General features: G+C 68.0%; 52 protein-coding genes (1 of these 52 cut by a window edge). 39 read left to right on the forward strand and 13 right to left on the reverse strand.

Annotated features, from left to right (window positions below; all coding sequences use genetic code 11):
* The 6 genes from RCH12_RS01630 to RCH12_RS01650 all read left to right on the forward strand — a co-directional run.
* On the forward strand, positions 1 to 1,138 hold a 1,138-nt coding region (locus RCH12_RS01630; RefSeq protein WP_327015845.1), incomplete at its 5' end, for an IS1380 family transposase.
* Positions 1,139 to 1,450: 312 nt separating this feature from the next.
* Positions 1,451 to 2,509, forward strand: coding sequence for a zinc-ribbon domain-containing protein (locus tag RCH12_RS18535; RefSeq protein WP_442784550.1), 1,059 nt, complete (start codon positions 1,451 to 1,453; stop codon positions 2,507 to 2,509).
* 9 nt (positions 2,510 to 2,518) lie between these two features.
* On the forward strand, positions 2,519 to 3,625 hold the full coding sequence (locus RCH12_RS01635; RefSeq protein ID WP_327015846.1) for a hypothetical protein: 1,107 nt from the start codon (positions 2,519 to 2,521) through the stop codon (positions 3,623 to 3,625).
* 218 nt (positions 3,626 to 3,843) lie between these two features.
* Positions 3,844 to 5,220 carry an FAD-binding oxidoreductase gene (locus RCH12_RS01640; RefSeq protein ID WP_327015847.1) on the forward strand — a complete coding sequence of 459 codons (1,377 nt, stop codon included), beginning with the start codon at positions 3,844 to 3,846 and terminating at the stop codon, positions 5,218 to 5,220.
* The gene (locus tag RCH12_RS01645) at positions 5,217 to 6,563 is read left to right on the forward strand and encodes a class I SAM-dependent methyltransferase (RefSeq protein ID WP_327015848.1); all 1,347 of its coding nucleotides are present in this window, start codon (positions 5,217 to 5,219) and stop codon (positions 6,561 to 6,563) included. The genes RCH12_RS01640 and RCH12_RS01645 overlap by 4 nt, the downstream gene beginning before the upstream one ends.
* Before the next feature lie 50 nt (positions 6,564 to 6,613).
* Positions 6,614 to 6,895: a hypothetical protein gene (locus RCH12_RS01650; protein WP_327015849.1), complete on the forward strand. Its 282-nt coding sequence runs from the start codon at positions 6,614 to 6,616 to the stop codon at positions 6,893 to 6,895.
* A gap of 14 nt (positions 6,896 to 6,909) precedes the next feature.
* Here the strand turns inward: RCH12_RS01650 and budA are convergent, their stop codons facing one another.
* On the reverse strand, positions 6,910 to 7,638 hold the full coding sequence (gene budA, locus RCH12_RS01655) for an acetolactate decarboxylase (protein ID WP_327015850.1): 729 nt from the start codon (positions 7,636 to 7,638) through the stop codon (positions 6,910 to 6,912).
* 28 nt (positions 7,639 to 7,666) lie between these two features.
* Complete coding sequence (locus RCH12_RS01660; protein WP_327015851.1) at positions 7,667 to 8,587, reverse strand: hypothetical protein; 921 nt, start codon at positions 8,585 to 8,587, stop codon at positions 7,667 to 7,669.
* A 196-nt stretch (positions 8,588 to 8,783) separates the two neighbouring features.
* Between RCH12_RS01660 and RCH12_RS01665 the strand changes: the two genes are divergently transcribed.
* Entirely contained in the window at positions 8,784 to 9,317 is a 534-nt protein-coding gene (locus RCH12_RS01665; protein WP_327015852.1) for a universal stress protein, read from the forward strand.
* A gap of 29 nt (positions 9,318 to 9,346) precedes the next feature.
* Here the strand turns inward: RCH12_RS01665 and RCH12_RS01670 are convergent, their stop codons facing one another.
* A complete protein-coding gene (locus RCH12_RS01670; RefSeq protein WP_103432795.1) occupies positions 9,347 to 9,640 on the reverse strand; it encodes a PLDc N-terminal domain-containing protein in 294 nt (97 codons plus the stop codon).
* Between the two features lie 215 nt (positions 9,641 to 9,855).
* Here RCH12_RS01670 and RCH12_RS01675 point away from each other — a divergent pair, with 215 nt between their 5' ends.
* Positions 9,856 to 10,497 carry a ScbR family autoregulator-binding transcription factor gene (locus tag RCH12_RS01675; protein ID WP_103432794.1) on the forward strand — a complete coding sequence of 214 codons (642 nt, stop codon included), beginning with the start codon at positions 9,856 to 9,858 and terminating at the stop codon, positions 10,495 to 10,497.
* A 95-nt stretch (positions 10,498 to 10,592) separates the two neighbouring features.
* Here RCH12_RS01675 and RCH12_RS01680 read toward each other — a convergent pair whose 3' ends face one another.
* Positions 10,593 to 11,024 (reverse strand): organic hydroperoxide resistance protein, encoded by a 432-nt coding sequence (locus tag RCH12_RS01680; protein ID WP_174776277.1) that lies wholly within the window; start codon positions 11,022 to 11,024, stop codon positions 10,593 to 10,595.
* Positions 11,025 to 11,150: 126 nt separating this feature from the next.
* Here RCH12_RS01680 and RCH12_RS01685 point away from each other — a divergent pair, with 126 nt between their 5' ends.
* The 3 genes from RCH12_RS01685 to RCH12_RS01695 all read left to right on the forward strand — a co-directional run bounded on the left by RCH12_RS01685 (position 11,151) and on the right by RCH12_RS01695 (position 12,627).
* Entirely contained in the window at positions 11,151 to 11,705 is a 555-nt protein-coding gene (locus RCH12_RS01685; RefSeq protein WP_103432793.1) for a MarR family winged helix-turn-helix transcriptional regulator, read from the forward strand.
* 58 nt (positions 11,706 to 11,763) lie between these two features.
* A complete protein-coding gene (locus RCH12_RS01690; protein WP_103432792.1) occupies positions 11,764 to 12,132 on the forward strand; it encodes a GNAT family N-acetyltransferase in 369 nt (122 codons plus the stop codon).
* Positions 12,133 to 12,213: 81 nt separating this feature from the next.
* A complete protein-coding gene (locus RCH12_RS01695; RefSeq protein WP_327015853.1) occupies positions 12,214 to 12,627 on the forward strand; it encodes an Hsp20/alpha crystallin family protein in 414 nt (137 codons plus the stop codon).
* A 24-nt stretch (positions 12,628 to 12,651) separates the two neighbouring features.
* On the opposite strand, the gene arsB is transcribed toward RCH12_RS01695, so the two are convergent.
* Positions 12,652 to 13,782: an ACR3 family arsenite efflux transporter gene (gene arsB / locus RCH12_RS01700; RefSeq protein WP_103479852.1), complete on the reverse strand. Its 1,131-nt coding sequence runs from the start codon at positions 13,780 to 13,782 to the stop codon at positions 12,652 to 12,654.
* 96 nt (positions 13,783 to 13,878) lie between these two features.
* On the opposite strand from arsB, the gene RCH12_RS01705 reads away from it, so the two are divergent.
* From RCH12_RS01705 to RCH12_RS01715, 3 genes are all read left to right on the forward strand, one after another.
* Positions 13,879 to 14,229 carry an ArsR/SmtB family transcription factor gene (locus RCH12_RS01705; RefSeq protein WP_103432790.1) on the forward strand — a complete coding sequence of 117 codons (351 nt, stop codon included), beginning with the start codon at positions 13,879 to 13,881 and terminating at the stop codon, positions 14,227 to 14,229.
* Between the two features lie 49 nt (positions 14,230 to 14,278).
* Positions 14,279 to 14,464 (forward strand): hypothetical protein, encoded by a 186-nt coding sequence (locus RCH12_RS01710; RefSeq protein ID WP_327015854.1) that lies wholly within the window; start codon positions 14,279 to 14,281, stop codon positions 14,462 to 14,464.
* A gap of 315 nt (positions 14,465 to 14,779) precedes the next feature.
* Positions 14,780 to 15,559 carry a M23 family metallopeptidase gene (locus RCH12_RS01715; protein WP_327015855.1) on the forward strand — a complete coding sequence of 260 codons (780 nt, stop codon included), beginning with the start codon at positions 14,780 to 14,782 and terminating at the stop codon, positions 15,557 to 15,559.
* Positions 15,560 to 15,603: 44 nt separating this feature from the next.
* Here RCH12_RS01715 and RCH12_RS01720 read toward each other — a convergent pair whose 3' ends face one another.
* The 3 genes from RCH12_RS01720 to RCH12_RS01730 form a co-directional block, all read right to left on the reverse strand.
* Positions 15,604 to 15,969 carry a CHY zinc finger protein gene (locus RCH12_RS01720; protein WP_327015856.1) on the reverse strand — a complete coding sequence of 122 codons (366 nt, stop codon included), beginning with the start codon at positions 15,967 to 15,969 and terminating at the stop codon, positions 15,604 to 15,606.
* A gap of 170 nt (positions 15,970 to 16,139) precedes the next feature.
* Positions 16,140 to 17,030 (reverse strand): DsbA family protein, encoded by an 891-nt coding sequence (locus tag RCH12_RS01725; RefSeq protein ID WP_327015857.1) that lies wholly within the window; start codon positions 17,028 to 17,030, stop codon positions 16,140 to 16,142.
* A gap of 161 nt (positions 17,031 to 17,191) precedes the next feature.
* Positions 17,192 to 18,514 carry a GNAT family N-acetyltransferase gene (locus RCH12_RS01730; RefSeq protein ID WP_327015858.1) on the reverse strand — a complete coding sequence of 441 codons (1,323 nt, stop codon included), beginning with the start codon at positions 18,512 to 18,514 and terminating at the stop codon, positions 17,192 to 17,194.
* A gap of 433 nt (positions 18,515 to 18,947) precedes the next feature.
* Here RCH12_RS01730 and RCH12_RS01735 point away from each other — a divergent pair, with 433 nt between their 5' ends.
* Positions 18,948 to 19,961, forward strand: coding sequence for a LacI family DNA-binding transcriptional regulator (locus RCH12_RS01735; RefSeq protein ID WP_103432784.1), 1,014 nt, complete (start codon positions 18,948 to 18,950; stop codon positions 19,959 to 19,961).
* Here the strand turns inward: RCH12_RS01735 and RCH12_RS01740 are convergent.
* Positions 19,925 to 21,304: a glycoside hydrolase family 27 protein gene (locus tag RCH12_RS01740; RefSeq protein WP_327015859.1), complete on the reverse strand. Its 1,380-nt coding sequence runs from the start codon at positions 21,302 to 21,304 to the stop codon at positions 19,925 to 19,927. The two genes, RCH12_RS01735 and RCH12_RS01740, sit on opposite strands and share 37 nt — an antisense overlap.
* Before the next feature lie 216 nt (positions 21,305 to 21,520).
* Between RCH12_RS01740 and RCH12_RS01745 the strand changes: the two genes are divergently transcribed.
* From RCH12_RS01745 to RCH12_RS01780, 8 genes are all read left to right on the forward strand, one after another.
* On the forward strand, positions 21,521 to 22,852 hold the full coding sequence (locus tag RCH12_RS01745; protein WP_103432783.1) for an ABC transporter substrate-binding protein: 1,332 nt from the start codon (positions 21,521 to 21,523) through the stop codon (positions 22,850 to 22,852).
* 104 nt (positions 22,853 to 22,956) lie between these two features.
* Positions 22,957 to 23,871 carry a carbohydrate ABC transporter permease gene (locus RCH12_RS01750; RefSeq protein ID WP_165789153.1) on the forward strand — a complete coding sequence of 305 codons (915 nt, stop codon included), beginning with the start codon at positions 22,957 to 22,959 and terminating at the stop codon, positions 23,869 to 23,871.
* Positions 23,872 to 23,881: 10 nt separating this feature from the next.
* Positions 23,882 to 24,847 carry a carbohydrate ABC transporter permease gene (locus tag RCH12_RS01755; RefSeq protein WP_327015860.1) on the forward strand — a complete coding sequence of 322 codons (966 nt, stop codon included), beginning with the start codon at positions 23,882 to 23,884 and terminating at the stop codon, positions 24,845 to 24,847.
* 2 nt (positions 24,848 to 24,849) lie between these two features.
* The gene (locus RCH12_RS01760) at positions 24,850 to 26,298 is read left to right on the forward strand and encodes an arabinan endo-1,5-alpha-L-arabinosidase (RefSeq protein ID WP_327015861.1); all 1,449 of its coding nucleotides are present in this window, start codon (positions 24,850 to 24,852) and stop codon (positions 26,296 to 26,298) included.
* A 1-nt stretch (position 26,299) separates the two neighbouring features.
* A complete protein-coding gene (locus RCH12_RS01765) occupies positions 26,300 to 27,004 on the forward strand; it encodes a YesL family protein (protein ID WP_327015862.1) in 705 nt (234 codons plus the stop codon).
* A gap of 81 nt (positions 27,005 to 27,085) precedes the next feature.
* Positions 27,086 to 28,591 (forward strand): arabinosylfuranosidase ArfA, encoded by a 1,506-nt coding sequence (arfA, locus tag RCH12_RS01770; RefSeq protein ID WP_103432779.1) that lies wholly within the window; start codon positions 27,086 to 27,088, stop codon positions 28,589 to 28,591.
* Complete coding sequence (locus RCH12_RS01775) at positions 28,567 to 29,595, forward strand: arabinan endo-1,5-alpha-L-arabinosidase (protein ID WP_327015863.1); 1,029 nt, start codon at positions 28,567 to 28,569, stop codon at positions 29,593 to 29,595. The genes arfA and RCH12_RS01775 overlap by 25 nt, the downstream gene beginning before the upstream one ends.
* Positions 29,596 to 29,631: 36 nt before the next feature.
* Positions 29,632 to 31,536, forward strand: a complete 1,905-nt coding sequence (locus RCH12_RS01780; protein ID WP_327015864.1) for a glycoside hydrolase family 127 protein — start codon at positions 29,632 to 29,634, stop codon at positions 31,534 to 31,536.
* A gap of 44 nt (positions 31,537 to 31,580) precedes the next feature.
* On the opposite strand, the gene xylB is transcribed toward RCH12_RS01780, so the two are convergent.
* Together xylB and RCH12_RS01790 are read right to left on the reverse strand one after the other, a co-directional pair.
* Positions 31,581 to 32,996, reverse strand: a complete 1,416-nt coding sequence (gene xylB / locus RCH12_RS01785) for a xylulokinase (RefSeq protein ID WP_103432776.1) — start codon at positions 32,994 to 32,996, stop codon at positions 31,581 to 31,583.
* Between the two features lie 184 nt (positions 32,997 to 33,180).
* Positions 33,181 to 34,311, reverse strand: a complete 1,131-nt coding sequence (locus tag RCH12_RS01790) for a glycerate kinase (RefSeq protein ID WP_327015865.1) — start codon at positions 34,309 to 34,311, stop codon at positions 33,181 to 33,183.
* A gap of 158 nt (positions 34,312 to 34,469) precedes the next feature.
* On the opposite strand from RCH12_RS01790, the gene RCH12_RS01795 reads away from it, so the two are divergent.
* A complete protein-coding gene (locus RCH12_RS01795; RefSeq protein ID WP_327015866.1) occupies positions 34,470 to 35,384 on the forward strand; it encodes an aldo/keto reductase in 915 nt (304 codons plus the stop codon).
* 132 nt (positions 35,385 to 35,516) lie between these two features.
* On the opposite strand, the gene xylA is transcribed toward RCH12_RS01795, so the two are convergent.
* Complete coding sequence (gene xylA, locus RCH12_RS01800) at positions 35,517 to 36,707, reverse strand: xylose isomerase (RefSeq protein WP_088455103.1); 1,191 nt, start codon at positions 36,705 to 36,707, stop codon at positions 35,517 to 35,519.
* Positions 36,708 to 37,185: 478 nt separating this feature from the next.
* Between xylA and chvE the strand changes: the two genes are divergently transcribed.
* The 10 genes from chvE to RCH12_RS01850 all read left to right on the forward strand — a co-directional run bounded on the left by chvE (position 37,186) and on the right by RCH12_RS01850 (position 50,897).
* Positions 37,186 to 38,310 (forward strand): multiple monosaccharide ABC transporter substrate-binding protein, encoded by a 1,125-nt coding sequence (chvE, locus tag RCH12_RS01805; protein ID WP_103432773.1) that lies wholly within the window; start codon positions 37,186 to 37,188, stop codon positions 38,308 to 38,310.
* 125 nt (positions 38,311 to 38,435) lie between these two features.
* A complete protein-coding gene (gene mmsA / locus RCH12_RS01810; protein WP_103432815.1) occupies positions 38,436 to 39,944 on the forward strand; it encodes a multiple monosaccharide ABC transporter ATP-binding protein in 1,509 nt (502 codons plus the stop codon).
* 5 nt (positions 39,945 to 39,949) lie between these two features.
* Positions 39,950 to 41,167 (forward strand): multiple monosaccharide ABC transporter permease, encoded by a 1,218-nt coding sequence (gene mmsB / locus RCH12_RS01815; RefSeq protein ID WP_088455105.1) that lies wholly within the window; start codon positions 39,950 to 39,952, stop codon positions 41,165 to 41,167.
* A 60-nt stretch (positions 41,168 to 41,227) separates the two neighbouring features.
* Positions 41,228 to 42,445: an ROK family protein gene (locus RCH12_RS01820; RefSeq protein WP_327015867.1), complete on the forward strand. Its 1,218-nt coding sequence runs from the start codon at positions 41,228 to 41,230 to the stop codon at positions 42,443 to 42,445.
* 282 nt (positions 42,446 to 42,727) lie between these two features.
* The gene (locus tag RCH12_RS01825) at positions 42,728 to 43,741 is read left to right on the forward strand and encodes a LacI family DNA-binding transcriptional regulator (RefSeq protein WP_088455106.1); all 1,014 of its coding nucleotides are present in this window, start codon (positions 42,728 to 42,730) and stop codon (positions 43,739 to 43,741) included.
* Positions 43,742 to 43,844: 103 nt separating this feature from the next.
* On the forward strand, positions 43,845 to 45,140 hold the full coding sequence (locus RCH12_RS01830; protein ID WP_240632353.1) for an ABC transporter substrate-binding protein: 1,296 nt from the start codon (positions 43,845 to 43,847) through the stop codon (positions 45,138 to 45,140).
* Between the two features lie 81 nt (positions 45,141 to 45,221).
* Positions 45,222 to 46,196, forward strand: coding sequence for a carbohydrate ABC transporter permease (locus tag RCH12_RS01835; protein ID WP_103432771.1), 975 nt, complete (start codon positions 45,222 to 45,224; stop codon positions 46,194 to 46,196).
* Positions 46,196 to 47,107: a carbohydrate ABC transporter permease gene (locus RCH12_RS01840; protein WP_207795577.1), complete on the forward strand. Its 912-nt coding sequence runs from the start codon at positions 46,196 to 46,198 to the stop codon at positions 47,105 to 47,107. The genes RCH12_RS01835 and RCH12_RS01840 overlap by 1 nt, the downstream gene beginning before the upstream one ends.
* A gap of 2 nt (positions 47,108 to 47,109) precedes the next feature.
* A complete protein-coding gene (gene yicI / locus RCH12_RS01845; RefSeq protein WP_327015868.1) occupies positions 47,110 to 49,446 on the forward strand; it encodes an alpha-xylosidase in 2,337 nt (778 codons plus the stop codon).
* Entirely contained in the window at positions 49,443 to 50,897 is a 1,455-nt protein-coding gene (locus RCH12_RS01850) for a GH1 family beta-glucosidase (protein WP_327015869.1), read from the forward strand. The genes yicI and RCH12_RS01850 overlap by 4 nt, the downstream gene beginning before the upstream one ends.
* A 14-nt stretch (positions 50,898 to 50,911) precedes the next feature.
* On the opposite strand, the gene RCH12_RS01855 is transcribed toward RCH12_RS01850, so the two are convergent.
* Positions 50,912 to 51,757 (reverse strand): NAD-dependent epimerase/dehydratase family protein, encoded by an 846-nt coding sequence (locus tag RCH12_RS01855; RefSeq protein ID WP_327016007.1) that lies wholly within the window; start codon positions 51,755 to 51,757, stop codon positions 50,912 to 50,914.
* Positions 51,758 to 51,902: 145 nt separating this feature from the next.
* On the opposite strand from RCH12_RS01855, the gene RCH12_RS01860 reads away from it, so the two are divergent.
* From RCH12_RS01860 to RCH12_RS01880, 5 genes are all read left to right on the forward strand, one after another.
* Positions 51,903 to 53,102: an ROK family transcriptional regulator gene (locus RCH12_RS01860; protein ID WP_241983722.1), complete on the forward strand. Its 1,200-nt coding sequence runs from the start codon at positions 51,903 to 51,905 to the stop codon at positions 53,100 to 53,102.
* 222 nt (positions 53,103 to 53,324) lie between these two features.
* Positions 53,325 to 54,602 (forward strand): multidrug effflux MFS transporter, encoded by a 1,278-nt coding sequence (locus tag RCH12_RS01865; RefSeq protein WP_241980258.1) that lies wholly within the window; start codon positions 53,325 to 53,327, stop codon positions 54,600 to 54,602.
* Positions 54,603 to 54,791: 189 nt separating this feature from the next.
* Positions 54,792 to 55,541, forward strand: coding sequence for a phosphatase PAP2 family protein (locus tag RCH12_RS01870; protein WP_327015870.1), 750 nt, complete (start codon positions 54,792 to 54,794; stop codon positions 55,539 to 55,541).
* A gap of 31 nt (positions 55,542 to 55,572) precedes the next feature.
* Complete coding sequence (locus RCH12_RS01875) at positions 55,573 to 56,739, forward strand: hypothetical protein (protein WP_327015871.1); 1,167 nt, start codon at positions 55,573 to 55,575, stop codon at positions 56,737 to 56,739.
* 78 nt (positions 56,740 to 56,817) lie between these two features.
* Positions 56,818 to 57,253: the beginning of a saccharopine dehydrogenase family protein gene (locus RCH12_RS01880; RefSeq protein ID WP_327015872.1), read on the forward strand. The gene runs 845 nt beyond the window's last position; only the first 436 of its 1,281 coding nucleotides appear in the window; the start codon lies at positions 56,818 to 56,820; its stop codon lies beyond the right edge, outside the window.

Here is a 57,253-nt window from a genome sequence, read left to right on the forward strand (position 1 = left end):
GCTCTTTGCCCACCTCTACGCGCCGTCGACGCTGGGGTCGTTCCTGCGCGCGTTCACGTTCGGCCATGTGCGTCAGCTGGACGCGATCGCGTCCCGGTTCCTGATCAGCCTCGCCGCCCTTGGCCCGCTGATCATCCCGGAACCTGACGACTATGTGTTCGTGGACGTGGATGACACGATCATCGAGGTCCACGGGCACCAGAAACAAGGTGCCAGCTTCGGCTACTCCGGGGTCCGCGGGCTCAACGCGATCTTCGCCACAGCGAAGACGGTCAGCGGCGCCCCGATCGTCCTCGCTCAACGCCTCCGCCGGGGCGCCTGCTCGTCCCCGCACGGCGCGACCCGCCTGATCCGAGATGCCCTCGCAACCCTCCGCCGCCTGCCAGGGATGAGTGCAGCCCGGATCCTGTTCCGCGCCGATTCCGCGTTCTACACCTTCGCGGCTATCCACGCCGCCCTGGCTGGCGGCGCGGACGTCTCCGTCACCGCCCGCTTGGATTCCGCCGTCAGGAGGCGCATCGCGGCCATCCCGGCGGCCGGGTGGACGCCGATCAAGTACACGCACGCGATCTACGACGAGGACACCCGAACCTGGATCTCCGACGCTGAAGTCGCCGAGATCCCCTACACTGCATTCAGCTCACGGAAGAAAGCGGACCACATCAACGGTCGCCTCGTCGTGCGCCGGATCCCGGAACTGAACAAACACAAACTCGCCGGCCAGGCCACGCTCTTCGACCTGCACCGCTTCCACGCGTTCTTCACCACCAGCACCCTGGACACGGTCACCGCCGATACAACCCATCGCGCTCACGCGGCAATCGAGCTCGTGAATTCCGACCTGAAGAACAGCGCCCTGGCCCACATGCCCTCCGGTGTATTCGCAGCCAATGCGGCCTGGCTGGTGCTGGCCGTGATTGCCTTCAACCTCACCCGCGCCGCTGCGGCAACAGCCGGCACCGGCCTGGCCCGGGCCACGACCGCGACCATCCGCCGAAAACTGATCAATATCCCCGCGAGGATCGCCTCGTCAGCCCGGCGCGTCACGCTGCACCTGCCCGAGAACTGGCCCTGGGAAACCGGCTGGACCCACCTCTTCGACCACGCCTTCGCACCACCGAGCCCCACCCCGACCTGACCCGACCGCCCCGACCCGGCACGACCTGGAACCCAAGTGGAACACCACGAGCAGCGAGGCTCAGCGCACAACCACGCCCCAGCACGCCGCCGCAACTCAAATCAGAACACGACTCCCAACCTCAGCCGATCGGTGGAATGAGGCTTAGACATGGTCGATTACGCAAGTTGGCCGCGGCGTCGTTCCGGGGTGGCGCCCGGCTTCCCTGGATTCAACATTCCAGATTCGCCCATGTACATCGCACCCCACTACGAGCGTGCGACAAACCCGCGCCGGTCCAAGTCCCTACGCGACATACAAAATGACCTGCGCATGGAGTTCTGGTGGCACAGCGAAGGCAAAGCGTTCGAAATCCTCAGGAGCGGGGACAGCGAGCCGTGTAGTTGGATATGTCCTGACGGTCACGTGACAAACTCAAACTGCACGACGAAGGTCGGGTTTGGGCGCGCAGTATGCGCTTACTGCAACGGGAACCGCCCGGTCGTTGGGCTCAACGATTTGGCCACAACCGACCCGACCATCGCAGCGTTCTGGCACCCCACCAAGAACGCGCCACGTGAACTTTGCACTGTGTCCGTCGGGTCGGCATTCGAGGCATGGTGGCTTTGCGACGAAGGTCACGAATTCCCAAAGCCAATCATCGACTTCAAACTGCACCCAGGCTGCCCAGAGTGCAGAGACCCGCATCGGCTTCGTGCTGCTATCGACTTGCGGCAGAAGTATCCGCATTTTGCGCAACAGTGGGACCCCGAACGAAACTCCACGCCCGAGCCGCCCGCGAAAATCGTGGAATGGCATGACATCGTCTGGTGGACTTGCCAAGAAGGGCACCATTTCAGCTCGACGGTTGCCGACAGACAGCGTCGGGATGGCAACTGTCCGGCCTGCACGTCACGGCGGGTGCTGCCGGGGGCCACGGACCTAGGAACAGTTTATCCAGCGATTGCAGCCGAACTCCATCCGACACTCAACGGTGAGCTACGTGCGGAGAACCTCCTTCCCCAGGCACAGGGGAAAGTTTGGTGGCTCTGCCCGAACGGTCACGACTACCGATGTGTGGTTGCCGTTCGGACAAAGCTCGGAATCGGCTGCACAAAATGCACTGGCCGGAGCATAGTGGCAGGTATAACCGACTTTGCCAGTGTGAAACCAAAAGTAGCGGCCCGGTGGCATCCGACCATGAACGGTGAACGTACTGCAGCAGACGTGCACCCGGGGTCGGCCCAGCAAGCCTGGTTTACCTGCCCATGTGGAAAGCCCTACCAAACCGAGATTCGGATGATGCGCCCTGACAGGTACTGCAGGGAATACACCGACTACCTCCGCTGGCACGTCGGCTTTCGTTGCGAGGATGTCGGTGCCTCGCTCTAGAGTTAAAACGTGGCTGAACCGACGTACGCGCTTTCATGGCCCCGCGAGCTTTTCGAATGGGAAGCCAAACGGATTCTTGATGCCGACAGTGAATTTCCGGCCGACAAGATTGCGTTCCTGCTCGAGGAAGCATTTGAAGACGCTGACGTTGCCGAGCAGTTCCGCCGGATGGGGCCGGCGTCCTTCATCTGGACTTCAGAACCGCACACTAACGACTCTTCTGCACAAGAGTGGTTTACTGCACTGCTGAATGACAAGAGACGACTTCGCTCCTTTCAGCCGCCGCGATACTGGGCCCAGCGGAACAACGTGCATCAGCCGGATGACAGTAATGAGCCTTTTACTGGCTTCGCAGGGCACTTCTTCGACCTCGTTAAGAATCTCTCCGAGACTGGATACACGCCGAAAGTTATGCCTAAATGGTGCCCGGATTCAGACAACCCTTCGGATGAGTGGATTTCGAGGAAAATAAGCAGCGCGATTCGAATTCCCGTTGTTTGGGGGGAGCTGGCTCAATGCCCGGAGGCGGTGTCTGAGGACGTCCTCTACTCCCTCGTCGAGTACTTTCATGACCAAGCCCAGCGTCCGCAGATATTTTCGACTCACAGCTATGGCGGATGCGGACGTGACTATTCCGATTATGACGCTACCGCGGGACGCACCATTTATCGCTGGCGAGTAAATCAGCTCCTCCGAGACCACAACGTGCCCTTGCGGCTGGCAGCAAGAGGCGACGAGTTGGGCAGGCTCGTCCGAGAGTTCAGCCCGCCACTTCAGGACCTAGTGGAGTCACAGGTAGCGGCGCGGAATGAACCCGGCGAGGAGGTAGCTCATGCGATTGGTGATTTTCGGAGTCGAGGCGCGAGCCTGGTTGTCAAGCGCGCTGCCATCACGCTGATTGCCAGCAATCTCGAGGCCCGCCGGCAAACGTTGAAGGTTCACCTAAAGAAGGACGAGCAGGACCTGTTCAACATCGCGAACAACTTCCAACTTCGTCACAGAAATGTCGGCCAGAAGGAAGACTATGGCCATGAGTTCGCCGATTGGATATTCTGGAACTTCCTCTCTGCAGTGGAGCTGCTTGACGCACTCGAGCGGCGAGGCAGCGGGGACTAGAAGAGGAATTCAGGCCTGCCCACAGTGGTTTGCAGGGTTGTGACAACTAATTCGCGAAAAACAGGGCCCGGACGCGCCTGAATTCACTGACAATTACATGCGAATACTGACAACTAAATTGCGAAACGACAAAGGGCGGGTGCTTCGGCATCCGCCCTTTCTGCGTGATTGTGCAGATCCCCGTCGCGTCAGGGGCGACCGCGGGCTATCGTGTGGGCGTGCCCGCTCTTGTCGACGCGAAGCGCGCTCACGCCGCCGGCGTGCAGCGCCTACTCGAGAGCTATCGGGCCGTCCCCGACGGGGCCCCGATTCGGCTGGCCAAGCCAACGTCGAACCTGTTCCGGGCGCGCGCCAAGAACACCGTGCCGGGCCTGGACACCTCCGGGCTGACGGGAGTCATCGCGATAGACGAAGAGGCGCGGACGGCCGACGTGGCCGGCATGTGCACCTACGACAACCTCGTCGCCCAGGCGCTGCCCCACGGGTTGGCGCCGCTGGTGGTGCCGCAGTTGAAGACCATCACGCTCGGCGGCGCAGTCACCGGCCTCGGCATCGAGTCGACGTCGTTCCGCAACGGCCTGCCGCACGAGTCGGTGCTGGAGATGGACATCCTCACCGGCACGGGGGAGGTGCTCACCGTCTCGCCCACCGAGCACGCGGATCTGTACCGGGCCTTCCCCAACTCGTACGGGACCCTGGGTTACGCGGTGCGCTTGCGCATCGAGCTCGAACCCGTGAAACCGTTCGTCGCGCTCAGCCATCTGCGGTTCCACTCGCTCGTCGACCTGATCCGGGCCATGCACGGCATCATCGAGACCGGGATGTTCGACGGTGACGTGGTCGACTACCTCGACGGCGTGGTGTTCAACGCGGCGGAAAGCTATCTCTGCCTCGGTAGGAAGACCAGTGCGCCCGGCCCCGTCAGTGACTACACCGGCCAACAGATCTACTATCGCTCCATCCAGCACGATAACGGGGTGACGGACGACCGTCTCACCATCCACGACTACCTCTGGCGCTGGGACACCGACTGGTTCTGGTGTTCGGCGGCGTTCGGAGCGCAGAATCCGCGGGTCCGCCGGTTGTGGCCGCGACGCTACCGGCGCAGCAGCGTCTACGGGAAGCTGATGAAATACGAACAACGATTCCACATCGGCGATCGCATCGAGAAACTGGGCGGCCGGCCGCCCCGCGAGCGCGTCGTTCAGGACATCGAGGTGCCGATAGAGCGGTGCGCGGAGTTTCTGGACTGGTTCCTGGACACCGTGCCGATCACGCCGATCTGGCTGTGCCCGCTGCGGTTGCAGGATGACAACGGCTGGCCGCTCTACCCGATCGGGCCGCGCCAGAACTACGTGAACGTCGGCTTCTGGTCGACGGTGCCGGTCGGGTCCACCGAGGGGGAGACGAACCGCCTGATCGAACGTGCGGTCCGTGATGTCACCGGGCATAAGTCGTTGTACTCCGACTCCTTTTACTCCCGGGAGGAGTTCGACGAACTCTACGGCGGAGACAACTACCGGGCAGTGAAGAACAGATTTGACCCTGATTCACGTCTCCTCGACCTCTATGCCAAGGCGGTGCAACGACGATGACCACGTACCGGGAACGCTCGACGAAGTCGACTTCGCTGACGGAGACACCAGGGAGAGCCGAATCGGCGGGGAAGTACACCCTCGCCGAGGTGCTGGAGATTTTGGCAGGCGGCCGGCTGCCGCTGCGGTTCACGGCCTATGACGGGAGTTCGACCGGACCGACGGACGCGTCGTTCGGGCTGGATCTGAGAACCCCCCGCGGCACGAGCTACCTGGCCACCGGCCGCGGCGACCTCGGCTTTGCCCGCGCCTACATCGCCGGCGACCTCGACATCCGCGGGGTGCACCCGGGGGACCCCTATGAGCTGCTCAAGGCCCTCGCCGACAGCCTCGTCTTCACGCGCCCACCGGCACGGACGATGGTCGACATGATCCGCTCCATCGGCGCCCGGCACCTGCGCCCGATCGCGCCGCCGCCCGAGGAAGCGCAGCCCCGGTGGCGCAGGGTCACCGGGGGGCTTCGGCACAGCAAGACCCGGGATGCCGAAGCGATCCACCACCACTACGACGTCTCGAACACCTTCTACGAGTGGGTTCTCGGGCCGTCTATGACCTACACCTGCGCCTGTTACCCGAGCGGGAGCGCATCCCTCGATCAGGCGCAGGACAACAAGTACCGACTCGTCTTCGAAAAGCTGCGGCTGACACCGGGCGAGCGGTTGCTCGACGTGGGCTGCGGCTGGGGCGGCATGGTGCGCTACGCCGCCCGCCGCGGCGTTCGAGCCACCGGTGTGACGCTCTCGGCCGAGCAGGCCGGCTGGGCGCAGCGGGCCATCGCAGACGAGGGCCTGGGCCATCTGGCCGAGGTCCGTTACGCCGACTATCGCGATGTCACGGAAACCGGCTACGACGCGGTGTCGTCGATCGGGCTGCTCGAGCACATCGGCGTGCGCAACTATCCGTCGTACTTCGGCTTTCTGCAGTCCCGGCTGCGCCCCGGCGGGCTGTTGCTCAATCACGCCATCACCTGGCCGGAGAACCACACACCACCCCGGCCGCGCGGATTCATCGATCGTTACGTCTTCCCCGACGGGGAGCTCACAGGGTCGGGCCGGATCATCAGCGAGGCGCAGGACGCCGGTCTGGAGGTTTTGCACGAAGAGAACCTGCGGCAGCACTACGCGCTGACGCTACGCGACTGGTGCGCCAATCTCGTCGAGCACTGGGACGAGGCGGTCGCCGAGGTCGGGCTCCCCACCGCGAAAGTGTGGGGTCTGTATATGGCTGGATCGCGGCTCGGGTTCGAGAACAATGGCATCCAGTTGCACCAGGTGTTGATGGCCAGGCCCGACAAACCGGGCGCTGCCGGCGACCTGCCGTTGCGGCCGTGGTGGACCCCGTAATCGCCGTTCGGGCGGCCCGCCCGCCTGCCGGAGCGGCCTACGCTGGGGGAATGTCACGCACCATGCGCTTGAAGCCGAACGAGTTGGTTGACGAGTGGCCGGATGGCCCGGCCAGCGACGCCATCGGCGAGGTCGCGCGGGTGTTCGCGGGCAACCTGCGCCGCGCCATCGGTTCGCGGAGCATCCGCAATGCCGCCGAGGCCTGCGGCGTGAACCACGCCACCCTGATCGGCATCCAGGATGGGCGGGCCTGGCCGGACATGGAGACCATCGCCAAGCTCGAACGTGGGCTGGATGCGGCGCTCTGGCCGGGCCACGTGACGAGGACCTGACCGGGTCGGTTTGCTCAGCGGTGGTTTTCGGTCTGCTCGATCTGGTCGGCAAGATTGTCCGGGCTGAGGTCCGCGTTCTTGAACTCGGGTGTGAGCGGCAGTTCGAGGTGCAGGTCGGTGCCGATGCAGATCTCGATGGTGCCCGAGAGCAACGCGAAGTCGAGCACGTGGCCGCCGTGCTGCCGGTCGGCGTCGACGAAGTGTACGTGCCCGCCGGGCACGCCGATGCCCTGCCCGTACAGCGGGGTGCGGAACCCCGCGACGACGCCGGTGGAACGGCCGAACTCCAGGGTCTTCTCGCCCCGGATGGCCTCGGACATGGGCAGGTACGGCTTCTCCTGCCGCTGCACAGCCCGCACCCGCACCCACTCGAACTCGCCGGTCAGCCGTACCGCGTACAGGTAATTCGCGCTCTGCAGGGTCTCGTTGATCAGCGCCACCGCCTGATCGCGGGTGGTAGGCCCGGTGACGGGGATGGTGACCGTGGGGACGAACTCGGTGACCACCGCGAACGGGGTCAGGTCGCCGGGCGCGGCGGGTGCCACCGTGCCGTCGACCCGCATCCGGTAGCAGACACCGTCGAGGATCAGCATCTCGCCGTCGAGCGCGTTGAAGGTGCCCAGTCCGAAGTCGCCGTGCGCGAGCAGGGTGGCCACGGTGGTGTCACCGTCGTAGATGCCGTCGAGCAGGGCGCTCATCAGGCTGGTCTGGTAGACGAGATGGCGGCCGGCGGGGACGTCCACGATGGTTCCTCCTAAGCGTGCGGTGGGGTTAAAGCGACGGGATCAGCTCGGGCACCCGGCAGGGCTGGCCGTGGGCGTAGTTGAGGCAGGAGCCCAGGGCATCCGGGTACGGGTCGGGGTTGCCGGAGCCGAACCAGGCCGTGTAGAACAGCCAGAAGTTGAGGTTGCCGTGGGTGGAGCATCCGTCGCCATCACTGTCGGGGTCGGCGAGGGCCGCCTCGTTGGGCTGGTACGGGGTGTAGTTGTACAGGTTGGCGGTGGCCTGGTTCTGGATGTCGACGGTGCTCGCACCGCACGCGGCGTCGGGGTTGTAGCCCACCTCGGTGTCGCCGATCTTGTAGGTGCGCTCGGGCTCCTGGGTGTACTGACGGAACTGCCAGGCCGCGTTGTAGACCTGGTTGAAGAAACCGAAGTATTCGGTCTCGCAGTCCGCCGTGTCGGGGCAGCCGTAGCCGGTGGCGCGCAGGTAGCCGGACTCGGTGGGCCGGCTGAGCAGGGACTGCTCCTTCTGCAACAGCACCAGCAGAACCCGGGGGCTGATACCGCAGGCCTCGGCGACCTTGCTGATGATGGTGCTCGCGTGTTCGTTCTCGGCGCCCGGGTAGGCGGCGCAGTGGCCGGCACCCGCGGCGGGCTGGTCGACGGTGCTCTCGCGGTACTCCCAGAGGCAGGGCGAGCTGTCGGTGCGGATGCAGCTGCGCGACAGCAGGAACGACTGCACCTGCTGCTCGGTCATGGCGTCGGCGTTGAAGAACGTGTAGTCGCTGACGATGCGGCCCGGCTCGAAGCCGGCCAGGTCGATCGTGTTCGTGGCGATGGGCGCGGTGGGGGCCGCCGTGGCGGGTTCGGCGCGCAGGGCGGCACTGACGAGGGCCGCTCCGGCCAGGACGACGACGAGAACGGCAGCCGTCGCGAGCGCGGACAAACGGTGGCGCTCGAAGAAGCTCATCCCCCGAGACTATCGAAGGCGTTCGGACGTCGGGTGGGAGGCGGCTGCGAGAGGCCGCGCCGGCGCGGCTCGGCGGCGGAGGAGGCCGGAATTCTCGCCCGAGATGTCCCGCGCTCTTCCGGCGGCAGGCTCGGGACGGTTGAATGGGAGGGAACCGCAGAGTCGGACGCTCCGCCTTCCGCGGCAGGAGGTCACCATGGACGCTGACACCGGCAAGGACCCGCGGCCCGATGCGGGCGACGCGGCGGCGGTGCACGCCGAAGCGGCCGCGCAACCGGCACAGCAGCCCGGCCCGCGCACGGGCATCGTCGTCGGGCACGACGGATCGGCCGACGCCGATCACGCCCTGACCATGGCTCTCGACCTGGCCGCCGACCTGAAGGTGCCGGTGACGATCGTGCGGGCCTGGACCATTGACACGGCTCCGCGCCCGGCGAACTGGGAGTTCGGCTATGTGTCGTCGTACTCGGACTACGCGGGCGCGGTGCGGGATCGCCTCGTGGACGACACCCGGGCCGTCGTCGCCGAGCATCCGGGGCTCACGGCGGAGTACCGGGTGGCGCTGGGCGGGCCGGCCAAGACTCTGATCGAGGTCTCGCGGGGGTCCCGGATGCTGGTGGTCGGCTCCCGCGGGCGCGGCGGACTGGCCGGGATGCTGCTCGGCTCGGTCAGTGAGCAGTGCGTGCGGCACGCGGACTGCCCGGTGCTCGTGGTGCGGCCCCGCTCCTGACCCGCGGAAGCGGGACTGCCTAGCGCGGGTCAGCCGGCCTGGAGCCGGTTGCCCACCGCGAACCAGGCGAGGGCGCCGAACACCGGTGCGAAGACCACGGTCAACACCCATCGGGTGCGGGCCGGTTCGCTCAGGTGCACGGCGCGGACCACCTGCGCGAGGGCGGCCACAATGAGGACGAGGGCGCCCAGGCCGGCCAGGACGATGAGCGTCACGCCGATCAGAGCGCCCAGCGTGGCGCCGTCTATCGCGCCGCCGTCCAGGACATCTGTGCGCCCGAGCGTTCCCTGCCAGGCGGTGCTGAGTATTCCTATGCTGTTCATTCGTCGGATTCCCCTCGATCCCGGCAGATGGTGCCCGGCGGCGGCGCGGGGCGGGTGGTGCGGTCGTGCGGTGGTCGTCGGCCGGGAAAACAGGTTCCCCCCGGAATGCTCGCCCGGCCTAACGGAAGCATACCAAACGGTATGCTTTCAGGTGTGACGACGTCGGAATTGGTCTCGGTGCCGCGCCGGGCGCCCGGCTCCAGTCGAGGAGCGTCGTGACCCAGCAGGCCCGCGCCGTGGAAACCCGGGCCGCGATCATCCGCGCCGCCGCCGATGTCTTCGGCGCTACGGGCTACGGCGGTGCCTCGATGGCGGATATCTGTGTCGCGGCCGGGCTCACCAAGGGGGCGCTGTACTTCCACTTCGCGTCGAAGGAGGCGCTGGCCCTGGCGGTCATCGACGCCCAGCATGAGCGGGCGCTCGGGCTCGGCGACGAGCTGTTGCACAGCGAGCAGCCCGGCCTGCACGTGCTGTTGCGGATGGCGTTCGAGCTGGGCAAGCAGGTGCGCGACGATCCGGTGTCGCGGGCCGGCATCCGCCTGACGATGGAATCGAGCAACCTGTCGGTGCCCGTCGTGACGCCATACGAGGACTGGATCGCGGCCTGCGAGCTGTTGCTGCGGCGCGCGATCGTCGACGGCGACGTGCGCGCCGACGTGGATGTCGCCGCCGCCGCCCGGTTCATCAGCCCCGCGTTCACGGGTGTGCAGGTGGTCTCCGGCGTGCTCACCGGCCGGGCGGACCTGATGCAGCGGCTCGTGGAGATGTGGTCGTTCGTGCTGCCGAGCCTGGTGGTGCCCGAACGGTGGGACGTGCTGCGGACCCTGCCCGCGGAGATGGCCGACGTCTGGGGGTAGAGCCTGCCGGTGGCGCAACTGGTGCCCGTGCGGACAATTGTTGCCGGTGTGCCGGACGCAATTGTCCGCACGGGACGCAGAAGCGAAGGTGTCGGCTAGTCCTCGTCGGTGACGACGGTGAGCTTCACGGCGATGTTGCCGCGGGTGGCGCGGGAGTACGGGCAGACCGCGTGTGCGGCCTCCATGGCGGCCTGCGCGGTGGCCGGGTCTGCGCCGGGGATCTGGGCCTCGATGGTGACCTCGAAGTCGAGGCCGGTGGCCATGCTGCCGACCAGGTTGACCGTGAGGGTGACGGCGGACTCCGACACGTCGACCTTGTTCTGGCGGGCGGTGGCCTTGAGGGCGTTGTGGAAGCAGGCCGCCCAGCCGCTGGCGAAGAGCTGCTCGGGATTGGTGCCGGGTCCGTCGTCGCCGCCCATGTCCTTGGGGATGGACAGGTCGAGGTCGAGCTTGTTGTCGCTGGTGACGACCTTGCCGGTGCGTCCACCCCAGGAGGTGGCGGATGCGGTGTAAATGGCGTTGGTCATGATTGTCTTCTTTCGGGTAGAGCGGAGCACACTGGACTCAGTCGTCAACACGCAGTGTTTGACACCGAGCCGACAAGTGCTTCGTATTCGAAACAACTTCTTTCTCACCCTAACGGAGGACCGACCATGGGAATTCCCGAACCATCCATCTCGGCCGATGAGATGCGTGCCTGGGCGGCCCTGTTCGAGACGTCGAACATCGTGCAGTACGCGGCCGACCGCAATCTGCGCGACTCCGTGGGCCTCACCCTCGCGCAGTTCGAGATTCTCCTGCGCATCGGCGAAGCCGGCACCGATGGTCGGCGCATGACCGACATCGCCGATTCGCTCACGGTCTCCCGCAGTGGCCTGACCTACCAGGTCGGCCAGTTGGAGCGGAAGGAGCTGGTGCTTCGGCAGCCGGCCCCCGACGACGACAGGTCGGTCATCGCCCACATCACTCCGGCGGGCCTCGACCTGCTGCGGACGGGCATCCCGGGTTACGTCGACCTGGTGCGGGAGATGCTCTTCGACAGGCTCAGCCATGCCGACCTGATGACCGTCACCGAGATTCTCGACGATGTGCGCCGCCAGCTCAAGGAGCAGCCGAAGCGGTCGACCTACCGGCGGGCGCGGCGCAGTGTCGCTCAGGCGGGTGCGGATGCCGCGGCGGCGGCCGGCGCGGTGCCGACCACCGAATAGCGCCGGATGGGCAGCCGCGAGGGGTTGCATCCGTCGGCACGCTGGGCAGACTGGGGGGATGAGCATCCCCACACATGGCGAGAGTCAGCCCGGTGCCGGCGAGCAGCGCAGCGTCGAACTCGTCGAGGATGAGCGCCGGTACCTGCTGCTGCTCGACGGGGTGCAGGTGGGCCACACCGTCTACGCCGACCACGGCGAGCAGCGGGTGTTCGTGCACACCGAGATCAGCATGGACCAGTCCGGTAAGGGGCTCGCGTCGACGCTGGTGGCGGCCGCGCTCGCCGATGTGCGGGCGCGCGGGCTGCGGATTGTGGCGTTGTGCCCGTTCACGGCCGCCTACCTCCGCGGGCATCGCGAGTACGACGATATCGTCGACCCGCTGACCCCGCGGCTGAAGGCCGATCTGCGCGCGGCGCAGCTGATCTAGCGCCCGCCGCACGGCCTGCGCGGGCCACGGCGCGGGGGTACTCTGTGCAGCGAAAACAGGCCGAACCCAAGGAGATGCATCATGGCTGGTGGAGTAGCGCGCCGCGACCGATTCGAATTGCCCGACTCGGTGCGACGTTTTTTTGAGGGCGACTGGGAGTCCGCAGCCCTGCGCGTGGAGGAATACCAGGAGGGTGACACCCTCGTTGTGAAAGCCGAGATGCCCGGCATCGACCCCGACAAGGACGTGGACATCTCGGTGTCCGACGGGGTCCTGCACATCCAGGCCGAACGCCAGGAGACCAGCCAACACAAGGAGAAGGGCGGTTACCGCACCGAATTCCGCTACGGCTCCTTCGCCCGCGACATCCCGTTGCCCAGCGGCAGCAAGGACTCCGACGTCTCGGCCAGCTATCGGGACGGCGTGCTCGAGGTGCGCGTGCCCGTCGCCGAGCGCGAGCAGACGACGTCGAAGATCCAGGTGACCCGCGGCTGAGCCTGCTCCGCCGGCACGGACGGGTCAGACGGCGGTCGGCGCCGCCGCCTTGGTGGATGCCGGTTCGCCGGATGCTGCCGCCCGGGGCGCCGGCTCGTGGCCGAACAGCTTCGGGCGCAGCCACAGCGATACGTAGACCAGGGCGATCAGAGCCGGCACCTCGATCAGTGGGCCCACGATGCCGGCCAGGGCCTGACCGCTCGTGGCGCCGAACGTGCCGATGGCCACCGCGATGGCCAGCTCGAAGTTGTTGCCCGCCGCCGTGAAGGCCAGCGTGGCCGTGCGGGCGTACGACAGCCCGACCAGCCGGCCGGCCAGAAAGCCCGCCCCGAACATCACCGCGAAGTAGACCAGCAGCGGCAGGGCGATGCGCACCACGTCCAGCGGCCGGTCGATGACCTGTTGACCCTGCAGGGCGAAGAGCAACACGATCGTGAAGAGCAGTCCGTAGAGCGCGAACGGGCCCACCCGCGGCAGGAACCGGCTCTCGTACCAGGCGCGGCCACGGGTGGCCTCGCCGATGCGGCGGGAGAGGTAGCCGGCCAGCAGCGGAATTCCGAGGAACACCAACACGCTCGCGGTGATCGCCCAGATGGAGAACTCGGCGCTGGTCGTGGCCAGGCCGAGCCAGGCCGGCAGCACCTGCAGGTAGAACCAGCCGAGGGCGGCGAACGCGATGACCTGGAACACCGAGTTGATCGCCACGAGGAACGCCGCGGCCTCCCGGTCGCCGCAGGCCAGGTCGTTCCAGATGAGCACCATGGCGATGCACCTGGCCAGACCCACGATGATCAGCCCGGTGCGGTATTCGGGCAGGTCGGGCAGGAAGACCCAGGCCAGCGCGAACATCAGCGCCGGGCCCACGAGCCAGTTCAGCACCAGCGAGGACACCAGCAGGCGCCGGTCGCCTGCGACGGCGCGGGCATCCGAGTACCGCACCTTGGCGAGCACCGGATACATCATCACCAGCAGGCCCACCGCGATCGGCACGCTCACCGAGCCGATCGAGAAGGCGTGCAGGAGGTCGCCGACGCCGGGTGCGAAGACGGCGAGCAGCAGCCCGAGCCCCATCGCGAGGAGAATCCAGACCGGCAGCAACCGATCGGTGGTGCCGAGCTGCGCGGCGGCAGGGGCGGGCTGGTCGGCGGATGTCATGGTGCTCCATCGGTCACGGCTGAGAAATAGATGAACGTCGATATTGAGTGTGGCGACAGCATCGATGGATGTCAATTCGCGTGTCAGAATGGGGGGATGGTGAACGTCGAACTCCTGCAGGCCCCCGCGGTGGTCGAATGCTGCGCGCCGCCCGCCCGCCAAGCGCTCGCAGCGGACGGCGCGGAAAAGCTCGCGAAGACGCTCAAGGCCATCGCCGATCCGGCCCGGCTCCGGCTGATCTCGATGGTCGCCGCCCACGACGACGCCGAAGCCTGCGTCTGCGACCTCACCGAACCCCTCGGCCTCAGCCAGCCCACGGTGTCCCACCATCTCAAAGTGCTGGTGGATGCCGGGATCCTTTCCCGGGACAAGCGCGGCACCTGGGCGTACTACCGGCTGGTGCCCGGCGCTCTCGACGCCCTGGCCCAGTCGGTCGTCACCGTCTGAGCCGTCGGGTGCACTGGAACCACCCAGCCGCGCTTTGTAGAGTGAAGGCATGACAATCGCCCCCGACCACGCCGCGCGCCGCAGCTCGCTGTTCGGCTGGCTGTGGAGCGTCGTGGTTCTCGGCCTCGGTCTCTGGGTGAGCCTGGCCACCGGTGAGTGGATCGCCCTGCTGTGCGCGGCCGGCCTGGTGATCCTGCCGGTCGGCGGCCTGGCCCTCCGCGCCGGACGACCCTAGCGACACCCCACCGATGCGTGCGTACGCATGCATACACACGGTTTACCCAGAAACGTGACGTAACGTCATTTACCTGCGCGCGGGGCCGACGTCGTCGCCGTGTGCTGGATTCCCATTCGGCGGTGCCACCTTCACGGTTCCCGCCCGCTCCACGCCCTATCCGGCCGGCCCTGTCACCTGGCGCGTGCCGCTGCCGGTGAGTGACCCTTTCGAGGCCTGGTGGATCCGCATCCTGATCCCGCATCGACCAGAAAGCTTTTGCCATGTCCATTTGCACCGTGCACACCCTCGCTCACGTTTCGGCCGGGGAGTCCTATGCGTAGGCGCAGCGGATTCATCAAGCCGCCCTCCCACCGCCGACAGGTCACCGCCGTCACCGCCATGACCTTTGTGGTGCTGCTCACCACGGCCGGTGCGCTGCCCGCGCAGGCCGCATACGTGGATGCCGACGGTGCTCCGGCCAGCGCCGTTCAGGCGTCCGCCGCCAGGGTGGCCCAGGCCGAGGCGGCACCGGCGCAGAGCATCAGCGTGACCGCCGCAGCGCCCGTCGCCGTGCAGGTGGACACCTTCACGGCCAAGGAGGTCGCGCCGCCGCCACCACCCGTGGTCGTCGCCCCCGCCGCCGCGGCCGCGCCAACCGCCGTTGCCGCCGCCCCCGCCGGGGCGAGCGTGCGCTGGCCGTTCCCCGGCTCCATCCGCATCTCCGACGGCTACGGCCCGCGCTCGGCGCCCTGCGCTGGATGCTCGACCTTCCACGACGGTCTCGACATGAACCCCGGCCAGGGAACCCCGATCGGTTCCGTCGCCGACGGCGTCGTGAGCTCGGTGACCGCGTACGACAATGGCGGCCTGGGCGTGCACGTCATGATCGATCACGTCGTGGACGGTCAGAACGTCACCAGCACCTACGGGCACATGCTCGCCGGCTCCGCCGCCGTGAGTGTTGGCCAGTCCGTCACGGCCGGTCAGGTGATCGGCAACGTCGGCAGCACGGGCCAGAGCACCGGACCGCACCTGCACCTGGAGCTGCACCTCAACGGCGTCACCGCCATCGACCCGTACTCCTGGCTGACCGAGCACGCGGGGCCGATGTAACCCACCCCGGGGCTCCAGGCGGCGCCGGTCGCCGTGGCCGGGAGTCAGGGCGACGGCGGCGGCACCTGGAAGTACAGGTGGGCGTGCAGACGGCATCCGTCATTGAAGGCCGACCCGCACGCCGGGCAGGCTGACACGGACCTGTAGACCTCGATCGTGAGGGTCTGCCCGCACGCGCCGCAGAGAATCGCCGGCTCGGCCCACTCCGCCGGCGCCCACTGCGCTGCCGGGTGCGATTCGGCGTCGGCGTGACACTGGAAACACGGGTAGAACCTGTCGCAGCAGCGGAACCTGATCGCGACGATGTCGGTGGGCCCGGCGTAGTGCACGCACCTAGTGTTCGCATCGACGGTGGCCCCATAGACGCGCGGCCTGGCCGGGTGCCGGTCGGCCGGGACTTCGTGCGACATACCGTCTCCTTCGGGTCCCACAGCGCGGTCACCCGCTCGCATCCGCTTTTCTGCGGGGACGACAACTGTGGCCGGTGCGGACTTCTGCGCCCGGTGTGCCGGGTGCACTTGTCCGCACCGGCCACAGTAGCCGAGCTGGATGCCGTCGCGGGAGTCCGCGCGGGCAGTGGCTACTCGCCGGTGTCGGTCGTCGCGGTGGCCTGCTCCAACACGAACGCCTCGAAGGCTGCCGCGTCGCCGAGGTCGCCCTCATACTTGACGCCCTGCACGAGGACCGTCGGGGTGCCGGTGAGCGCGCCGATGTCGGTGTTGGGCAGCGGGTTGTCCAGAGCGCGGTCGGTGGCGTCGCCCACCCAGTCGGCGAACTCCTGGTCGGTGATGCAGCTGGCCACGGATTCGTCCGTGACGCCGGCCTCCTCCACCAGGCTGACGAGCTCGGCGTTGCTGAGGCCGGTCGTGCCCTCGGTGGGCTGGTTCGCGAACAGTGCGCTGTTCACGTCGAGGAAGCTGTCCGGCTGGTAGTTGGCCACGCAGGCGGCGGCGGTGGCCGACCGGGTGGAGTACTTGCTGCCGCTCGAGGACTGGTCGAGGATCGAGATCGGGTGCGTCTCGAGGGTGATGTTGCCCGCGGTGAGCCAACTGGTCAGCTGGGCGCCGTTCGTGGTCTCGAACTGGCCGCAGTACGGGCACAGGTAGTCCAGGTAGACCGCGATGTTCACGGTGCTGGTGAGCTCGCTCACATCGGTGGGCACTGGCTCGGCGTCGGCCGCGGTCGCCGCGGTCGTCACGGCGCTGATGGTGGTGCCGTCACCCTGCATCAGGATGCCGTCGCTGGCCATGTTGAGCGGCCCGGGCGAGGGCGGCTTGACGCTGCCCACGATCAGGACGGCGACGATGGCGGCCACGGCCACCAGGGCCAGGCCGATGCCGCCGCGGAGGAACCAGCGGTTGCGCGTCTCGCGCTTCTTCTGCTCCTCCCGCTGGATGCGGGCGGTCTCGCGCGCGACCTCACGGCGATCCTTCTTCGGGGGGAGCGCCTGGCCGGGGATTTTTGAGTTCATGGGCTATCTGTGCCGTTTCGTCGGGACTGGTTCTCACCCCGACGATATCGACCCGGCCTATGAGGCCGGTTGCCGGGTGCTGTGAGCTAGCTGGGAGGGCAGCCGGAGCCGGGCACCCAGATCAGCCTAGGACCAGATCGGGGTGCGCCGGGAGCGAGCGGTTAGAACCAGGTGCTCAGGTGCGGGGCGTAGGCGGAGTGCAGCGCCGTGTCCAGCCGGATGGCGGCATCCGGGGACTTCTCGGTGATCCGGCCGGCGCGAGCGAGGTCGACCGCGCTCGTGCCGCCGAGGTACAGCGACGCCAGGTCCGCTGCCGAGAGGGCCACCTCGACGGAGCCGGCCGGGGCGGTGCCGGTGAGCGGATGCGCCTGCCCCGACCCGTCGGCGGCCACGGTGAGCAGAAACCGACCCTGGGCGAAGCCGAGGTCGTCGGCGACGTCGAGCAGGTAGTCGCCCGGCGCGGCGTAGCTGCGGGCACCGAGCGCCGCCGGAACGTCGAGGATGCGCAGCCAGAGGTGGTCGCGTTCGCTCGTCTTGCGCACGGCGCGGTGGTCGGAGACCTGCCAGGCCACCGGCTCGGAGACGCTGCGGAGGCCCGCGTTGATCTCGTTGACCATGTCCATCTCGATCACGAACCGCCAGAGCGCGGCATAGGCGTCGTCGGTGGCCGCGACCAGGTCGACGAGCTTGAGCTGGCCGGGGTGGCTGACGTTCTGCAGCGCGATCTCGTAGAGCGCGAATCCGGCGATGGCGCCGTCGGCGTCGTCGTAGCGCACCGCGCGGATGCCGCGCTTGTGCGCGTCGGGTTCGTTCGGCAGCAGGCCGAGGGTGCGCTTCCACCAGATCTCGCGACGGTCGACCTCGCCGGGGGAGCGATCGCGGGTGCGTTCGAAGACGGCGGGGCCGTCGGCGAGCAGCGATTCCGGGCTGACGAACTGAACGCGGCCGGCCGGGGTGGGGCCGGTCCAGCGGGCCCGCTGGGTGTCGACGACGTACGAGGACTGCCGAGCCGACGGTCCGAAACCGTACCGGCCGTAAATGGTCGCCTCGGAGACCGTGAGCATGGCGATCGGCAGGCCGAGCCGCCGGGCGGTGCGGAGCTCCGAGGTGAGCATGGCCCTGGCAATGCCCTGGCGGCGGTGGGTGGGGGAGACGGTGACCGAGCTGATCGCCCAGGTGCCCAGGGCGGTGCCGCCGGGCACGGTCAGGCCCATCTCCCAGGACCGTATCGTGGCGACCGGGGTCTCCGGGTCTGCCTGCGAGGCGTCCCAGACGCCGGTGACCCTGTCGGTGGCGATGTCCTCGACCTGCACCTCGAGGGTGCCCTCGGTGGGCGTGACCTCGTGGAAGCCGCGGGCATCCGCCAGCAGCCAACGCTTCAGGCCCGCCTCGTCGTCGGCGTCGAGCACCGCCAGTCTCAGGCCGCGTTCGGCGAGGGTTGCGGTGGATTCGGGGTCGACGGGTGCGGAGGCGTAGGCATTCACCCATCCAGCCTACCCACGCGGATCCGGGGCGGTCCGAGTGGGTGACGGCCCGCTGGCTACGGGTGCCGGGCGGCAGGGTCGACGGGATCGGGACGGTGCTCGTGGCGTCGGCGAGAGTCCGCCACTTCTCGCGGACCACTTTCTTCCCGCGGGCAGGTGTCCTTCGCGGCGGCAGGGGTTCTACCGCGTGCCGCCGGGACTGGCGCGTGCCGCCGGGGCTGGCGTGTGCCGCGAGGGGCGCGGCGCCGGAAAGGGGCGATGCCCCGCCGGGAATGGACCGCGCCAGAGCCGCCAGACGGCTGCAACGTTGTAATGAAGGCGGTAAGTTCGGACGTGAGCATACCGACGCGCCGAGGACGGCGTGTGGCCGCCCGGAGCCGCGACCGCGACCGCGCGCACGGACTGTTCGCGGCACTGACCGACAGGGAGCGAAATGGCAGCAACACTGCGCGATGTGGCGGCGCTCGCCGGGGTGTCGATCAAGACCGTCTCCAATGTGGTCCACGACTTTCAGCACATCCGGCCCGCGACCAGGGAGCGGGTGCGCGCGGCCATCGACGAGCTCGGCTACAAGCCCAACATCTCGGCACGCAGCCTGCGCTCCGGCCGCACCGGTGTGATCGGCCTGGCCCTGCCCGAGCTCAGCCTCAGCTACTTCGCTGAGCTGGCGGATGCGATCATCCAGGCCGCCGAGCGCCGTCACCTGGTGGTGCTGCTCGAGCAGACCGGCGGCGGTGACCGCGACCGCGAGATCGCCATGCTCTCGAGCCCGCGGCTACAGCTGACCGACGGCCTGATCTTCAGCCCGCTGGGCCTGAGCACCGAGGATGCCGCCATGCTCAACGTGGGCTACCCGATGGTGCTGCTCGGTGAGCGGGTCTTCGGCGGACCCGTTGACCACGTCACCATGCACAACGTGGAAGCCTCGAAGGCGGCGACCCTGCACCTGATCAGCCGGGGCCGGCGCCGGATCGCCATCATCGGCGCGCACGAGGGCGAGGTGGTGGGCTCTGCCGTGCTGCGTGTGCAGGGTTACCGCGAGGCCCTCGCCGAGGCCGGCATCCCGTTCGACCCGGCCCTGATCTGCAACGTGGGCCGGTGGCACCGGGCGGACGGCGCCGAGGCGATGCGCGCCCTGATCGACACCGGCGTCAGTTTCGATGCGGTGTTCGGGCTCAACGACACCCTGGCGCTCGGTGCCATGCGGGTGGCTCAGGTGGCCGGGCTGCGGGTGCCGGAAGACGTGATGTTCATCGGCTTCGACGCTCTCGACGAGACCAAGTACTCCCTGCCGACCCTGTCGACCATCGACCCCGGCCGCGACGAGATCGCCGACACCGCGGTGCGCCTGCTCGTGCAGCGCATCGAGGAGGGCGTGACCCCGCGGGTGCCCGAGGTCTACCTGGCCGACTACACCGTCATTGACCGGGAGTCGACGGCAGGCTGACTGGGCTGGTGCTCGAGGGGGGTGTCGAGGTGCACAAGACGGCAGCCGTGTGCCGGCACGCGCAGGGTGAGGCCGCCGTTCGTCACCGCGACCTGATCGCCGTGCCACAGGTCGGTGGCCGTGGCCGCCCCGGCCGGTGCGCCCAGCGCCGACAACGGCAGATGGATGTCCCTGGCGGCGTCCGCGGTGTTGAACACGGCCACGTAGATCGCCGCCGGCTCCTCGACTTCGGCCCCGGCGACCGAACTCCACACGATGGTGTCGCCCTCCCGCCAGAGCTCCCGCTGGCCGTGCGAGTCGCGGTGCATGCGCAGCACCGCCGGGTTGGTGAGCAGGGCCAGGGTCTGGGGTGGGGTGGACGGCAGGTCGCCGCCGAACATCAGCGGGGACCGGGCCAGGCACCACAGCGTGAGCATGGTGCGCTGTTCGTCCGGCGTGAGCCGGCTCATCCGGTCGTCGCCGCGTTCAGCCCGGATGCCGATGCGCCCCAACGGCAGCATGTCGGCGTCGGCCCAGGCGCCGGGGCGCTGGTGCGGCGCCCAGCGCGCGAGCCGGCCGAACTGGTCGAGGATGTCCTCCCAGCGGTCCCAGAGATCGTCGGACACCCGCCAGAGCTCGGCGTTTGCGGCCAGGTGCTCGCGGTGGGCCTGGGAGAGATCGGTGCCGGGGGAGAGGCTGAGGGTGATCGGGCGCCCGGAGCGGGCGATGGCCAGGGCGTATGCGTCGATTTCGCGGGAGTGATACGGCGCGAGCATGTCGTCGGCCTTGATGAAGTCCACGCCCCAGGCCGCGAACTGGGCCACCTGGGCGTCGTAGTAGGCCTGCGCGCCGGGGTGGTCGTGGTTCAGGCCCACGTTGTCCGGGTTCCAGGTGCAGGCCGAGGCCGGGTCGGCGATGTCGGCGGCGGTCACCCCGGCACGATCGAAGACGGGCAGGGCCCGCTCCACCGCGGCCCGCGGGATCCCGCGCATGATGTGCAGCCCGAAACGCAGGCCGAGCGCGTGCACCCGGGCGGCGAGCGGGGCGAAGCCGGCGCCGGCGGCCGCCGACGGGAACCGGTTGGTGGCGGGCAGCTGGCGGCCCCAGGCATCCATCTCGATGCCGGGCTTCTCGTTGTAACCGCCCGCGCGGGCGGCGGGGTCGTACCAGGCGATGTCGACCACGATGGTGTCCCAGCCGAAGCGCAGCAGGTGTTCGGCCATGAACTCGGCGTTGGCCAGCACCTCGGCCTCCGTGACGGTGGTGCCGTAACAATCCCAGGAGTTCCAGCCCATCGGAGGCCGGTCGGCGAGCGGGGCGACGGTGTCGTGCATGGCCAGGTCAGCGGGGAATTCGAGGGACATCGGAAGGCTCCGGTTCGGTGGGCCGCCCCGGCCACGGCCGGTAACGGGACGATAACTTTTATTGCAACGTTGGAATTTTTTGCCGGGATTCGTTGCGTCTGCACCGAGCCTGTCATACTGTTACAACGTTGTAAAACACTCAGGACGCGGATGTCCGACCCGACGGGCCGTGGCATCCACCACTCACAGCACAGCCAATCGGGAAGGAACTGCGTGATGAAGAGGTCACGTTTTATCGCCGCCTCCGTAGCAATGATCGCTACGACCGGCCTTCTGCTCAGCGGATGCTCGGCAGGAGCAGCAGACACCGGTGAGAAGCAGCTCACATTCATGTTCCGCGGCGGCGAAGACGAGAAGGCCGCATACACGACGGCCATCAAGGCCTTCGAAGAAGCTAACGACGTCAAGGTCAAGATCATCTCGACCACCGCAGACGACTACGCCACCAAGCTCAAGGCGGCCATCGCCGGCAAGCAGATCCCGGACGTGTTCTACATCGCGCAGGGCGACATCCAGGCCTATGTGAACAACGGTGTCGTCCTCGACATCACCGAGTACGTCGAAGATTCGGACACCCTCGACCTCGACAACATCTGGGAATACGGCGTCGACAGCTACCGCTTCGACGGCAGCCTGGTCGGCGAAGGCGCCATCTACGCGCTGCCCAAGGACGTCGGACCGTTCTCGTTCGGCTACAACAAGACCATGTTCGAGGCCGCCGGTATTCCGCTGCCCGACGTGGACGTTCCCCTGACGCTCGAAGAGTTCGTCAACATCTCCAAGCAGCTCACCAAGGACCTCAACGGTGACGGCGAGCTGGACCAGTGGGGCACCGGCCTCAACGTGCAGTGGAGCCTGCAGTCGTTCGCCTGGTCGAACGGCGCCGACTTCCTCAACGAGGACCGCACCAAGGTCACCGTCGACACGCCCGAGTTCGCCGAGGCGCTGCAGTGGTTCGCGGACCTGTCCAACGTGGAGGGCGTCACCCCCTCCACCGCGCAGGCGCAGACCCTCGACACCTACCAGCGTTGGATGAGCGGCCAGATCGCGTTCTTCCCGGTGGGCCCGTGGGACGTCTCCACCTACGCCGAGCTCGACTTCGACTGGGACCTGATTCCCTACCCGGCCGGCAAGACCGGTGAGTCCGCCACCTGGGTCGGCTCGCTCGGCATCGCCGTCGGCAGCACCACCGAGGACCCTGAGCTGTCGGCCAAGCTTGTCGAGTACCTCTCCGCCGACGTCACGGCGCAGCAGACCCTGGTCGACGCCGGGGTGCAGATCCCGAACCTCAAGGACATGGCCGACACCTGGGTGGCCGACTCGACCACCAAGCCGGCCAACAAGCAGGAATTCCTCGACATCGTCAACGACTACGGTCGCGCGCTGCCGGCGAACAACACCTACAACGCCGAGTGGTACGACGAGCTGTTCACCAATATCCAGCCGGTCCTCGACGGCAAGCAGACCGCCGCCGACTACCTCAAGGAGGCGCAGCCCAAGATGCAGGCCTTCCTGGACGACGCCAACGCCCAGGCCGGTATCGGCTAACACCGCCCGGATGCCGCGGTCGCGCTCTCTACGCGTGGCCGCGGCATCCGGCCCCGGCCCCGGCCGGCCCCCCGCTCATGGAATCACGTCAAGGAAGATCACTGATGTCCACCACAGCTCTTCGCACCAAGCCGCGCCGCTCTCGACTACACAGGCGCGAGCACCAGGTTGCCCTCGCGTTCATCGCGATCCCCCTGATCGGCTTCCTGCTTTTCACGCTCTACCCGCTGCTGTTCTCCGTCTACGCCTCCTTCACGGCCTGGAACGGGCTGGCCGCGCCGAAGTTCACCGGGATCGACAACTACATCAAGATGTGGAACGACCCGTACTTCGCCAAGGCCATGTGGAACACCTTCTTCATGATGATCGGTATCCCGATCGGCCTGGTGCTCTCGATGGCGCTGGCCCTCGGGCTCAACCGCAAGATGCGCGGCACCACATTCTTCCGCACCGTCTACTACGTGCCGGTGATCTCCTCGATCGCCGCCATCGCCATCCTCTGGCAGTGGGCGTACAACGGCGACTTCGGCCTGGTCAACCAGGTCCTGGATCTGTTCGGCATTCAGGGACCCAATTGGCTGGCGAACAAGGACACCGTCAAGCCGGCACTGATCATCATGGCCACCTGGAAGGGGCTGGGCTACTCGATGCTGCTCTACCTGGCCGCCCTGCAATCGGTGCCGCGCTACCTCTACGAGGCCGCAGCGCTCGACGGCGCCGGCACCTGGGCTCAGTTCCGCCACATCACCCTCCCGATGGTTCGACCGGTCACCTTCTTCCTCGTGGTGACGAGCATCATCGGCGGCTCGCAGATCTTCATCGAGGTCAACATCATGACCCCGACGGGCGGTCCGGAATTCAGCTCGGCGACCATCGTCTGGTACATCTGGCGGCAGGCCTTCAACAACCTGCACATGGGTTACGCGTCATCGATGTCGATCGTGCTCGGTCTGATCATCTTCGTGATCACCGTCATCCAATTCAGGCTCAACCGCCGCAACCAGTTCTCGATCGACTGAGGCCGCCACCGTGACTACATCAACCTCCCTGCCCGGCTCCATCCCGAGCGCAGCTCCCCTCCTGGCCCCCGACGGGGCACTCCCGCCGAACTCGGGTGGCCGCCGTCTCCCGGCGCCGAACCGCAAGCGCGGCGTCTCGCGCACCACCAGCTATTCGATCGGCAATGTGATCGTCACGATCATCCTGTCCATCGGCGCTGTGGTCATGATCGGCCCGTTGCTCTGGACGTTCTCCACCTCCATCAAGACCCAGGAAGCGATCTTCTCGCTGCCGCCGCAGTGGATCCCCGACCCGATGGTGTGGGAGAACTACCTGCGGGTCTGGTCGGCCGGTCCGCTGCTCAGCGGTATCCGGAACAGCCTGATCGTGGCGGGTACCGTCACCGTGGTCGGATCGGTCACCTCCTCGATCGCCGCGTTCGCTTTCGCGAAGATGCGGATGCCGTTCAAGAACGCCGCATTCCTGATGCTGCTGGCCGGCCTGATGATCCCGTTCCCGACCATCATGATCCCGCAGTTCATGGTCTTCGCCGAGATCGGCTGGGTCGACACCCTGCTGCCGCTGATCGTGCCCGGCCTGTTCGGCAACATCATCATGATCTTCTTCCTCAAGCAGTACCTCGAGAACGTGCCGGACTCGATCATCGAGGCCGCCAAGCTCGACGGCGCCTCCTACCTGCAGATCTTCTTCAAGCTGATCTTCCCGGCCATCCGGCCCGCCATGGCGGCGCAGTTCATCCTCTGGTTCATGGCCGTCTGGAACGACTACCTGGCCCCGATCATCTACCTGAACACGCCGGAGAAGCAGACCCTGCAGCTGGTGATCGCGAGCTTCAACGCCCAGTACGCCAGCCAGACCGACTACCCGCTGATCATGGCGGCGTCCTTCATCGCCCTGCTGCCCGTGCTGATCGTGTTCATCATCTTCCAGCGCCAGATCATCGAATCCGTCGCCCTCACCGGCGGGAAGGGCTGATCATGTCGGTTCTCGACCAGACACTGCCCGGCCGAGCGCGGCCCGGCCAGGCGCTGCGCAGCCTGACCCCGGCGCCCGCGGGCGACCCGGCCGACTGGGGCACCCGTAACGCCCACGACCCCACCGTCGTGCGCGACACCGACGGCACCTGGTACATGTTCTCCACGGATGCCGCCGCCGGCGCCGATGCGGTGGCGGCCGGCGTGCACGTGCGCCGGTCGACCGACCTCGTGCACTGGTCCTTCGTGGGCACCGCCCTGGACGGCGTGCCCGGCCCCGCTTTCGAGTGGAGCCAGGCGCCCGGGCTCTGGGCTCCGGAGGTCGTGCGCTGGCCGACCGCCGGCACCCCGACCGACGCCGCATCCGATGTGACGTGGCACATGTACTACTCGGCCTCCACCTTCGGTTCGAGCACGTCCGCCATCGGCCTGGCCGTGGCGAGCCGACTGGCCGGACCGTGGGAGGACCGCGGCATCGTCGTGGCCACCCGCGCCGGAACCGACAGCCAGAACGCGATCGACGCGGCCGTCACCGTCGACAGGTCCGGCACCCCGTGGCTGACCTACGGGTCGTTCTTCTCCGGCATCTACACGCTGCCGCTGAACCCGGCGACCGGCCGGCCACAGACGCCGGGCGACCTGGGCACCGTCATCGCCCGCCGGCCGATGTCGGTGGACCGGGCGATCGAAGGCGCCTTCATCGTCTACCGCCTTGAGGAAGACCGCTACGTGCTGTTCTCCTCCTACGACTCGCTCTTCGACAGCTACAACGTGCGGGTGGCCGTGGCCGAGGAGATCACCGGCCCGTACACCGACCTGCTCGGTCACTCGATGACCGACCTCGACGCCGATCCGGCCCTGATCGGCACCAAGGTGCTCGGCAGCCACCGGTTCGGCGACGACACCGGCTGGCTCGCCCCCGGGCACAACTCGATCTTGATCGAGCCGGGCCTGCCGGGCACGAGCGCAGGCGCCGATGCAACAGCATCGGCCTGCGGCGCCGATGAGTACTTCATGGTGCACCACGTGCGCTTCGCCGACGACCCCAGCCAGCACGTTGTGCAGCTGCGGCGCACCTTCTTCACCGAAGCGGGCTGGCCCGTCGTGTCGCCGCAGCCGTTCGCCGGCGCCGACGCGGAGCGCCTGGCCGCGCCGGTGAGCCTGGCAGGCCCGTGGCGGGCGGTGCGTTTGGCTCCGGAGTCGACCGCGCTGGTGAATGCCGACCCGGTCACCGTCGCCGTAGCGCCCACGGTTCCGGTTCCCGCGGATGCGCCCGAGCGGCTCTTCGACGGGCGCACCGAACGCGTGCGGCTGGTGGTCGGGGGCGCATCCGGCACCGAACTCGACGCCGTGGTCTTCACCAGCTGGGACTGGGCGAACGCCCGGCCCGCCCTCTCCTTCAGCGGTCTCACCGCCGACGGGGTGGCCTGGTTCGGCACGAGAGGCGCCTGAGATGGACGACTACGCCATCGGCTGGGCCGGGAAGGTGATGCACTGGCTGCGGTTCGCGATAGCGCTCGTGATGATCAACCTGCTCTTCATCGCGGGTACTCTCGCCGGCCTGATCGTGCTGGGCGTGTTCCCGGCGGCCACGGCCGCGGCGATCCTGCTCGGCCGGCTGCGCGCCGGCCAGCCCAGCGACAGGCTGGTGCGGGACTTCATCACCGCCTACCGCGCCCAGTTCTGGCACCTCGCGGTCGTCGCGATCCCGTTCCAGCTCGCCACCGTGCTGGTGTTCCTCGACCTGGTGGCTTTCCAGACCACTGCGGTGGCCGGCAGCCCGGTCAGCGCCGTGCTGCTCGTGCTGCTGGTCGTGGTCTCGGTCGGCACCCTGCTGGCGGCGTTCTCCGCGATCGTCATCTGCACCCGCTACCGCGACTCGGCCCGGTCGATCTGGCGGTACGCGTTTGTGCTGCCGTTCGTGTCCCCGCTGCTGAGCCTCTCGCTGATCCTGGCGCTCGGCGCGCTCACGCTGGCCCTGTTCCAGTTCGGCGTGCTGGTGCCGCTGATCGGCGCCTCGGCGCCGCTGTTCGTGGCCGGCTGGCTCATCGACCACCGGCTCGCCGCCCTCGACGCGGCGCACCCCGCGCACGGCGCGGTGCGCAACGAAGACGGCGCCCTGTCACTCGCGCCCAGCCGGCGTGCGTCGCCGGCCTGAACCGCTCACCCCACCGATTTTCCTCGTTTCACTCGACTTCGCCCCACCTCGTCAACGCTGCACAGATAGGACACGATCTCCATGACCACCGCACGAATCAGTATCGACCGCACCAATGTGGTCGCCACCATCAACCGGCGCATCTTCGGCTCCTTCGTGGAGCACCTCGGCCGCTGCGTCTACGACGGGATCTACGAGCCCGGCCACCCCACCGCCAACGAGGACGGTTTCCGCCTCGATGTGGTCGACCTGGTCAAGGAGTTGGGCTCCACCACCATCCGCTACCCCGGCGGTAACTTCGTCTCCGGCTACAAGTGGGAAGACGGCGTCGGACCCCGCGACCGGCGCCCGGTGCGCCGCGACCTGGCCTGGCACTCGCTGGAAAGCAACCAGGTGGGCCTGGAAGAGTTCGGCCGCTGGTGTGAACTGACCGGCTCCGAACTGATGATGGCCGTGAACCTCGGCACCCGCGGCATCGAGTCGGCGCTCGACCTGCTCGAATATGCCAACGGTGAGGCCGGCACCGCCCTGGCCGACGAGCGCGTCGCCAACGGCAAGACCGAACCGTACGACATTCGCATGTGGTGCCTCGGCAACGAGATGGACGGCCCCTGGCAGGTCGGCCACATGTCCTCCGACGACTACGGCAAGATCGCGGCCCGCACCGCCTCGGCGATGAAGACCGCCGACCCGTCGCTGGAGCTCGTGGTCTGCGGATCCTCCGGCTCGGCGATGCCCACCTTCGGCGAGTGGGAGCGGGTCGTGCTCGAGCACAGCTACGAGTCGGTCGACTACATCTCCTGCCACGCCTACTACCAGGAACGCAACGGCGACCTGGCCTCCTACCTGGCGTCGTCGCTGGAGATGAAGTACTTCATCGACACCGTCGTGGCCACCGCCGACCACGTCAAGCACAAGCTGCGCAGCAAGAAGACCATCCAGCTCTCCTTCGACGAGTGGAACATCTGGTACCTCGAGGAGCACCAGGCCTCCGAGGAGGTCAACGACGAGTGGCGTTTCGCGCCGCGTCAGCTCGAGGACGTCTACTCGGTGGCGGACGCCGTCGTGCTCGGCAACCTGCTGATCACCCTGCTGCAGAACCACGACAGGGTCGGCTCGGCCTCGCTGGCCCAGCTGGTGAACGTGATCGCCCCGATCATGACCGAACCCGGCGGAGACTCCTGGCGCCAGAGCACGTTCTTCCCGTTCTCGGTGACCTCCAGGCTCGCCCGCGGCGAGGTGCTCACGCCCCGCATCACCGTCGACACCTACGACACCGCCGTGTACGGCGCCGCACCGCTGGTGGACTCGGTCGTGACCGCTGACGCCGAGACCGGCACGAGCGCGGTGTTCCTGGTGAACCGCAGCCAGACCGAGTCGATCGAGGTGGCCATCGACGTGTCCGGGCTCGGCGCATCCGCCATCACGGAAGCCGTCACCCTGCACGACGCCGACCCGTACGCGAAGAACACTCTGGCCGACCAGAACCGGGTGGGCCTGAAGGACCTCGCCGGTTCGGTCCTCGCCGACGGCACGCTCACCGTGACGCTGCCGCCCGTGTCATGGTCGGCGATCGCGCTGGGTTAGGACGAGCGGGTCAGGCGGGCACGCCCGCGGGCCTGTTCGTCCTGACCCTGGCCGCAGTGGTCCTGTTCGTGCTGAGCGGATGCTCGGCCGAACAGGGCGCCCGCGAGCTCAGCGGTGACATCGCCACCCACGACCCCGCCTACGTGGCCGGGGCCGAGGGCGACGCGTCGTACGTGTACTCCACCGGCAACGGGCAGGTCGCGGACGGCAACATCCAGATCCGCCGGTCCATGGACGGGCTGGATTGGGAATACGTCGGCGAGGTCTGGCAGGAGAAGCCGGACTGGCTGGTGGAGGCGGTGCCCGGGGTGGACAACCTGTGGGCGCCGGAGCTCTACCAACACGACGGCACCTGGTACCTCTACTACTCGGCGTCGCTGTTCGGCACGAACTCCTCGGTGATCGCGCTGGCGACCAACAGCACCCTCGATCCGGATGCGGCCGACTACGAGTGGGTCGACCGGGGCGAGGTGATCAGCTCCGTGGGCACCGGCTACAACGCGATCGACGCCGGGGTGGTCGAGGATGCCGACGGGACGCCCTGGCTCAGCTTCGGCTCGTTCTCGTCGGGATTGCACCTCGTCGAACTCGACTGGCCGAGCGGGCTGCGCGCCGACGACGCCGACCCGGTGTTGCTCGCGGACCGTGACCTGGCCGTGAACGCTCTCGAGGCGCCGTTCCTGCTCGCGCACGACGGCTTCTATTACCTGTTCTTCTCGCGGGACTTCTGCTGCCGCGGGGTGGACAGCACCTACAACATCGCCGTCGGACGGTCCGAGACCGTGGACGGACCGTACCTGGACGCCAACGGCGCCGCGCTGCTGGATGACGGCGGCACCCCGCTGCTCTCCGGCGACGGGGACCGGGTCGGCCCCGGCGGCCAGTCGGTGTCCGGCGGCACCCTCGCGTTCCACTACTACGACGCCGGCCTGGACGGCGCCTTCCAACTCGGCCTCATCCCGCTGCGCTGGGACGACGGCTGGCCGGTCGTGGCCTGGGAATAGCCACCCGTATCTTTCGCACTAGCCACAGGAGTTCTCATGCCGATCACCGGACCCGTCAGCCCGCTCGCCGGGGCACACAGCGTCCTCCGCCCGCTGCCCCTCGACGCGGTGAGCCTCACCGGAACCGGGCAGCTCGCCAGCTGGCAGCGGGTGAACCGGGACGCCACCCTGGCGCACTGTGTGCGGCAGCTCGAGGAGTCGGGGGCGCTGGCCAACCTGCGGATCGCGGCCGGCCTGGAGAGCGGGGTCTTCCGCGGCTTCGTCTTCGCCGACTCCGACGTCTATAAGGTGCTCGAGGCCATCGGCTGGGAGGCCGGGCGGGCCGGTGGCGGCGCCGAGATGTTCGACTCCTTCGTCGATGACACCGTGGCGTTGCTGCAGACGGCGCAGCAGGACGACGGCTACCTGGACTCGTTCTTCCAGGTGGCCAAGCCCGACGAGAAGTTCGCCGACCTGCGTTGGGGTCACGAGCTGTACTGCCTCGGGCACCTGCTGCAGGCCGGGGTGGCGTGGAAGCGCACCCGCGCCCGCACCGACCTGCTCGAGGTGGGGCTGCGGTTCGCCGGCCTGGTCGACCAGCGCTTCGGCGCCGGCGGCGTGGACGCGGTCTGCGGGCATCCGGAGATCGAGACCGCCCTGGTCGAGGTGTACAGGGTGACCGGCCAGCGGCGCTGGCTCGAGCTCGCCCATCGCTTCATCGACCTCCGCGGCCACCGGAGCGTGGGCGAGGACCGGTTCGGCTACGGGTACTTCCAGGACCACGAACCCGTGCGCACGGTGCCCGGCGCCACCGGGCACTCGGTGCGCCAGCTGTACCTGGCGGCCGGCGTGGCCGACGTCTATGCCGAGAACGGCGACCCGGAGCTGCTCGCCGCCCTCGAACGCATCTGGTCCGATGTGCACCGAAGCAAGATGTACGTCACCGGCGGGCTCGGCTCCCGGCACCGCGACGAGGCCTTCGGCGACCCGTTCGAGCTGCCGCCGGATCGGGCATACTCCGAAACCTGCGCCGCGATCGCCAGTGTGCAGTTCAACTGGCGGATGCTGCTGCTCACCGGCGAGGGCCGGTTCGCCGACGAGATCGAACGCGCGCTGTACAACGCCGTCGCCGGGTCGACCACGAGTGACGGCACCGCGTTCTTCTACTCCAACCCGCTGCAGGTGCGCACCCACCGGGACGGCGCACACGAGCAGGCTCCGGCCCGCCGGGTGGGCTGGTACGACTGCGCCTGCTGCCCGCCCAACCTGGCCCGACTGGTCTCGTCGCTGCAGCACTACGCGGCGACGACGGCCGCGGGCTCCCTGCAGCTGCACCTCTACGAAACCGGCACCATCGACCTCGGCGGGGTCGGCGGGGCGGCCACCGTGGCCCGGATCCGCACGGGCTACCCGGTCGACGGTGTCGTGACGATCGAGTTCGACGCGCCGTTCACCGGCGGCGAGGTGGCGCTGCGGGTGCCCGCCTGGGCGGAGTCCTGGCGGCTGACCGTGAACGGGGAGGCGGCTGCCGCGACGGTGTCGGCCGGCTACCTGCGGGTGCCGGGGGCCGGCATCCGCTCGATCGAGCTGGTGCTGGACATGCCCGTGCGGCTGCGGCGGGCACATCCGCAGGTGGATGCGGTGCGCGGCTGCGTCGTGGTGACGCGCGGGCCGCTGGTCTACGCGCTCGAACAGGCCGACCTGCCCGGGTCGCTGGTGCTCGAGGACTTCGTCGTGGATGCCGCCGCTGCCGCCGAGCTGGGCCCGGTCGACGCGGATCTGGGCGTGCCGCTGGTGCGGATCACCGGGGCGCGGCGGGCGCCGGACCCGGGGGAGCTCTACCCGGTGGCCTCTGGCGCCCGGACTCCCGGCGGCGATGCCATCACCGTGACCGCGGTGCCGTACTACCGGTGGGGCAACCGCGCACCCGGGGGCATGCGCGTCTGGATCCCCACCAGCTAGCCGTACCCCGCCCTCGGCCCACCTCGCGAGAGCGGGGTGCGGCGCTAGGCGCGGTGCGCGGCGTACTGGGCTCGGATGACCGGGCGGAAGTCCGGCGTGGGGTGCGCCTCGACCGCCACCGACCAGGCCGGGCGGGTGCCCGTGAGCGACCAGGCCGCCTGGGCGGCACCGCCGTCGGCGACGTACTCGCCGGGGGTGGGCACGGCCACCGGTGCATCGAACACCTGCGCGGCGATGAACTGCACGGCCGGGTTCTGCGCCGCTCCGCCGATCAGCAGGATGCGTTCGACGCTGACTCCCTGCGCGCGCACGGCGTCCAGCCCGTCGGCGAGGCCGCACAGCAGCCCCTCGATCGCGGCCCTGGCCAGGTTCGGCCGGGTGGTCGAGGTCAGGGTCATCCCGAACAGGGAGGCCGTGGCGTCGGGCAGGTTGGGGGTGCGTTCACCCTCGAAGTACGGCTGCAGGACCAGGCCCTGCGCGCCGGGCTCGGCCTCCAGCGCGAGCCGGCCCAGTTCGTGGTGGTCGACGCCGAGCAAGCCGGCGATCGAGTCCAGGATGCGGGCGGCGTTGAGCGTGGCGATCAGCGGCAGGTGCAGCCCGCTGGCGTCGGCGAACCCGGCGACGGCGCCGGAGGCATCCTCGCTGGGCACCGCGGTGACGGCGAAGACCGTGCCGCTGGTGCCGATCGACACGATCACGTCGCCGGCCGCAGCGCCCAGGCCCAGGGCGGCGCCGGCGTTGTCGCCGGCTCCCACACCCACGACGAGACCGGCGGGAACCCCGGGCAGGGCCACCGTGGTGCCCGCGGTCTCGCCCGGACCGAGCACCCGGGGGAGCACGGCGTCGTGGCCGAGCCCGCGCACGAGCAGCTCACGGTCGTAGTCATCGAGGGCGGCCGAGAAGTAGCCGGTGCCGCTGGCATCCGACCGGTCGGTGGTCAGCGCGGTCAGCACCGGGCCGAGCTCGCTCTCACCGGCCGGGCCGTAACCGCGCAGCCGCCAGCTGAGCCAGTCGTGCGGGAGGGCGACGGCGGCGACCCTGGCGGCGTTGGCCGGTTCGGCATCCCGCAGCCAGCGCAGTTTGGTGACGGTGAACGAGGCCACCGGCACGAGGCCGGTGCGGCGGGCGTACTCGGCGGCGCCGACCTCATCGATCAGGTCGGCGGCGGCCTGCGCGCTGCGGGTGTCGTTCCAGAGCAGGGCCGGGCGGATGACGCGGCCGTCCTCATCGAGGACGACCATGCCGTGCTGCTGCGCGGCCACCGACACGGCGGCGACGTCGTCGAGACCGCCGGCCTTCTCGACGGCGGCCAGCAGGGCATCCCACCAGGCGGCCGGATCGACCTCGGTGCCCACGGGATGACTCGCCTTGCCGGTGCGCACCAATGCGCCCGTCTCGGCATCCCGCACCACAATCTTGCAACTCTGTGTCGACGAGTCGACTCCGGCAACCAGCGCCATGGCGCACTCCAAACCTCAAAAATCCGCGGTGGGTCGGCGGCGTCCTCGCCGTCGCCCGGGGGCTCACACATAAAATGTTCTGGGTCTAAACATATTCGGTCTGGCGGGGATGTTCAAACGCTTGCGGGCCCCCGCGGCATCACGCCAGGCGCTCCGTGCCGCCCGCAGCGGGTGGGCGGCAACCTCAGGACAGGGTGAGCAGCCGGCAGACAGTGGCGACCGCGCGCTCCAGATTCGCCGCGCCATCGGCGAGGGCGCTGGGCAGGTCGGAGACACCCGGCACGATGGGCACCAGGGCGGCGAAGCCGTGGTCGTAGAGCACCTCGGCGCCGGGGCCGATCCGGCCCGCGAAGGCGACGACCGGGACGCCGTGCACGCCGGCGGCCTCCGCAACACCCAGCGGGGTCTTTCCGCTCAGGGTTTGAGCGTCGAGGCTGCCCTCGCCGGTGAACACGAAATCGGCCCCGGCGATCCGGTCGGCCAGGCGCACGGCATCCATCACGACATCCACACCGCGGCGCAGCTCGGCCGGGAAGAACGCCAGAAAGGCGGCCCCGAGTCCACCGGCGGCTCCGGCGCCGGGCTGGGCGGACACATCCGTGCCGGTCAGGGCGGCGATCGCGGTGGCGTACACGCCCAGCGCGGCGTCGAGCTGGTGCACGGTGGCGGGGTCGGCGCCCTTCTGCGGGCCGAAGACGGCGCTGGCGCCGGCGGCTCCGAGCAGCGGATTCGTGACGTCGCTGGCGATCTGGAACGTGCTGCCGGCCAGCCGCGGGTCGACGGCGGACAGGTCGATCCGGTGCAGCCGTGCCAGGGCCGCACCGCCGCGCGGCAGGTCCGCACCGGCCTCGTCGAGCAGGCGGGCCCCGAGGGCCTCGAGCATCCCGGCGCCACCGTCGTTGGTCACCGAGCCGCCCAGACCCACGATGAACCGCGTCGCACCACGGTCCAGGGCGTGGCGGATCAACTCGCCGACCCCGTAGGAGCTGGTGATCTTCGGGTCCCGATCGGCGACGGCAACCAGGTCGATCCCGGCGGCGGCCGCGATTTCGATGATGGCGAGGTGCGTGGAGCCGACAAACCCGTACCGGGCCTGAACGGGACGTCCGAGGGCGTCGTGCACCGGGGCGCTGAGGAGCACGCCGTTGAGGGCGTCGGTGGCGGCCTCCGTGGTGCCTTCCCCGCCGTCGGCCATCGGTGCGGCCACGCAGTCGGCGTCGGGAAACACCGACAGCACACCGCGTCGCATGGCGGCGACGGCCTCGGGCGCGGTCATCGATTCCTTGAACGAGTCGGGGGCCAGAACGAATTTCATGGGATCGATCCTCTGTGGAAAGCGACGAAAGCCGGGACGAGGGCGACCCCTTTCCCGCCCGAACGCCCGGTTCTCGACACGGTACCGCATGCCGATCCCCTGATCGTCAGCGGGTTCCCCCTCCACGCGCCTCGGCGGAAACGGACTAGCCTCGCCTCATGGTTTCCCTTGATCCCCGGCCCACCGGCTCGCAGGCGCTGCTCCTGTCTCCTCTCACCCTCGGCACGTCCGGCTGGTCGCCGCGAAGCGCTGACGAGAACAGCGCCACGGATGCCCTGGCCGCGTCCTGGGCGGCCGGCCGGCTCAGGACGAACGTCATCGACACCTCCAACATCTACGGCGACTCACACTCCGAAGGGGTCATCGGCAAGGCGCTGGCCGGCACTGTCGGACCGGGACTGGTCGTGCAGACCAAGCTCGACCGCGACGTGGCGCGCAACGACTTCTCCGCCGCGCAGATGGAGAGATCCCTGCAGCAGTCGCTCGACCGGCTCGGCCTCGAATCCGTCGACGTCCTCTTCCTGCACGATCCCGAAAACGTCGGCTTCGAGAGCGTCATGCAGCCCGGCGGTGCCGTGGACGCGCTCGTCGCCATGCGCGACCGCGGCGTGGCCCGGTACATCGGCATCTCGGGCGGACCTGTCGCGATGATGCGCCGTTTCGTGGACACCGGCCTCTTCGACGTCCTGATCAATCACAACCGCTTCACCCTGGTGGACCGCTCGGCGCTGGGCCTGTACCAGGCGGCCAGGGACCGGGGCATGATCGTGGAGAACGCGGCCCCGTTCGGCGCCGGGATCCTCACCGGCGACCCCCGGTTCGCCGGCACCTACGCCTACGGCCCGATCCGGCCGGAGACCCAGGCGGCCGTGGACGCCGCCACCCGCATCGCGGCCGACGCCGGTATCCCGCTGGCCGCGCTCGCGGTGCAATTCAGCCTGCGGCATCCGCTTGTCGACACGACGGTGCTGGGCGTGCGCACGAGGGAGCGCTTCGACGAGGCCGTCGCCCACGCCGCGATCGACGTGCCGGATGCGGTCTGGGCCGAGCTGGACACCATCCTCGCGAACTGAGAGAAAAGCACCCACAACTCGCGCGAAGGTGCTTACCTCACGGTTCGCGGGTGGGGGATGCGGGAAAGCCCCGGCCGGGAGAACCCGGCCGGGGCAGATGGTGCGGGTGGAACGGTCGAACGAACCTGCTGGTTAGCGGGCGCCGAGCAGGTGCTCGAGGGCCAGCTGCTGCAGGCGAACGAAGCCGAAGCCCTTGCCGCCGAAGTACTCCTCCGGAGCGAAGTCCTCGTAGGCGCTCTTGTCGGCGAGGAAGTCGTCGTAGCTCTCGCCGTCGGACAGAGTGGTCTGCGACAGTTCCGGCACGCGCGATGCGGCCAGCTGCTCCTGCACCTCGGGGTCGGCGCGGAAGGCCGCGGCACGCTCCTTGAGCAGCAGGTAGGTGCGCATGTTCGCGGCGGCGGAGTCCCAGACACCGCTGATGTCCTCGGTGCGGCTCGGCTTGTAGTCGAAGTGACGCGGGCCGTCGTAGGACGGGCCACCGTTCGGGCCGCCGTTTTCGAGCAGGTCCACCAGCGAGAACGCGTTCTGCAGGTCGCCGTGGCCGAAGACCAGGTCCTGGTCGTACTTGATGCCGCGCTGACCGTTGAGGTCGATGTGGAACAGCTTGCCCTGGTAGAGCGCCTGGGCGATGCCGGCGGTGAAGTTCAGCCCGGCCATCTGCTCGTGACCGACCTCGGGGTTGACGCCGACGAGTTCGGGGCGCTCGAGGGTGGTGATGAACGCCATGGCGTGGCCGACCGTGGGCAGCAGGATGTCGCCGCGCGGTTCGTTGGGCTTGGGCTCGATGGCGAAGCGGATGTCGTAACCCTTGTCGGTGACGTAGTCGCCGAGCAGGTTGACGGCCTCGCGGTAGCGGTCGAGGGCGGCGCGGATGTCCTTGGCGGCGTCGTACTCTGCGCCCTCACGGCCGCCCCACATCACGAAGGTCTTGGCGCCGAGCTCAGCGGCGAGGTCGAGGTTGCGCATGACCTTGCGCAGGGCGAACCGGCGCACGGCGCGGTCGTTCGAGGTGAAGCCGCCGTCCTTGAAAACCGGGGCGCTGAACAGGTTGGTGGTGATCATCGGCACGATCATGCCGGTGTCGGCGAGGACCTGCTTGAGACGGTCGATCTCCTTCTGGCGGGCGGCATCCGTGGAGCCGAAGGCGAAGAGATCGTCGTCGTGGAAAGTGAGGCCGTATGCGCCGAGCTGAGCGAGGCGGGTGACGGCTTCGACGGTGTCCAGCTGCGGGCGAGTGGGTCCGCCGAACGGGTCAGACCCGTTGTATCCGATGGTCCACAGGCCGAATGAGAACTTGTCGGCGGGGGTGGGGGTGAGTGACATTACTGTGCTCCGATTCAGCTTCATTGGCGATTTGTTGCTATTGCCAACATATTACACACCCGCGGCCCATCCGTACAGTTGCCCGCACGGGCCGCGGGAAAACCCCCGGCCACAACATATTCGCCGGAAATCGGTTTGTGCGCCTCCACCCGACACTGACCCTGTCGAACGGTTTCGACGATTCCCGTCGCAAATGAAGCCCTCGAGGGGGCGCGCCATCAGTCCAACCCCCCAAACAGGGGCATTTCCGGTTTTGCCCCTAGGCAAACCGAGAAGGTACGAGATAAGTTCTGTCCGTCAACAAAGGCCGCATTTGCGCGGTGGGTCAATCACAGCGATGTCCCGTTACAAGGAGGTAACCCTGACACGCGTTCGCCCAGTGCTGGGGGAACGGGCGACAAGATTTCCTCCTCTGGCAGTCCACCGGCATACCGGTGACTGCGGTGACTGGCAGCTCTCAGAGAGGAAAGCTCCAACTATGTCCAAGACCAAGAAAATTCTCGCCCTCGCGGCCACAGGCATCTTCGCCCTGTCGCTCGCGTCCTGCGCCAGCGACGGTGAATCCACCGGAGGCGGCGATGCAGCCGCCGGCGGCACCGAGTGCAACGTCGGCATCTCGATGCCGACCCGCAGCCTGGAACGCTGGATCAACGACGGTGAGCAGCTCAAGGCGCTGCTCGAAGAGGCCGACTGCACCGTCGACCTGCAGTACGCCGACAACAAGACCGACCAGCAGATCAGCCAGATCCAGAACCAGGTCGCCGGCGGATCGAAGATCCTCGTTGTGGCCGCCGTCGACGGCCAGGTGCTCGCGCCGGTGCTCGCCGAGGCCAAGAAGCAGGACGCCACCGTCATCGCCTACGACCGCCTGATCAACGGCACCCCTGACGTCGACTACTACGCGACCTTCGACAACTACAAGGTCGGCCAGCTGCAGGGCCAGTTCCTGGAGACCCAGCTCGACCTGGCCAACGCGACCGGGCCGATCTCGATCGAACCGTTCGCCGGCAGCCCCGACGACAACAACGCCAAGTTCTTCTTCTCCGGCGCCTGGGACGTTCTGCTGCCCTACGTGGAGAGCGGCGTCCTCGTCGTTCCGAGCGGCCAGTCACCCGCCTCCAACGACGACTGGGCCTCGATCGGCATCCAGGGCTGGGCCAGCGACAAGGCGCAGTCCGAAATGGACAACCGCCTGTCGTCGTTCTACACCGGCGGCGACAAGGTCGACGTGGTGCTCTCCCCGAACGACAGCCTGGCCATCGGCATCATCGCCTCGTTGAAGTCGGCCGGCTACGCACCTGGCGCCGACTACCCGCTGATCACCGGACAGGATGCCGACAAGGCCAACGTCAAGGCGATCCTCGACGGCGAGCAGTCCATGACGGTCTGGAAGGACACCCGCACGCTCGGCGAGCAGGTGTTCACCATGATCGAGCAGATCGTGGCCGGCGACGAGGTCACCGTCAACGACACCGAGACCTACGACAACGGCGAGAAGGTCGTGCCGTCGTTCCTGCTCGACCCCGAGGTCGTCGTCAAGGACGATGTGCAGACCAAGCTCGTCGACTCCGGCTTCATCAAGGCATCGGATGTCGGCCTCTAACCAGCCGACCCTGGCCGGCCTGTTCGTTCCGAGCAGGCCGACCTCCTAGCCGGGCACCCGGGAAACCGGGTGCCCGGCCCATCAGCAAACAGGAGAGCGCAGTGGAGCATTCGATCATCCTCAGGATGAACAACATCGTGAAGGACTTCAATGGGGTGAAGGCCCTCGACGGTGTTTCCCTCGAGGTCACGAGGGGGCAGGTGCACGGCATCTGCGGGGAGAACGGCGCCGGCAAGTCCACGCTGATGAAGGTCCTCAGCGGGGTGTACCCGGCCGGCAGCTTCGACGGCAGCATCGAGTTCGAGGACCACGAGGTGGCCTACAAGACCATCAACGACAGCGAGCACGACGGCATCGTCATCATCCACCAGGAGCTGGCACTGAGCCCGTACCTGTCGATCGCGGAGAACATCTTCCTCGGCAACGAGAACGCCACCCGCGGGGTGATCGACTGGAACAAGACCAACCGTGAGGCCGCCCTGCTGCTGGCCCGCGTGGGCCTGGACGAGAACCCGGCCACCAAGATCCTCGAGCTCGGCGTGGGCAAGCAGCAGCTCGTGGAGATCGCCAAGGCGCTCTCCAAGCGGGTCAAACTGCTCATCCTCGACGAGCCCACCGCGGCCCTGAACGACGAGGACTCCACGCATCTGCTGGGCCTGATCGACCACCTGCGCGGCCAGGGCATCACCTGCATCATCATTTCCCACAAGCTCAAGGAGATCAAACGCATCGCCGACACCGTCACGGTGATCCGGGACGGCAAGACCATCGAGACCATCGACATGGCCGGGCCGGATGCCACGGAGGCTCACATCATCCGCGCCATGGTCGGCCGGGACCTGAACAACCTGTTCCCGCCGCGGGAGCCCGCCGTGGGCGCCGAGGTGCTCAGGGTGGAGAACTGGACAGTGCACCACCCCGTCGACGTGGCCCGCAAGGTCGTCGACGGTGCCTCCTTCACCGTCAACGCCGGCGAGATCGTCGGCTTCGCCGGGCTGATGGGTGCCGGCCGCACCGAATTGGCGATGAGCATCTTCGGCCGCTCCTACGGCACCAACATCTCCGGGCAGGTCTTCAAAGACGGCACCGAGATCCAAATGCGCACCGTGGGGGAGGCCATCGAGCACGGCTTCGCGTACGCCACCGAGGACCGCAAACGCTACGGCCTCAACCTGATCGGCGACATCACCGTCAACGTGTCCGCGGCCGCCCTGGCCAAGCTGGCCAAGTACGGCGTGATCGACAAACACCGCGAGTACAAGGTCGCCGACTCCTACCGGCAGAAGATGAACATCAAGGCGCCCTCGGTCACCTCGATCACCGGCAAGCTCTCCGGCGGTAACCAGCAGAAGGTGGTGCTGTCGAAGTGGATCTTCTCCGGCCCCGACGTGTTGATCCTGGACGAGCCGACCCGCGGCATCGACGTGGGTGCCAAGTACGAGATCTACGGAATCATCAACGAGCTCGCGGCGCAGGGCAAGGCGGTCATTGTGATCTCCTCCGAACTGCCCGAGCTGATCGGCATCTGTGATCGCATCTACGCGATCTCGGAAGGAAAACTCACCGGCGAGGTCGCCAAGGCCGACGCGTCGCAGGAAACACTCATGCACTACATGACCGCAGGAAAGGACTGAGCGCGATGACCACCACCACGCCAGCGAGCAAGGCGCCCACAGAACCACCCGTCAAGCGCCGGATGCCCAAGCTCTCGATCAACCTCCGCCAGTACGGCATCGTCGCCGCCCTGGCCGTGATCGTCATCCTGTTCCAGATCCTCACCGACGGGCGCCTGTTGCTGCCCGGCAACGTGAACAACCTCATCCAGCAGAACGCTTACGTGCTGATCCTCGCGATCGGCATGGTCATCGTGATCATCGCCGGCCACATCGACCTGTCCGTCGGCTCTGTCGTGGCCATGGTCGGCGCTGTCGCGGCGATCAGCATGAACAACTGGGGCCTGCCCTGGTGGGGCGCGGTCCTCGTGTCGCTGCTGGTCGGCGCCCTGGTCGGCGCCTGGCAGGGCTACTGGGTGGCGTTCGTCGGCATCCCGGCGTTCATCGTCACCCTGGCGGGCATGCTCATCTTCCGCGGCCTCACCCTGGTGCTGCTCACCGGCGGAACCATCAGCGGCCTGCCCGCCGAGTTCACCGCGATCGGCGCCGGCTGGCTGCCGTCGTACCTGGGCGAACTGGCCGGGCGCGACGTGCTCACCCTGGCGCTGGGCATCCTCACCGCCGTGGCCCTGATCGTCTTCCAGCTGCGCACCCGCGCCACCCTGGCCCGGCTGGACCTGCCGCGCGAACCGCTCGCCTCGATGTGGACCAAGAACGGCATCGCCGCCATCGCGATCGTCTGGTTCGCCTGGTTGCTCAGCGACTACAGCGGCACCCCGATCATCCTGATCGTGCTCGCCGCCCTGATCCTGATCTACAACTTCGTGCTCAACCGCACGGTGTTCGGCCGCCACGTCTACGCCATGGGCGGCAACCTCTTCGCCGCCGTGATGAGCGGGGTGAAGACCAAGTGGGTCAACTTCTACATCTTCGTGAACATGGGCGTGCTAGCCGGCCTGGCCGGTGTGGTCTCGACCGCGCGAGCCGGCGGCGCCGTCGCCTCGGCGGGTCAGAACTACGAGCTCGACGCCATCGCCGCCGTCTTCATCGGTGGTGCGGCCGTGCAGGGCGGCGTGGGCACCGTGGTCGGTGCCGTGGTCGGTGGTCTGGTGATGGGCGTGCTCAACATGGGCCTGTCGATTCTCTCGGTGGATGCCGCCTGGCAGATGACAATCAAGGGCCTGGTGCTGCTGCTGGCCGTCGCGTTTGATATCTTCAACAAGCGGCGCGCCGGAGGACGATAGCACTGACGCCACCCGGCGGTCCTCTGTCGGGCCCGCACCCGAAAGGACCGTGACCCACCCGTGAGCCAAGCGTCACCCACCCTGGGTGTTCGGGGCGGCACCAGCAACGACCAGCTCCGGCGGTACAACCTGTCGATGGTCATGACGATGCTGCACCACGCCGGTGGCTGCTCCCGAGCCGAGCTCACCAAGCGCACCGGACTGAACCGGTCGACGATCGCGGCCCTGGTGGCCGAACTCGTCGACCTGGGCATGGCGTTCGAGGTGGAACCGGAGAGCGTGGTGGGCCGGGTGGGCCGGCCCAGCCCGCAGGTGGTGCCGAACCCGGGGCTGGCCGCGATCGCGGTCAACCCCGATGTCGACGCCATCACGGTGGGACTGGTGGGACTCGGCGGTGAGGTGATCCGGCGCATCCGTTTCGACACCACCCGGGTGCCCACCGTGGCCGAGGCCATCAACGCGGTCAAGGCCATCGTCGACGGCATGCGCGGTGAGATCGACCAGAGCTACAGCATCGCCGGGGTCGGCGTGGCGGTGCCGGCGCTGGTGAACTCCGCGGACGGCCGGGTGCTGATCGCCCCGCACCTGGGCTGGCGCGACGTCAACCTGGCCCGCGATCTGGCCCGGGTGCTGGACTACCCGGTCTTCGCCGGCAACGATGCCAGCCTTGGCGCGATCGCCGAGAGCATGTTCGGCGCGGCCCGCGGCATCAACGACCTGGTCTACCTCAACGGCAGCGCCAGCGGAATCGGCGGCGGCCTGATCATCGGCGGCACACCGCTCCGCGGCACCAGCGGCTACGCGGGGGAGCTGGGCCACACCCTGGTGAACAGCGCGGGGGTGCGCTGCCACTGCGGCCGGATCGGCTGCCTGGAGACCGAGGTGAGCATGGCCAGGCTTCTCGCGGTGCTGAAGCTGCCGCGCGCCGACCTGGACGACCTCGACATCGCGCTCGGCGTCTCCCGCGACCCGGCCGTGCTGGCCGAAGTGCGCCGGCAGATCGAGCTGCTCTCCGAGGCGATCTCCAACTTCGTGAACCTGTTCGACCCCGAGATGGTGGTGCTCGGCGGGTTCCTCGGCTCGCTGCTCTCGGTGGGCCGGGAACAGCTGACCGCGGCGATGATCGTGCGCTCCATGAGCAGCATCGGCCACACCGTGGCCATCGAGCGGGCCAGCCTGGGCTCGCATCTGATGCTCGTGGGCGCCGCCGAGCTGGCCTTCGCCGACCTGCTCGACGACCCGGCCGGCTTCGTGCGCGGCCGTGCCGACCGCCGCTGACCCGCGACTGTTGCCCAATCGGACTTCTGCGCCCGGCGCACCGGACGCAGAAGTCCGTTTCGGGATCAGTTGGTGTGGTGAGCAGGCGACCGCGGCGGCTCGCGGGGATGGACATCTCGCTGATCTGGCATTTGTCGTCAATCACCACAAACTGCTTGCGTAACTGAGGATGTCTGTCGTAGGCTCCCTTGCGAGGCAGTCGAAACGTTTAGATGAATCGGCCGCTCCTCGGTTGCAGAACGGCAACCGACACCGCACGATCCGACCGACGATGGAGTCCAGGTGGCCAACATTCACGACGTGGCACGCGTCGCCGGAGTGTCGATCAGCACGGTCTCGTATGCCCTCAGCGGCAAGCGCTCGATCGCGGCATCCACCAAACAGCGTATCGACCAGGCCGTTCTTCAGCTCGATTACCGGGCCAACGCCGGCGCGCGGATGCTCAAGGGCGCTCGTACCAACATCCTCGCGCTCAGCGCCCCGCTGCACGCCGGTACCCACGCCCCGGCCCACATGACCTTCGTGCTCTCCGTGGTCACGGCCGCCAGGCTCTACGACTACGACGTATTGCTCCTCACCCAGGACGAGGCAACAAGCGGCCTCCGCCGGGTGGTGCGCAGCTCTCTCGTGGACGGCATCGTGTTGCTGGATGTCTCCACCGCCGACCCGCGCACCGACCTGGTACGCGAGCTGGGCCTGCCTGCCACGGTGATCGGCATCCCCAAGGACACCGACGGGCTCACCTGCGTCGACCTCGACTTCGAGCGCGCGGCCGTGATGGCCGTGCAGCGTCTGGTCGACCTCGGTCACCGTGTGATCGGCCTGGTCGGTCAGGCTCCCGCGGTCTACCAGCGCGGCTCGAACTTTCCGCCGCGTTTTCGCGATGCCTTCCTGGCCGAGGCCGCCCGACTGGGCGTCACGGCGGCCTTCACCCCGGCGGCGGAAGAATCCGCCGGCGTGCGGTCCGCCTTCGACAGCCTGACGGACGCGCTGCCGGGCATGACCGGGCTGGTCATGCACAGCAACGAGCCCGTGCAGTCAATGGTGCTCGAGTTGCTCAGCCAGCGCGGTATCAGAGTGCCGACCGACCTCTCCGTGGTCTCGGCCTGCTCCAGCTTCTCCACCGACCATCTCACCCCGCCTCTCGACGTCATCCCCCTGCCGGCTGACCAGTCCTGCACTCGAGCAATCGAGCTCACGATGGCCCAGTTCGACGGCGACGCCGAGCCGCACGTCGAGTTCATCGAACCGACGTATGTCGAACTCGGTTCGACAGCCCCCCTCACCCGCCTCTAGCTCAACGGAAAGGATTTCGGCAGCGCCACTGTCGAAACGTTTCGACAGTCTGTACCCACGGCACCATGCAGCATCCGACGCATCACTACAAGGAAGTAGAACAGTGAAGAAAACCAAGAGAAGCCTCGCCGGCATTGCCGTGCTCGGCGTCAGCGCCCTCCTGCTCTCCGGCTGCTCCGCCGGAGCCAGCGAAGCCGAGAGCAACACCCTCAAGCTCTGGCACTTTGAGAGCGACACCAGCGCGATGGGCATCGCCTGGGAGGAAGCCATCAAGGTCTTCGAAGAAGAGACCGGCGCCACCGTGGAGTTCGAGGAGAAGAGCTTCGAGCAGATCCGCTCGACGGCCAGCCAGGTGCTCAACTCCGACGAAGCCCCCGACATCCTCGAGTACAACAAGGGAAACGCCACCGCCGGCCTCCTGGCCAGCCAGGGCCTGCTTACCGACCTCGATGACGCCTACGCCGAGTTCGGCTGGGACGATGCGCTAGCCCCGTCGCTGCAGACCACGGCGCGCTACGACGAAGACGGCATCATGGGCTCCGGCGCGTTCTACGGAGTGCCCAACTACGGCGAGTTCGTGGAGGTCTACTACAACAAGGACATGTTTGCCGCAGCCGGCCTCGAGGTGCCGACCACCGTCGCCGAGCTCGAAGCCGTCATGGCTGCCTTTGTTGACCAGGGCATTACCCCGTTGGCCGAGTCCGCTGCAGAATATCCGCTGGGCCAGCTTTGGTACCAGCTCGCACTCACCCAGGCCGATCGCGGCTTCGTTGACGACTACCAGCTCTACACGGGTGAGGTGGACTGGTCCGGCCCCGAGGTGAGCTACGCCACCGAGACCATCAAGGACTGGACAGACGCCGGCTACATCTCCACCGACGCCAGCGGCTTCAAGGCAGAGGATGCCGGCACCGCGTTCATCAACGGCACCTACCCGATCTTCTACTCGGGTTCCTGGTGGCACAACCGCTTCACCACCGAGGCCACCGGCTTCGAGTGGGGCACCTTCCTCTTCCCCGAAGCCGAAATGGCGCCCGGTTCCGCCGGCAACATGTGGGTCATCCCGGAGAAGGCCAAGAACAAGGACCTCGCGACCGAGTTCATCGACATCACGATGCGCCCGGAGATCCAGGCACTGATCGGTAACAACGGTGGCATTCCCGTCGCCGCGAACACCGAAGACATCACGGATGAGAAGAGCCAGGAACTGATTGGCAACTTCAATACCCTGACCGAAAGGGACGGCATCGCGTTCTACCCGGACTGGCCCACCGCGACGTTCTATGACGAGCTGAACGCCGGCCTGCAGGAACTCATCAACGGCACGAAGTCGCCTGCTGACGTCAACGAGCAGCTCGGCGGCCAGTACCAGTCCGGCGTAGAAGACATCGTCGGCTAAATCCGCCACCGCACCACCCTCGCAGTACCCGGCCGGGGGCCGTGACGGCCCCCGGCCACCACTCGCAGAGAAGGAAATCGCATGACGACAGCATCCGTAGCCGATGCCCCCGTTGATGCTCCCGCAGGCAACAAGCCGGTGCGGCAGAGCCTCATCCCGGGAAGCAATCCCAAGACATTCTGGATTTACCTCATTCCTGGCCTCGCCCTGCTCACGCTGATCATCGTGGTTCCCCTGGTCTGGAACATCTACCTGACCTTCACCGACTACCGCGGCATCAAGCCCCCGGAGTGGGTGGGCCTGGAGAACTGGGTGAAGCTGGCCGGCGACACCACGTTCTGGACCTCGTTCAGCAACTCCATCGCAATGATCGTGGCGATGGTCGTCGTTCCCACCCTGCTCGGCCTGGTTCTCGCCGCCATGCTCTTCGACCTGATCGGCAAGAAGTTCGGCGGCAAGATCGCCAGCTTCCTGCGCGCTACCTATTACCTGCCGCAGATCCTTCCCGGTGTCGTCGCCGCGATCGTGATTGGCTGGATCCTGCGCCCGCAGAACGGCGCCCTCAATCAGGTGCTCGACGGCATCGGCCTCGGCGGCTTGGCCCAAAACTGGCTCGGCGACCCCGACACGGCCTTGCCCAGCATCATGGTCATCATGATCTGGGTGCAGCTCGGCTACCCGATCGTGATCTTCATGGCAGCCCTGCAGCGGGTCGATCCTGAGCTCTACGAGGCGGCCGAACTCGACGGCGCCAACTGGATTCAGCGCTTCCAAGCGATCACGGTGAGCATCATCCGCCCCGAGATCTTCGTGGTCACCCTCACCTGCACCATCGCGGCCCTCAAGGTCTTCGGCCCGATCTACACCCTCACCGGTGGTGGCCCCGGTACCTCGACCATCGTGCCCGCGTACTACGCGTACAGCGAGTTCTTCCAGTCCCAGCAGGTGGGCTACGGCGCCACCATCGCCACCGCACTCACCATCGTCATCGCCGCCGTTTCGGTCGTCTTCTTGCTCGCCCAGACGCGACTCGAGCGCAAGGAAGAGGAACGCTAATGACCTCCACCATCATCGACGAGGCCGCACAGGCCCCCGTCGTGGGCCCGCCGGCCCGGCAGCCCAGGAAGCGGCGCAGCAGCACCACCCGCAAGACCTTCGGCGACTGGATGATCCTGCTCGTCGCCGTGCTGATCGGCCTGCTCATCGCCGTGCCGTTCTTCCTCATCCTGATCAACTCGTTCAAATCCCCGGCCGACTACAACCAGGCCGGCCCGCTCACCCTGCCCACCGACCTGTACTTCGACGGCATGATCAACTTCTGGGAGCGGGTGAACTTCCCGGAGAAGCTGTGGAACAGCTTTTTCATCTCCAGCGTCGTCGCGATCCTGGCGGTGGCCATATCGCTGCTGAACGCGTTCGCTCTGGGGATCGGCCGGGTGCGCGGCCGCACCTGGATCGTGTTGCTGATCCTGCTGGCCAACATGCTGCCGCAGGAGGTGCTGCTCTACCCGCTCTACTTCATGTTCAAGTCGGTGGGCCTGTACGACAACCAGTGGGCCGTGATCATCATCTTCGTGGTCATCCAGAGCGCATTCGGTACCTACCTGCTCGCCAGCGTCCTGGGCACCTTCCCCAAGGAGATCCTCGAGGCGGCTTCGCTCGACGGCGCCAGCCGCTGGACGATCCTCTACCGCGTCGTCTACCCGATCACGAAGCCCACCTTGAGCGTGCTGGTGATCTTCTTCTTCATCTGGACATGGAACGAGTTCCTCATCCCGTTGACCTTCCTGGTCAGCAATGCCAGCCAGACCGTGCCGGTGTCGATCGCCGTGCTGCAAGGCGACCGGCTGATGGATGTCACCACCACGAGCGCCTCGGCACTGCTGGGCCTGCTGCCCACCCTGATCTTCTTCCTCATCTTCCAACGCACCCTCACCAGGGGCATCACCGCAGGAGCAGTCAAGTAGTTATGAAATTCACCGATGGTTTCTGGCACACCCGTCCCGGCGTCACCGCGCTGTACGCGCAGGAGGCGTACGACATCGAACAGGCCGGCAGCTCGCTGCGGGTGACCGCGCCGACGAAGGTGATCGAACGACGCGGAGATGTGCTCAACCGCGCCCTGCTCACCGTCACGCTGTCGTCGCCCCTCGAGGGCATCGTCAAGGTGCGCGTCGAACAGCACACCGGCGCGTCGACCGGTCCCGGCTTCGACCTCGTCGGCGCCGAGCCGGATGCCGGCGATATTGTGATCGACGTCACCGGCGGCACCCTCACGGCCGGCCCGCTCACCGCACGCATCGCCCCGGGCGCTCCGTTCAACCTCAGCTTCGAGGCCGACGGACGCACCCTCACCGAGAGCGGCCACAAGTCGATCGGGCACATGCAGCTCGCCCCAGGCGCCCCCATCGCCGCCGAACCGGCCGGGGTCTCCGGCGTCACCACCACCGGGCTCGCACCGGCGCCCAGCTACACGCACGCACAGCTCTCCCTCGGCGTGGGCGAACTGGTCTACGGCCTGGGCGAACGCTTCGGCCCGCTGATCAAGAACGGCCAGACCATCGACATCTGGAACGCCGACGGCGGCACCTCCAGCGAACAGTCCTACAAGAACGTGCCGTTCTACCTCACCAACCGCGGCTACGGCGTACTGGTCAACCACCCCGAGCACGTCTCCTTCGAGGTCGGCACCGAGGCCGTCGAACGGGTGCAGTTCTCCGTCGCCGGCCCGGCCATCGAATACCTGGTGATCTACGGACCCACCCCCAAGGACATCCTCGAGCGTTACACCCGCCTCACCGGCCGCCCAGCGCGGGTGCCGGCCTGGTCGTACGGCCTGTGGCTGTCGACCTCGTTCACCACCCAGTACGACGAGGCCACCGTGAACAGCTTCATCGACGGCATGGCAGAGCGCGACCTGCCGCTCTCCGTCTTCCACTTCGACTGCTTCTGGATGCGCGAATTCAACTGGACCGACTTCGAGTGGGACCCGCGGGTGTTCCCGGACCCCGAGGGCATGCTCGCCAGGCTGCACGAGAAGAACCTGCACGTGAGCGCCTGGATCAACCCCTACATCGCCCAGCGGGCCGGCATCTTCGCCGAGGCCGCCGCCGCCGGCTACCTGGTGAAAAAGGCCAACGGTGACGTCTGGCAGTGGGACCTCTGGCAGGCCGGCATGGCACTGGTGGACTTCACCAACCCCGCCGCCGTCACCTGGTTCCAGGACAAGCTGCGCGGGCTTTTCGCGCAGGGTGTCGACGCCATCAAGACCGACTTCGGCGAGCGCATCCCCACGGATGTCGTGTGGCACGACGGCTCGTCGCCCGAGGTGATGCACAACCTGTACACCCAGCTCTACAACAAGGCCGTCTTCGAGGTGCTCCAGGAGCACCGCGGCGAGGGCGATGCCGTGCTGTTCGCCCGCTCCGCGACGGTCGGCGGCCAGATGCAGCCGGTGCACTGGGGCGGAGACAACTCCTCCAGCTTCGAGTCGATGGCCGAGACCCTGCGCGGTGGGCTCTCGCTGGCGTTCAGTGGCTTCGGCTACTGGAGTCACGACATCGGCGGCTTCGAGGGCATGCCGGACCCGGCTGTGTTCAAGCGCTGGCTGGCCTTCGGCCTGTTCTCCAGCCACTCCAGGCTGCACGGGTCGACCAGCTACCGGGTGCCGTGGCTCTTCGACGACGGCCGGGAGGAGCCCGGCCAGAGCGCCGTCGACGTCACCAGGGTGTTCACCAAGCTCAAGCTCGCACTGATGCCTTACCTCTATCAGGTGGGCCTGGAGGCACACGCCAGCGGGGCGCCGTTCATGCGCCCGATGCAGCTTGAGTTTCCCGGCGACCCCGCCGTGGACTACCTCGACCGGCAGTACCTGCTCGGCAGCGACCTGCTGGTGGCACCCGTGTTCAGCGAGGCCGGCGACGTGTCGTACTACCTGCCCGCGGGCACCTGGACAAATTATCTGACCGATGAGGTCGTCACCGGACCCGTCTGGCGCCGGGAGACCCATGCGTTCGACAGCATCCCGCTGTGGGTGCGCGGGGGAGCGGTACTGGTCACCGGGTCCCGCGACGACCGGCCCGACTATGACTACACCGACGAGCCCCTCGTCACCGTGTACCCCGGCGGCGGCGCCGACCGGTCCGTCGACATCAGCAACCCTCTGGACGGCACCCACCTCACCGTGACCGTCACAACCGATGGCGACCACACCGTTGTCACCAGCGATTCGGCGGCGCCTTTTCGCGCTCGCCTGGCCGGCGGCACTACCGTTGTCGCTACTGACCGAAAGGCACTTCTCCGATGACCAGCACCTCCACGCAGGCCGTGTCCGCCGGCAACGCCGACTACCGGGATGCCGGACTCGTCTTCCCCGAATCGTTCATCTTTGGTTCCGCCACCGCGAGCTACCAGATCGAGGGCGCCTTCGACGAAGACGGCCGCGGCCCCTCGATCTGGGACACCTTCAGCCACACTCCGGGCAAGATCTGGAACGAAGACACCGGCGACGTGGCGGCCGACCACTACCACCGGCTCGAGGAGGACCTCGACCTGATGGTGACGCTGGGCCTGCAGGCCTACAGGTTCTCCATCGCCTGGTCGCGCATCCAGCCCACCGGCCGCGGCCCGGCCAACCAGAAGGGGCTCGACTTCTACGGGCGCCTGATCGACGGTCTGCTCCAGCGCGGCATCCGCCCGATCGTCACCATGTACCACTGGGACCTGCCGCAGGCCCTCGAGGACGAGGGCGGCTGGACCAACCGGGCCACGGCGTACGCGTTCGCCGACTACGCGGCGATCCTGGGCGCGGCTTTCGGCGACCGGGTGGACACCTGGACCACCCTGAACGAACCGTGGTGCTCCGCCTACCTGGGCTACGGTTCCGGCTCGCACGCGCCCGGCCGCACCGACGGCGCCGAGGCGCTCAGCGCCGTGCACCACCTCAACCTGGCGCACGGCCTGGCGATCCTGGCGCTCAAGCCCCTGGTGACCAACGACCCCGACTTCTCGATCACCCTCAACCTGCACGTGCTGCGTGGCGAGGGCGAGACCGGGCCGGAAGCCGTGCGGCAGATCGACGCCCTCGCCAACCGGGTGTTCCTGGGCCCGCTGCTCACCGGCACCTACCCAGCGGATGTCTTCGAAGACACCAAGGACATCACCGACTGGGCGTTCATCCTGCCCGGCGATACCGAGATCATCCACCAGCCGCTGGACGTGCTCGGCGTCAACTACTACTCCACCACCCTGGTTCGGCTGTGGGACGGGGCGGCACCGCGCCAGAACGCCGACGGGCACAAGGATGTCGGTGCCTCGCCGTGGCCCGGCGCCGACAGGGTCGAGTTCCTCGCCCAGCCCGGCCCGTACACCGAGATGGGCTGGAACATCGAACCGGCCGGTCTCGAGGAGCTGCTCGTGGCACTGCACGAGGAGTTCCCGGCGCAGCCGCTGATGGTCACCGAGAACGGTGCGGCGTTCGCCGACACCGTCGTGCAGACGGAGGACGGACCCCGCGTGCACGACGTGGACCGCACCGACTACCTGCGCCGGCACTTCACCGCCGCGCACCGGGCACTGGCCCGCGGCGTCGATCTGCGGGGTTACCAGGTGTGGTCGTTGATGGACAACTTCGAGTGGGGCTACGGCTACTCCAAGCGGTTCGGCATCGTGCACGTGGACTACGACACGCTGGTGCGCACGCCCAAGGACAGCGCCCACTGGTACGCGGAGCTGGTCGCCACCCGCACCCTCCCCTAAAGATCCGCGAGGGGTCAGCGGGGGTCTTGCCAGGAGTGTTCGGGGGAGTAGCCGAGCAGGCGGCGAGCCTTGTCGATGGCGAGCAGGGTGTCGGTCCCGTTGACCAGGCGAGTGAGCTGCACGTTCGGGAAGACCTCGGCGGCGAGTTCGGCGCTCGGCCGGCGCATCACGGTGTCGGCGGCGGCGATGATGAAGCGTTCGAAGCCGGGCGGGGCGGTCTGCAGCGCCTTGAGCACGGCTTGGGCACCGTCGCGGCCGTCGATGTAACCCCAGAGGTTCCACTTGCGCAGCGTCGCATCCGTCTGGAAGTCGTCGAACCTGGCATAGTCCTCCGGATCCATCACGTTGGAGAACCGCAGCGCCGTGATCGAGAGCTCGGGGTCCCAGCGCACCAACTCGATGGCCATCTGCTCCTCGAGGTGCTTCACCAGCGAGTAGGTGCTCTCCGGCCGGGCCGGGTACTCCTCGTCGACCGGGATGTAGGGCGGGTCGACGTCGAACGGCAGCCCGAGCACCGTCTCGCTCGACGCGTAAACGATGCGCTTGATGCCGTTGCGGCGGGCGGCCTGGAACACGTTGTAGCTGGAGAGCATGTTGTTGTGGAAGGTGGCCACGTCGGGCGCCAGGCCCGGCGCCGGGATTGCGCCCAGGTGCACCACGGCGTCGAAGCCGTCCACCTGGTCGTTGACACCGGCGAAGGCGTCGACCACCTGTCCGAAGTCGGTGAGGTCGATGCGCACGAAGCCGGCTCCGCGGTTGCCGGCCAGGTCGAAGTTGATCACGTGATGGCCCTCGGCGCGGAGCCGGGCGAGCACGGTCCTGCCGAGCTTGCCGCTGCCGCCGGTGAGGGCGATTCTCATGCTGGGGAATTCCATGGACTTCCTTGTCTGGGTCGATTTGTGGCGTTCTGCAACGTATCACGCCGGGTCGGGGGAGATGCCGGGTATTCTGGGGGCCAGAGTGACTCACGCTCGCAGAATCGGGCGTCAGCCAGACGGAGGAACCGTGCAGGGCAGCAGCCATGACGACGTGCGCAGACACAACCTGTCTGTGGTGTTGCGACTCGTGCACCGCAGCGGTGCGGCGTCGCGGTCCCAGCTGACCAGGGTCACCGGACTGAACCGGTCCACCATCGCCGCCCTCGTCGCCGAGTTGGTCGATCGGGGGCTGGTCGTCGAGCGCGAACCGAGCTCCACCAATCAGGTCGGCCGGCCCAGTCCCATCGTCAGTGTCAGCGAGCAGGTCGTGGCGCTCGCCGTGAACCCGGAGATCGACGCCGTCACCATCGGCATCGTCGGCCTCGACGGTCAGGTGCACCGCCGGGTGCGTTACCCCACCGACCAGTCCCCGAGCGTGCTCGAGGCCGTCAACATCGCCGCCGCCGTGATCGACGGCATGCGCGGCGAACTCGAGGCCAGGTTCAAGGTCGTGGGAATCGGCGTGGCCGTGCCCGGCCTGGTGCGCGCCCACGACGGACTCGTGCGGCACGCGCCACACCTGGGCTGGATCGACGAACCCCTCGCCGAGATGCTCGAGGCCGCGACCGGCTACCCGGTGCTCGCCGCCAACGACGCCAGCCTGGGCGCCATGGCCGAGCGGTTCTTCGGCGCCGGCAAGGGCATCACCGACCTCATCTACCTCAACGGCGGTGCGAGCGGCATCGGCGGCGGCATGATCGTCGGGGGTGCGCCGGCCGGCGGCATCGCCGGTTACGCGGGCGAGTTCGGGCACACCAGGGTCAGCGACAGTGAACGGGTCGACTCCGCCGGTATCCGCGGCACTCTGGAGGCCGAGGTCACCCGGCGCGAGCTGCTCGAGGTGCTCGGACTGGCCGGAGCGGATGCCGACGAGCTCGAACAGGCGCTGCGGGCATCCACGTCACCGGAGGTGCGCGCCGAGGTCAACCGTCAGATCGACCACCTCGCGGTGGCGCTGGCCGGGGCGATCAACATCCTCAACCCACAGGTGGTGGTGCTCGGCGGGTTCCTTGCCGCGCTGCTGGCGGTGGATGCCGACAGGTTGCGCTCCGCCGTGGCCAAGCACTCGCTCGACGCCGCCTTCGGCACCGTGCGGCTCAGCGCCGCGGAGCTCGGGTCCAACCTGTTGATGATCGGCGCCGCGGAGCTGGCCTTCGAGGGCCTGCTCGACGACCCGGCCGGACTCCCGGCCACAGCGCCCGCCGGCGCGCCCGCCGAGTCTCCCTGACCCTGCCCCCCCCTTCCCAATCTGACCCGGGACGGACCAGGGTTCACCAGGCCGGGCGGATTCAGGCGCACCCGGCGCCCGGGAACGTGCAGAAAAGGCCGGATCCGCGCAATCTTTGCCGGTATGCCACTGAGGGGGAATAGAACCGACCGGCGTACGCTTTTTGCAACAGGGCGATCGCCCGCTCTCCTACCTGCACGACCCGACCGAGGACTCTTTTACGTGACTACTGCCGTCATCCCCGTGATCTCCGAGGCGCAGCTCGCCTCCACCGCCCGGCACCCGGGTGACGCGCTTTCCCGCGGGCAGCGCATCGTCTACATCATCATCCTCGGCGCGCTCACGGCCCTCGGCCCGTTCACCATCGACCTGTACCTGCCCGCGTTCCCCACCCTCGAAAGCGAACTCGGGGTCTCGGCGGCCGCCATCCAGCTCACCCTGACCGGCACCATGATCGGTTTCGGCTTCGGCCAGCTGATCGTGGGCCCGTGGAGCGACAAGGTCGGCCGCCGGTTGCCGCTGCTGCTGGCCACGGGCTTCCACGTGCTCGCCTGTGTCGGTGCGGCACTCTCGACCGAGATCGTGACGCTGGGCATCTTCAGAGTGCTGCAGGGCTTCGGCGCCGCGGCCGGCGCGGTCGTGGCCATGGCCATGGTGCGCGACCTGTTCGGCGGCAAGCCGCTGGTCAAAATGCTTTCCCGCCTGGCCCTGGTCAGCGGTCTGGCGCCGGTGATCGCCCCCGTCGTCGGCTCGCAGCTGCTGCTCGTGATGCCGTGGCGCGGCATCTTCTGGGTACTCGCCGGTTACGGCATCGTGGTGATGGTGGCCGTCGCGATCTGGATCGTGGAGACCCTGCCGCAGGATCGTCGCACCGTGCCGGGCCACTCGAGCCTGGGCCAGCGCTACCGGGCCGTGCTCAGCGACCGCACCTTCGTGGGCGTCGCGATCATCGGCGCGATGACCTTCACCGGTCTGTTCTCCTACCTCTCCTCCTCACCGTTCCTGTTCCAGCAGGTCTACGAGTTCAGCGCCCAGCAGTACGGGGTGCTCTTCGCCGTCAACTCCCTCGGCATCGTCGTGGGCGTACAGACCAGCTCGCGCCTGATGCACCGCTACAACGTGGGGCCGCAGAACATCCTGATCGGCGCCACCGCGGTACTCGTGATCACGTCGGCAGCGATTCTCACCCTCGACCTGCTGGGCGCGGGCCTGTGGGGCACCCTCATCCCGCTGTGGTTCTTCATCGCCGGTTGCGGGTTCACCTTCCCCACCGTGCAGGTCATCGCCCTCAACTCGCACGGCAGCGAGGCCGGCACCGCCGCGTCCGTGCTCGGCGCCGCCAACTTCGGCATCGCCGGGCTGATCTCCCCGGTCGTGGGCCTGCTCGGGGTCGGCACCGCCGTACCGATGGCCTCGGTGATGGGTGTCTGCGCGATCATCTCCATCCTCAGCCTCTGGTTCATCGTGCGCCCGCGAACGGTGTCGGCGCTGACCCACTGACCCGGTCGGGAGCCGTCGGGGAACCCCGCGGCATGTGGCGCCTGGTCGCACCGCAATTCGTCGGCGAGCGACGCGGCGTGTGCTTCGAGCGCGCCGGCACGGGCCGCGATCCTCTCATCCGGGCCTGAAACCGGGTCTCACCACACCGGTCGGGCCCTGCTCCCATCGGAGCCGATCTACCATGGGGTGATGGACCCATCCCGAACGCCAGAGACTGAGCCCACTCCACCCGAGCGCACCGGGCCCGACGCCGCGGCGGATGCGCCCGCCCGCCGGGTCGCGAGGCGGTGGCCGTTGATCAGCGGCGCCGTCGCCGTCGTGCTTGCGTTCCTGCTCGGCGCCCTGATCCTCACCCGCGGCAACGGCCGCCCGATCGAGGCCGACGCGGAGTGGATGGAGGAGATCCTCGAGCACCGCTCCCCGGTCTGGGAGGTCCCGGCGCTGGTGATGAACTTCCTCGGCGCCGGCATCGCCGGGGTGATCGTGATCCCCCTGCTGATCGTGGTGACCCTGCTCGTGCTCCGGCGGCCCTGGGCGGCACTCTACTTCGTGATCGCCACCGTGGTCAGCGCCGGCCTGGTGCAGCTGCTGAAGACCCTCTTCGGCCGGGCCCGCCCCGAAGACATGCTGATCACGTCGGACTTCGGCTCTTTCCCCTCCGGGCATGTTGCCAACGCCGCCACCATGGCCGTGGCGCTCGGGATCATCTTCCCGTGGCTGTGGGTGTGGATCGCCGGCGCCGTGTACACGGTCGCCATGATGGTCAGCCGCACCTACCTCGGCGCGCACTGGCTCACCGACACCATCGGCGGGCTTCTGCTCGGCGCCGGCGTGGCCGTGGTCCTGTGGGCGCCGCTGGCGGCCAAGCTCGACGGCGAGAACACCATAGCCAGGCGGCGGGCGGCCGCACCCGCGAAGGCACCAGAGTCCAACCGGTGATCCTCCGGGACTCACCGGCCGGGAACCGGAGATGACCGTATCGGGCGGCACCGGGCTGCCCGACCCCGATGATGACTCCCTGGTCAATCCCGCCGGGCTGTACGTCCTGCGGGCCCGGGCAGTCCCGGGTGGCCGAGTCGAGGTCGGCGGGTTCGCGACCTTCCAGACCGTGCGCGTGCGGGTGGATGGGGTGAGTTCCCAGGGCCAGATCAAGATTTTCGGTGATCTCCCGCCACACGGGGTCTACGGGCGCCACGACGACCCGCAGGTGAACGGGGTGTTCGGCCGGGTGGACTTCGGCTGGCTGAGCCGGTTCTGGCTGACCCGCACGTCGACCTTCGACACCATCGACGAGACCACCCCGCGGCCCGGCGTGCTGGCGCAGGTCGACGGGCTGGAGGTCGGCCTGGCCGACACCTGCGGCACCGTGAGCCTGGCCGGGGTACCGCAGCTGCAACTGATCTGGCTGGGTGCGGGCGAGCCGGCCGGCGACGGCTGGGCACCGGATGGTTACGGGGCCTTCACGAAGCTGGTGGACCGTCGCCTGGTTTCGGTGGTGCGCCACGTGGAGTGGACGGCCATCTGGCGGGATCTCACGGTGCAGGTGGCGACCATCCGGAACGGACGGGCGGTGATCTTCGCGCCGAAGGGCGGGTTGCCGCCGTTCGATGCTCCAGAGATCGCGCGTGCCGAGAACATCCACAGCGGCTGGTCGGCCGTCGTTCCGTTCGAGCAGCTGAGCCTGCGGTCGTGGACCTCCACCGAGCGTCCGCTCGGTGCCGGTGTCGTGGCCAACTGTGTGGGCCTGGTGCGGGGGCGCTATGCGCTGGTCGCACGCCCCGCAGGGCCATCCGGGCCCGGCGAGGACCCGGTGCCGGCCCCGGGGAGCGAGATCGTCGTCAAGAAAGGTCGGGGCCAGACCGTCACCGCCGATTTTGTCCTGCTTCCGTACTCCCGCTATGGGCGTGCCTGGGATTGGCGGGTGACCGTTGACGAAAGCGAGGTGTCCGACCTCCGGCAGGTGACCGCGACCACCACCTGGCAGGGCCAGACCTACGCCGTCGAGGGTGGCGATGACAGCGGGGCACTCGTGTACCTCAACGGCACCTCGGTCGACGTGAACGAGACGACACCCTTCGTCTACACGGCGCAGCCCGCCGATCGACGTGGTCTGCCCGTCGACTCCATCTTCTGGTAGCGGCGCGGAGCATCCGGCTGGCAGACGGATGTGGGCCGGAGGGCTGACATCCCGGCCGCCGCACGCTAGCTTCGGGGAATGAAGATCCTTCTCGTTGGGGCGGGTGGCGTCGGTGACGCCTTCGCAAAGATCATTGCCCGCCGTTCCTTCTACGAGCACGTCGTGGTGAGCGACTACGACCTGGGCCGGGCGGAGCGCACGATCGCGTCGATCGCCGCCCGCCACGGCGGGGAGACCGCCGCCCGGTTCACGGCGGCGCAGATCGACGCATCCGACCCCGAGGTGGTGACCCGGGTGGCACGCGAGCACGGGGTCACCCACGTGATGAACGCCGTGGAACCGAAGTTCGTGCAGAGCATCTTCACGGGTGCGCTGGCCGCCGGCGCCGACTACCTCGACATGGCGATGAGCCTGAGCGAGCCGCATCCGACCGACCCGCACGCGCAGACCGGCATCAAGCTCGGCGACGACCAGTTCGAACAGGCGAGTGATTGGGAGACCAGCGGCCGGCTCG

Origin of the sequence: Cryobacterium sp. MP_3.1 (assembly GCF_035984795.1) — a bacterium.
Classification (GTDB): Bacteria; Actinomycetota; Actinomycetes; order Actinomycetales; family Microbacteriaceae; genus Cryobacterium; species Cryobacterium zongtaii.

Excerpts from the sequence above, each read along its gene's own strand:
- RCH12_RS18535 (WP_442784550.1), top strand. The coding sequence starts at position 1,451 with ATGGAGTTCTGGTGGCACAGCGAAGGCAAAGCGTTCGAAATCCTCAGG.
- RCH12_RS01645 (WP_327015848.1), top strand. The coding sequence starts at position 5,217 with ATGACCACGTACCGGGAACGCTCGACGAAGTCGACTTCGCTGACGGAG.
- RCH12_RS01650 (WP_327015849.1), top strand. The coding sequence starts at position 6,614 with ATGTCACGCACCATGCGCTTGAAGCCGAACGAGTTGGTTGACGAGTGG.
- RCH12_RS01660 (WP_327015851.1), bottom strand. The coding sequence starts at position 8,587 with ATGAGCTTCTTCGAGCGCCACCGTTTGTCCGCGCTCGCGACGGCTGCC.
- RCH12_RS01665 (WP_327015852.1), top strand. The coding sequence starts at position 8,784 with ATGGACGCTGACACCGGCAAGGACCCGCGGCCCGATGCGGGCGACGCG.
- RCH12_RS01670 (WP_103432795.1), bottom strand. The coding sequence starts at position 9,640 with ATGAACAGCATAGGAATACTCAGCACCGCCTGGCAGGGAACGCTCGGG.
- RCH12_RS01680 (WP_174776277.1), bottom strand. The coding sequence starts at position 11,024 with ATGACCAACGCCATTTACACCGCATCCGCCACCTCCTGGGGTGGACGC.
- RCH12_RS01685 (WP_103432793.1), top strand. The coding sequence starts at position 11,151 with ATGGGAATTCCCGAACCATCCATCTCGGCCGATGAGATGCGTGCCTGG.
- RCH12_RS01690 (WP_103432792.1), top strand. The coding sequence starts at position 11,764 with ATGAGCATCCCCACACATGGCGAGAGTCAGCCCGGTGCCGGCGAGCAG.
- RCH12_RS01695 (WP_327015853.1), top strand. The coding sequence starts at position 12,214 with ATGGCTGGTGGAGTAGCGCGCCGCGACCGATTCGAATTGCCCGACTCG.
- arsB (WP_103479852.1), bottom strand. The coding sequence starts at position 13,782 with ATGACATCCGCCGACCAGCCCGCCCCTGCCGCCGCGCAGCTCGGCACC.
- RCH12_RS01705 (WP_103432790.1), top strand. The coding sequence starts at position 13,879 with ATGGTGAACGTCGAACTCCTGCAGGCCCCCGCGGTGGTCGAATGCTGC.
- RCH12_RS01710 (WP_327015854.1), top strand. The coding sequence starts at position 14,279 with ATGACAATCGCCCCCGACCACGCCGCGCGCCGCAGCTCGCTGTTCGGC.
- RCH12_RS01715 (WP_327015855.1), top strand. The coding sequence starts at position 14,780 with ATGCGTAGGCGCAGCGGATTCATCAAGCCGCCCTCCCACCGCCGACAG.
- RCH12_RS01720 (WP_327015856.1), bottom strand. The coding sequence starts at position 15,969 with ATGTCGCACGAAGTCCCGGCCGACCGGCACCCGGCCAGGCCGCGCGTC.
- RCH12_RS01725 (WP_327015857.1), bottom strand. The coding sequence starts at position 17,030 with ATGAACTCAAAAATCCCCGGCCAGGCGCTCCCCCCGAAGAAGGATCGC.
- RCH12_RS01735 (WP_103432784.1), top strand. The coding sequence starts at position 18,948 with ATGGCAGCAACACTGCGCGATGTGGCGGCGCTCGCCGGGGTGTCGATC.
- RCH12_RS01740 (WP_327015859.1), bottom strand. The coding sequence starts at position 21,304 with ATGTCCCTCGAATTCCCCGCTGACCTGGCCATGCACGACACCGTCGCC.
- RCH12_RS01745 (WP_103432783.1), top strand. The coding sequence starts at position 21,521 with ATGAAGAGGTCACGTTTTATCGCCGCCTCCGTAGCAATGATCGCTACG.
- RCH12_RS01750 (WP_165789153.1), top strand. The coding sequence starts at position 22,957 with ATGTCCACCACAGCTCTTCGCACCAAGCCGCGCCGCTCTCGACTACAC.
- RCH12_RS01760 (WP_327015861.1), top strand. The coding sequence starts at position 24,850 with ATGTCGGTTCTCGACCAGACACTGCCCGGCCGAGCGCGGCCCGGCCAG.
- RCH12_RS01765 (WP_327015862.1), top strand. The coding sequence starts at position 26,300 with ATGGACGACTACGCCATCGGCTGGGCCGGGAAGGTGATGCACTGGCTG.
- arfA (WP_103432779.1), top strand. The coding sequence starts at position 27,086 with ATGACCACCGCACGAATCAGTATCGACCGCACCAATGTGGTCGCCACC.
- RCH12_RS01775 (WP_327015863.1), top strand. The coding sequence starts at position 28,567 with ATGGTCGGCGATCGCGCTGGGTTAGGACGAGCGGGTCAGGCGGGCACG.
- RCH12_RS01780 (WP_327015864.1), top strand. The coding sequence starts at position 29,632 with ATGCCGATCACCGGACCCGTCAGCCCGCTCGCCGGGGCACACAGCGTC.
- xylB (WP_103432776.1), bottom strand. The coding sequence starts at position 32,996 with ATGGCGCTGGTTGCCGGAGTCGACTCGTCGACACAGAGTTGCAAGATT.
- RCH12_RS01790 (WP_327015865.1), bottom strand. The coding sequence starts at position 34,311 with ATGAAATTCGTTCTGGCCCCCGACTCGTTCAAGGAATCGATGACCGCG.
- RCH12_RS01795 (WP_327015866.1), top strand. The coding sequence starts at position 34,470 with ATGGTTTCCCTTGATCCCCGGCCCACCGGCTCGCAGGCGCTGCTCCTG.
- xylA (WP_088455103.1), bottom strand. The coding sequence starts at position 36,707 with ATGTCACTCACCCCCACCCCCGCCGACAAGTTCTCATTCGGCCTGTGG.
- chvE (WP_103432773.1), top strand. The coding sequence starts at position 37,186 with ATGTCCAAGACCAAGAAAATTCTCGCCCTCGCGGCCACAGGCATCTTC.
- mmsA (WP_103432815.1), top strand. The coding sequence starts at position 38,436 with ATGAACAACATCGTGAAGGACTTCAATGGGGTGAAGGCCCTCGACGGT.
- mmsB (WP_088455105.1), top strand. The coding sequence starts at position 39,950 with ATGACCACCACCACGCCAGCGAGCAAGGCGCCCACAGAACCACCCGTC.
- RCH12_RS01835 (WP_103432771.1), top strand. The coding sequence starts at position 45,222 with ATGACGACAGCATCCGTAGCCGATGCCCCCGTTGATGCTCCCGCAGGC.
- RCH12_RS01840 (WP_207795577.1), top strand. The coding sequence starts at position 46,196 with ATGACCTCCACCATCATCGACGAGGCCGCACAGGCCCCCGTCGTGGGC.
- yicI (WP_327015868.1), top strand. The coding sequence starts at position 47,110 with ATGAAATTCACCGATGGTTTCTGGCACACCCGTCCCGGCGTCACCGCG.
- RCH12_RS01850 (WP_327015869.1), top strand. The coding sequence starts at position 49,443 with ATGACCAGCACCTCCACGCAGGCCGTGTCCGCCGGCAACGCCGACTAC.
- RCH12_RS01855 (WP_327016007.1), bottom strand. The coding sequence starts at position 51,757 with ATGAGAATCGCCCTCACCGGCGGCAGCGGCAAGCTCGGCAGGACCGTG.
- RCH12_RS01870 (WP_327015870.1), top strand. The coding sequence starts at position 54,792 with ATGGACCCATCCCGAACGCCAGAGACTGAGCCCACTCCACCCGAGCGC.
- RCH12_RS01875 (WP_327015871.1), top strand. The coding sequence starts at position 55,573 with ATGACCGTATCGGGCGGCACCGGGCTGCCCGACCCCGATGATGACTCC.